Annotated in this window: 46 protein-coding genes, 2 pseudogenes and 1 riboswitch (1 of these 49 cut by a window edge); of the genes and pseudogenes, 16 read left to right on the top strand and 32 right to left on the bottom strand. The window is 62.7% G+C overall.

Annotated features, from left to right (window positions below):
• From metW to ACH2DG_RS14940, 3 genes are all read right to left on the bottom strand, one after another.
• A protein-coding gene (gene metW / locus ACH2DG_RS14950; RefSeq protein ID WP_395027100.1) for a methionine biosynthesis protein MetW crosses the window boundary here: on the bottom strand, window positions 1–261 show its 5' portion. 324 nt of this gene lie to the left of the window's left edge; only the first 261 of its 585 coding nucleotides appear in the window; the start codon lies at window positions 259–261; the stop codon falls past the left edge of the window.
• Window positions 258–1412 (bottom strand): homoserine O-acetyltransferase, encoded by a 1155-nt coding sequence (locus tag ACH2DG_RS14945; RefSeq protein WP_395027098.1) that lies wholly within the window; start codon window positions 1410–1412, stop codon window positions 258–260. Before ACH2DG_RS14945 ends, metW begins: the two co-directional genes overlap by 4 nt.
• A gap of 153 nt (window positions 1413–1565) precedes the next feature.
• Window positions 1566–2057: an Lrp/AsnC ligand binding domain-containing protein gene (locus ACH2DG_RS14940; protein WP_377780093.1), complete on the bottom strand. Its 492-nt coding sequence runs from the start codon at window positions 2055–2057 to the stop codon at window positions 1566–1568.
• Between the two features lie 115 nt (window positions 2058–2172).
• Between ACH2DG_RS14940 and putA the strand changes: the two genes are divergently transcribed.
• Complete coding sequence (putA, locus tag ACH2DG_RS14935) at window positions 2173–6081, top strand: trifunctional transcriptional regulator/proline dehydrogenase/L-glutamate gamma-semialdehyde dehydrogenase (RefSeq protein WP_395027096.1); 3909 nt, start codon at window positions 2173–2175, stop codon at window positions 6079–6081.
• A 28-nt stretch (window positions 6082–6109) separates the two neighbouring features.
• On the opposite strand, the gene pobA is transcribed toward putA, so the two are convergent.
• Window positions 6110–7285, bottom strand: a complete 1176-nt coding sequence (gene pobA, locus ACH2DG_RS14930) for a 4-hydroxybenzoate 3-monooxygenase (RefSeq protein ID WP_395027095.1) — start codon at window positions 7283–7285, stop codon at window positions 6110–6112.
• Window positions 7286–7417: 132 nt separating this feature from the next.
• On the opposite strand from pobA, the gene ACH2DG_RS14925 reads away from it, so the two are divergent.
• Window positions 7418–8203 (top strand): IclR family transcriptional regulator C-terminal domain-containing protein, encoded by a 786-nt coding sequence (locus tag ACH2DG_RS14925; RefSeq protein ID WP_395027094.1) that lies wholly within the window; start codon window positions 7418–7420, stop codon window positions 8201–8203.
• 118 nt (window positions 8204–8321) lie between these two features.
• Here the strand turns inward: ACH2DG_RS14925 and ACH2DG_RS14920 are convergent, their stop codons facing one another.
• The gene (locus ACH2DG_RS14920; RefSeq protein ID WP_224150697.1) at window positions 8322–9209 is read right to left on the bottom strand and encodes a LysR family transcriptional regulator; all 888 of its coding nucleotides are present in this window, start codon (window positions 9207–9209) and stop codon (window positions 8322–8324) included.
• A 153-nt stretch (window positions 9210–9362) separates the two neighbouring features.
• Between ACH2DG_RS14920 and ACH2DG_RS14915 the strand changes: the two genes are divergently transcribed.
• On the top strand, window positions 9363–10370 hold the full coding sequence (locus tag ACH2DG_RS14915; protein WP_395027092.1) for a Bug family tripartite tricarboxylate transporter substrate binding protein: 1008 nt from the start codon (window positions 9363–9365) through the stop codon (window positions 10368–10370).
• 74 nt (window positions 10371–10444) lie between these two features.
• On the opposite strand, the gene ACH2DG_RS14910 is transcribed toward ACH2DG_RS14915, so the two are convergent.
• The 11 genes and pseudogenes from ACH2DG_RS14910 to ACH2DG_RS14860 form a co-directional block, all read right to left on the bottom strand.
• Entirely contained in the window at window positions 10445–11461 is a 1017-nt protein-coding gene (locus tag ACH2DG_RS14910; RefSeq protein WP_395027090.1) for an aldo/keto reductase, read from the bottom strand.
• Between the two features lie 85 nt (window positions 11462–11546).
• On the bottom strand, window positions 11547–12512 hold the full coding sequence (locus tag ACH2DG_RS14905) for a Gfo/Idh/MocA family oxidoreductase (protein WP_395027088.1): 966 nt from the start codon (window positions 12510–12512) through the stop codon (window positions 11547–11549).
• A gap of 2 nt (window positions 12513–12514) precedes the next feature.
• Complete coding sequence (locus tag ACH2DG_RS14900; RefSeq protein ID WP_395027139.1) at window positions 12515–13420, bottom strand: class III extradiol dioxygenase subunit beta; 906 nt, start codon at window positions 13418–13420, stop codon at window positions 12515–12517.
• A gap of 156 nt (window positions 13421–13576) precedes the next feature.
• Window positions 13577–13897: pseudogene (gene ligA / locus ACH2DG_RS14895) on the bottom strand (protocatechuate 4,5-dioxygenase subunit alpha); the annotation flags it as partial.
• Window positions 13898–14031: 134 nt separating this feature from the next.
• The gene (locus ACH2DG_RS14890) at window positions 14032–14949 is read right to left on the bottom strand and encodes an amidohydrolase family protein (RefSeq protein ID WP_395027087.1); all 918 of its coding nucleotides are present in this window, start codon (window positions 14947–14949) and stop codon (window positions 14032–14034) included.
• 21 nt (window positions 14950–14970) lie between these two features.
• Window positions 14971–15987 carry an MBL fold metallo-hydrolase gene (locus ACH2DG_RS14885; RefSeq protein ID WP_395027086.1) on the bottom strand — a complete coding sequence of 339 codons (1017 nt, stop codon included), beginning with the start codon at window positions 15985–15987 and terminating at the stop codon, window positions 14971–14973.
• Between the two features lie 39 nt (window positions 15988–16026).
• The gene (ligK, locus tag ACH2DG_RS14880) at window positions 16027–16710 is read right to left on the bottom strand and encodes a 4-carboxy-4-hydroxy-2-oxoadipate aldolase/oxaloacetate decarboxylase (RefSeq protein WP_395027085.1); all 684 of its coding nucleotides are present in this window, start codon (window positions 16708–16710) and stop codon (window positions 16027–16029) included.
• A 120-nt stretch (window positions 16711–16830) separates the two neighbouring features.
• Window positions 16831–17859: an amidohydrolase family protein gene (locus tag ACH2DG_RS14875; protein ID WP_395027084.1), complete on the bottom strand. Its 1029-nt coding sequence runs from the start codon at window positions 17857–17859 to the stop codon at window positions 16831–16833.
• Window positions 17860–17891: 32 nt separating this feature from the next.
• Window positions 17892–19298 carry an MFS transporter gene (locus ACH2DG_RS14870; protein ID WP_395027083.1) on the bottom strand — a complete coding sequence of 469 codons (1407 nt, stop codon included), beginning with the start codon at window positions 19296–19298 and terminating at the stop codon, window positions 17892–17894.
• A gap of 107 nt (window positions 19299–19405) precedes the next feature.
• On the bottom strand, window positions 19406–20104 hold the full coding sequence (locus ACH2DG_RS14865; protein ID WP_395027082.1) for a substrate-binding domain-containing protein: 699 nt from the start codon (window positions 20102–20104) through the stop codon (window positions 19406–19408).
• Window positions 20105–20232: 128 nt separating this feature from the next.
• On the bottom strand, window positions 20233–20799 hold the full coding sequence (locus tag ACH2DG_RS14860) for a TMEM165/GDT1 family protein (RefSeq protein ID WP_395027081.1): 567 nt from the start codon (window positions 20797–20799) through the stop codon (window positions 20233–20235).
• Window positions 20800–20897: 98 nt separating this feature from the next.
• Window positions 20898–21005, bottom strand: a riboswitch (yybP-ykoY riboswitch).
• Window positions 21006–21239: 234 nt separating this feature from the next.
• Between ACH2DG_RS14860 and ACH2DG_RS14855 the strand changes: the two genes are divergently transcribed.
• Together ACH2DG_RS14855 and ACH2DG_RS14850 are read left to right on the top strand one after the other, a co-directional pair.
• Complete coding sequence (locus ACH2DG_RS14855) at window positions 21240–21626, top strand: RNA-binding protein (protein WP_224150712.1); 387 nt, start codon at window positions 21240–21242, stop codon at window positions 21624–21626.
• Window positions 21627–21920: 294 nt separating this feature from the next.
• Entirely contained in the window at window positions 21921–22514 is a 594-nt protein-coding gene (locus ACH2DG_RS14850; protein WP_395027080.1) for an RNA recognition motif domain-containing protein, read from the top strand.
• A gap of 112 nt (window positions 22515–22626) precedes the next feature.
• Here the strand turns inward: ACH2DG_RS14850 and ACH2DG_RS14845 are convergent, their stop codons facing one another.
• The 4 genes from ACH2DG_RS14845 to ACH2DG_RS14830 are packed head-to-tail and all read right to left on the bottom strand — an operon-like array spanning window position 22627 to window position 25633.
• Window positions 22627–23463, bottom strand: coding sequence for an SDR family oxidoreductase (locus ACH2DG_RS14845; RefSeq protein ID WP_395027079.1), 837 nt, complete (start codon window positions 23461–23463; stop codon window positions 22627–22629).
• A gap of 3 nt (window positions 23464–23466) precedes the next feature.
• The gene (gene lptC, locus ACH2DG_RS14840; RefSeq protein ID WP_395027078.1) at window positions 23467–24066 is read right to left on the bottom strand and encodes an LPS export ABC transporter periplasmic protein LptC; all 600 of its coding nucleotides are present in this window, start codon (window positions 24064–24066) and stop codon (window positions 23467–23469) included.
• Entirely contained in the window at window positions 24063–24626 is a 564-nt protein-coding gene (locus ACH2DG_RS14835) for an HAD family hydrolase (RefSeq protein ID WP_224150717.1), read from the bottom strand. The genes lptC and ACH2DG_RS14835 overlap by 4 nt, the downstream gene beginning before the upstream one ends.
• Before the next feature lie 8 nt (window positions 24627–24634).
• Complete coding sequence (locus ACH2DG_RS14830; protein WP_395027076.1) at window positions 24635–25633, bottom strand: SIS domain-containing protein; 999 nt, start codon at window positions 25631–25633, stop codon at window positions 24635–24637.
• Between the two features lie 222 nt (window positions 25634–25855).
• On the opposite strand from ACH2DG_RS14830, the gene ACH2DG_RS14825 reads away from it, so the two are divergent.
• Window positions 25856–26410 carry an adenine phosphoribosyltransferase gene (locus tag ACH2DG_RS14825; RefSeq protein WP_395027074.1) on the top strand — a complete coding sequence of 185 codons (555 nt, stop codon included), beginning with the start codon at window positions 25856–25858 and terminating at the stop codon, window positions 26408–26410.
• A 152-nt stretch (window positions 26411–26562) separates the two neighbouring features.
• Here ACH2DG_RS14825 and ACH2DG_RS14820 read toward each other — a convergent pair whose 3' ends face one another.
• Window positions 26563–27381 (bottom strand): hypothetical protein, encoded by an 819-nt coding sequence (locus ACH2DG_RS14820; RefSeq protein ID WP_395027073.1) that lies wholly within the window; start codon window positions 27379–27381, stop codon window positions 26563–26565.
• A 135-nt stretch (window positions 27382–27516) separates the two neighbouring features.
• Window positions 27517–27993: a Crp/Fnr family transcriptional regulator gene (locus ACH2DG_RS14815; RefSeq protein ID WP_395027071.1), complete on the bottom strand. Its 477-nt coding sequence runs from the start codon at window positions 27991–27993 to the stop codon at window positions 27517–27519.
• A gap of 190 nt (window positions 27994–28183) precedes the next feature.
• Here ACH2DG_RS14815 and ACH2DG_RS14810 point away from each other — a divergent pair, with 190 nt between their 5' ends.
• Window positions 28184–29110, top strand: a complete 927-nt coding sequence (locus tag ACH2DG_RS14810) for a class I SAM-dependent methyltransferase (RefSeq protein WP_395027069.1) — start codon at window positions 28184–28186, stop codon at window positions 29108–29110.
• Window positions 29111–29143: 33 nt separating this feature from the next.
• On the opposite strand, the gene ACH2DG_RS14805 is transcribed toward ACH2DG_RS14810, so the two are convergent.
• The 7 genes from ACH2DG_RS14805 to rpmH form a co-directional block, all read right to left on the bottom strand.
• A complete protein-coding gene (locus ACH2DG_RS14805; RefSeq protein WP_395027067.1) occupies window positions 29144–29956 on the bottom strand; it encodes a peptidoglycan DD-metalloendopeptidase family protein in 813 nt (270 codons plus the stop codon).
• A gap of 116 nt (window positions 29957–30072) precedes the next feature.
• Complete coding sequence (gene mnmE / locus ACH2DG_RS14800) at window positions 30073–31539, bottom strand: tRNA uridine-5-carboxymethylaminomethyl(34) synthesis GTPase MnmE (protein WP_395027065.1); 1467 nt, start codon at window positions 31537–31539, stop codon at window positions 30073–30075.
• Between the two features lie 252 nt (window positions 31540–31791).
• A complete protein-coding gene (locus tag ACH2DG_RS14795; protein WP_395027064.1) occupies window positions 31792–33375 on the bottom strand; it encodes an ABC transporter substrate-binding protein in 1584 nt (527 codons plus the stop codon).
• Window positions 33376–33505: 130 nt separating this feature from the next.
• Entirely contained in the window at window positions 33506–35194 is a 1689-nt protein-coding gene (gene yidC, locus ACH2DG_RS14790; protein ID WP_395027063.1) for a membrane protein insertase YidC, read from the bottom strand.
• A complete protein-coding gene (gene yidD, locus ACH2DG_RS14785) occupies window positions 35191–35475 on the bottom strand; it encodes a membrane protein insertion efficiency factor YidD (protein ID WP_184704648.1) in 285 nt (94 codons plus the stop codon). The genes yidC and yidD overlap by 4 nt, the downstream gene beginning before the upstream one ends.
• Window positions 35472–35960 carry a ribonuclease P protein component gene (locus tag ACH2DG_RS14780; RefSeq protein WP_395027061.1) on the bottom strand — a complete coding sequence of 163 codons (489 nt, stop codon included), beginning with the start codon at window positions 35958–35960 and terminating at the stop codon, window positions 35472–35474. Before ACH2DG_RS14780 ends, yidD begins: the two co-directional genes overlap by 4 nt.
• Before the next feature lie 52 nt (window positions 35961–36012).
• On the bottom strand, window positions 36013–36147 hold the full coding sequence (gene rpmH / locus ACH2DG_RS14775) for a 50S ribosomal protein L34 (protein WP_184704652.1): 135 nt from the start codon (window positions 36145–36147) through the stop codon (window positions 36013–36015).
• A 461-nt stretch (window positions 36148–36608) separates the two neighbouring features.
• On the opposite strand from rpmH, the gene dnaA reads away from it, so the two are divergent.
• From dnaA to ACH2DG_RS14730, 9 genes are all read left to right on the top strand, one after another.
• Window positions 36609–38159: a chromosomal replication initiator protein DnaA gene (gene dnaA, locus ACH2DG_RS14770; protein ID WP_395027059.1), complete on the top strand. Its 1551-nt coding sequence runs from the start codon at window positions 36609–36611 to the stop codon at window positions 38157–38159.
• A 147-nt stretch (window positions 38160–38306) separates the two neighbouring features.
• Window positions 38307–39425 (top strand): DNA polymerase III subunit beta, encoded by a 1119-nt coding sequence (dnaN, locus tag ACH2DG_RS14765; protein WP_395027057.1) that lies wholly within the window; start codon window positions 38307–38309, stop codon window positions 39423–39425.
• 125 nt (window positions 39426–39550) lie between these two features.
• The gene (gene gyrB, locus ACH2DG_RS14760) at window positions 39551–42130 is read left to right on the top strand and encodes a DNA topoisomerase (ATP-hydrolyzing) subunit B (RefSeq protein WP_395027056.1); all 2580 of its coding nucleotides are present in this window, start codon (window positions 39551–39553) and stop codon (window positions 42128–42130) included.
• A 514-nt stretch (window positions 42131–42644) separates the two neighbouring features.
• The gene (locus ACH2DG_RS14755; RefSeq protein ID WP_395027054.1) at window positions 42645–44555 is read left to right on the top strand and encodes a hypothetical protein; all 1911 of its coding nucleotides are present in this window, start codon (window positions 42645–42647) and stop codon (window positions 44553–44555) included.
• On the top strand, window positions 44552–46111 hold the full coding sequence (locus ACH2DG_RS14750; protein WP_395027053.1) for a hypothetical protein: 1560 nt from the start codon (window positions 44552–44554) through the stop codon (window positions 46109–46111). Before ACH2DG_RS14755 ends, ACH2DG_RS14750 begins: the two co-directional genes overlap by 4 nt.
• The gene (locus ACH2DG_RS14745) at window positions 46105–51525 is read left to right on the top strand and encodes an FtsK/SpoIIIE domain-containing protein (protein ID WP_395027051.1); all 5421 of its coding nucleotides are present in this window, start codon (window positions 46105–46107) and stop codon (window positions 51523–51525) included. The genes ACH2DG_RS14750 and ACH2DG_RS14745 overlap by 7 nt, the downstream gene beginning before the upstream one ends.
• Window positions 51522–52223: a hypothetical protein gene (locus tag ACH2DG_RS14740; RefSeq protein ID WP_395027049.1), complete on the top strand. Its 702-nt coding sequence runs from the start codon at window positions 51522–51524 to the stop codon at window positions 52221–52223. Before ACH2DG_RS14745 ends, ACH2DG_RS14740 begins: the two co-directional genes overlap by 4 nt.
• Window positions 52201–52593 carry a nucleoside 2-deoxyribosyltransferase domain-containing protein gene (locus ACH2DG_RS14735; protein WP_395027048.1) on the top strand — a complete coding sequence of 131 codons (393 nt, stop codon included), beginning with the start codon at window positions 52201–52203 and terminating at the stop codon, window positions 52591–52593. Before ACH2DG_RS14740 ends, ACH2DG_RS14735 begins: the two co-directional genes overlap by 23 nt.
• Before the next feature lie 11 nt (window positions 52594–52604).
• Window positions 52605–52991 (top strand): hypothetical protein, encoded by a 387-nt coding sequence (locus ACH2DG_RS14730; protein ID WP_395027047.1) that lies wholly within the window; start codon window positions 52605–52607, stop codon window positions 52989–52991.
• Between the two features lie 33 nt (window positions 52992–53024).
• On the opposite strand, the gene ACH2DG_RS14725 is transcribed toward ACH2DG_RS14730, so the two are convergent.
• The 3 genes and pseudogenes from ACH2DG_RS14725 to ACH2DG_RS14715 all read right to left on the bottom strand — a co-directional run.
• Window positions 53025–56021 (bottom strand): hypothetical protein, encoded by a 2997-nt coding sequence (locus tag ACH2DG_RS14725; protein ID WP_395027046.1) that lies wholly within the window; start codon window positions 56019–56021, stop codon window positions 53025–53027.
• The gene (locus ACH2DG_RS14720) at window positions 56018–56860 is read right to left on the bottom strand and encodes a phosphoadenosine phosphosulfate reductase family protein (RefSeq protein WP_395027044.1); all 843 of its coding nucleotides are present in this window, start codon (window positions 56858–56860) and stop codon (window positions 56018–56020) included. Before ACH2DG_RS14720 ends, ACH2DG_RS14725 begins: the two co-directional genes overlap by 4 nt.
• Window positions 56853–57241: pseudogene (locus tag ACH2DG_RS14715) on the bottom strand (ATP-binding protein); the annotation flags it as partial. The pseudogene ACH2DG_RS14715 and the gene ACH2DG_RS14720, both read right to left, overlap by 8 nt.

Raw genomic sequence — 57241 nt, 5'->3', positions numbered from 1 at the left:
GGTGTCGATCTGCAGCACCACATCAAAGCTGTTGTCCTCGAAGATGGCCAGGCCGTCTTCCAGATTGAGTTGCAACACATTGACGCCTCGGCGCACACAGGCCAGCACATTGGCATCGTCGTACTCAATACCGTAGCCGGTGCAACCGCGCTCTGCCTGCAGATGGGCCAGCAGGCTGCCGTCGCCGCAACCCAGGTCGAGCACGCGCGATCCCGGGGGAACCAGCGAGGCAATGGCGCGCAGGGTGGATTTTTCGGTCATGCGGCCTCCTTGGTGGCTGGTGCGGTGTTCAGTTCGCTGGCAATGTTTTCAAAATAGGAGCGCATTACGCCCATGTAGCGGGCGTCATCAAGCAAAAATGCGTCATGGCCGTGCGGGGCGTCGATCTCGGCGTAGCTCACGGTACGGCGGTTGTCGAGCAGGGCTTTGACGATTTCTCGGCTGCGCGCAGGCGAAAAGCGCCAATCCGTCGTAAAGCTCACCAGCATGAACTTGGCCTTGGCCTTGGCCAGCGACTGGGTCAGGTCGCCGCCATCGGCCTTGGCGGGGTCGAAATAATCGAGCGCGCGTGTGATCAGCAGGTAGGTGTTGGCGTCGAAGTAGTCGCTGAACTTGTCGCCCTGGTAGCGCAGATAGCTCTCGATCTGGAATTCCACGTCCTGCGTGCTGTATTTCAGATCCATGCCCTCGCGCAGTTGGCGGCCGAATTTCTGGTTCATCACATCGTCGCTCAGATAGGTGATGTGGCCGATCATGCGGGCAATGCGCAGGCCGCGCTTTGGCACCACGCGGTGCTCGTAGAAGTGGCCGCCGTGGAAATCCGGGTCGGTCACGATGGCGCGGCGCGCCACTTCGTTGAAGGCAATGTTCTCTGCGCTCAGGCAGGGCGCACTCGCCACCACCACCGCGTGGCGCATGCGTTCGGGGTGCTGCAGCGTCCACGACAGTGCCTGCATGCCGCCCAGGCTACCACCCAGCACCGCCGCCAGTTGCGCGATGCCCAGGCGATCGAGCAGACGCGCCTGGGCATTGACCCAGTCTTCCACCGTCATCACCGGAAAATCTGCCCCGTACACCTTGCCAGTATCGGGGTTGATGTGCATGGGCCCGGTCGAGCCAAAGCAGGAGCCGAGGTTGTTGACGCCGATGACGAAGAATTTGTTGGTATCGACCGCCTTGCCCGGTCCGATCATGTTGTCCCACCAGCCCTCGCTCTTGGGCTGGCCTTCGTAGCTGCCCGCTACATGGTGCGATGCGTTGAGCGCATGGCACACCAGAATGGCGTTGGACCTGTCGGCATTGAGCTCGCCATAGGTTTCGAAAGCCAGGTGGTAATCGCGGATGGAAGCGCCACTTTTGAGGGGGAGCGCCTCCGGGAAATGCATTGATTGAGGTGTCGCAACAAATGACATAAGAAAACCCGGCAACGCTAAAAACGAGGCCGGGTCGATGCTTTTCTGTCGCCTACCGAGTCTTTAGCTGGATTTATAAAGCGCCCGCAAGCTGAAGCAAATCGGCGCCGTGAAGCACAAAGTGTACTACCAATCGCTCGCAAGCGGCACCTGTCAAAACCCGCCCAGGTACAGCCGGTTCGAGCTTTTCACCTCTTCCATCACCGCATACGTCCGCGTCTCGCGCACGCCGGGCAACTGCCACAGCACTTCACCGGCAAAGGTGCGGTAATGGTTCATGTCGGCCACGCGGATCTTCACCAGATAGTCGAAGCCGCCCGCCACCATGTGGCATTCCATGATTTCGGGCCGCACCTGCACGGCGGCCTTGAATTCCTCGAACACATTGGGGGTGGTGCGGTCAAGCAGGATTTCGATGAACACCAGCATGGCCGCGCCCAGCTTTTGCGGGTTCAGCCGCGCTTCGTAACCGGCGATGTAGCCGTCCTTGGTCAGGCGCTGCACCCGCGCCAGCACGGCGGTGGGCGACAGCGCCACGGCCTCGGCCAGCTTCAGGTTGGAGATGCGGCCATCGCGCTGCAGCACGGCGAGGATGCGCAGGTCCATGCGGTCAAGGTCTTCGGGCGGGGCGATCATATCGGTCATAAGCGGCCTGGATGCAGAATTTTTCTCTATGAAATAGAGCAATTATGGAGAGAAATTCACCGCACAAACTCGCACACTGGCGATATTCACTACCCCGGTATTCCCAGAGGCCGCCATGACCGCACCCACCCTGTCTGCTGTTCGCTCCAACGATTCTGAGCAAAATACGGCTCCAGCGCACACCTCTCAAGCGCAGACAGCTACTGTTTTTGATGATTTCACCCCGGCATTGCAGCCAGCCACGCCGTTGCGCGCAGCCATTACTGCCGCCTACCGCAAGCCCGAGCCTGCCGCATTGGCCGACCTGCTGCCCCAGGCCACGCCGCCCGCCGCCATCGCCCAGGCGGGGGACGCATTGGCGCTGGAGCTGGCCAAAAAGCTGCGCGAGCGCAAGGCAGACGCTGGCCGCGCAGGCCTGGTGCAGGGGCTGCTGCAGGAGTTTGCATTGTCGTCACAGGAAGGCATCGCACTGATGTGCCTGGCCGAGGCCCTGCTGCGCATCCCCGACGCAGCGACGCGTGATGTACTGATCCGCGACAAGATCGCCCATGGAGAGTGGAAGGCCCACGTTGGCAAGAGCCCGTCGATGTTCGTCAACGCCGCAGCCTGGGGCCTCGTGCTGACCGGCAAGCTGGTGGCCACGCACAGCGAGGGTTCGCTTGGCCAGTCGCTCACGCGCCTGATCGGCCGTGGCGGCGAGCCGCTGATCCGCAAGGGCGTGGACATGGCCATGCGCATGATGGGCGAGCAGTTCGTAACTGGCGAGACCATTGGCGAGGCACTGCAGAACGCCGAGCGCCTGGAGGCCAAGGGCTTCCGCTATTCGTATGACATGCTGGGCGAAGCCGCGATGACGGCTGACGACGCCAAACGCTACCTGCGCGATTACGAAAACGCCATCCACGCCATCGGCAAGGCCAGCAACGGCCGTGGCGTGTACGAAGGCCCGGGCATCTCGATCAAGCTGAGCGCCCTGCACCCGCGCTACAGCCGCGCACAGCACGACCGCGTGATGGCCGAGCTCTACCCCGTGGTGCTGCAGCTCACCTTGCTCGCGCGCCAGTACAACATCGGCCTCAATATCGACGCCGAAGAGGCCGACCGCCTGGAGCTGTCGCTCGACCTGCTGGAAAAACTGTGCTTTGCGCCTGAGCTGGCCGGCTTTGCCGGCATCGGCTTTGTGGTGCAGGCCTACCAGAAGCGCTGCCCGTATGTGCTCGACTTCGTCATCGATCTGGCGCGCCGCAGCCAGCACCGCCTGATGGTGCGCCTCGTCAAGGGCGCGTACTGGGACAGCGAGATCAAGCGCGCCCAGGTCGACGGCCTCGAAGGCTACCCGGTCTACACCCGCAAGGCCTATACCGATGTGTCGTACATCGCCAATGCGCGCAAGCTCCTGGCTGCGCCCGATGCGGTCTACCCCCAGTTTGCCACCCACAACGCGCACACGCTGGCCACCATCTACCATCTGGCCGACCCGGCCACCTACCAGCCGGGCCAGTACGAATTCCAGTGCCTGCACGGCATGGGGGAGCCGCTGTACGAGCAGGTGGTGGGCCGCAATGCCGCCGAAAACCTGGGCCGCCCCTGCCGCATCTACGCGCCCGTGGGCACGCACGAAACGCTGCTGGCCTACCTGGTGCGCCGCTTGCTGGAAAACGGCGCCAATACCAGCTTTGTCAATCGCATCGCCGACCAGGACATTCCGCTTTCAAAACTGGTGGAAAACCCCGTCGCCACCGTGCAGCAATGGGCGCAGAGCGAGGGCCAACTGGGTCTGCCCAACCCGCACATCGCCCAGCCGCGTGAACTGTATGGCGACAGCCGCGCCAATTCCGCCGGGCTGGATCTGGCCAATGACGACCGCCTGCGCCAACTGCAGGGCGACCTGCAGGCCAGTGAAGCCATGGCGTGGCACGCCGAGCCCATGCTGGCACAAGGTGCGCCGGCCTCCACCAACGCACCGGAAGCCGTCGTCAACCCGGCCGATCACCGCGACACGGTCGGGCAGGTGACGAACGCCTCGGCCGAGCAGGTCGAGTTCGCCCTGTGCGCCGCCCAGGCCGCCGCTGCCCGCTGGCAGGCCACGCCGGTGGCCGAACGTGCCGATTGCCTGGAGCGCGCCGGCGACCTGCTCGAAGCCCATATGCCGACCCTGATGGGCGTTTTGGTACGCGAAGCGGGCAAGACCTGCTCCAACGCCATTGCCGAAGTGCGCGAAGCCGTGGATTTTCTGCGCTTCTACGCCGCCCAGGTGCGCAGCTGGAGCAATGCTGCAGACCCGTCTGGCTACCAGGCCCTGGGCCCGGTGGTCTGCATCAGCCCGTGGAACTTTCCGCTCGCCATCTTTACCGGTCAGGTGGCTGCGGCGCTGGCGGCTGGCAACACCGTGCTGGCCAAGCCCGCCGAGCAGACCCCGCTGATCGCCGCCGCGGCCGTGCAGGCGCTGTGGCAGGCGGGCGTGCCCAGTGATGTGCTGCAACTGCTGCCGGGCACCGGCGAGACCGTGGGCGCGCGTCTGACCGCCGACAGCCGCGTGCAGGGCGTGATGTTCACCGGATCGACCGAAGTGGCCCGTATTCTGCAAAAAACGCTGGCCCAGCGCCTGGACGCCCACGGCCAGCCCGTCACCCTGGTGGCCGAAACCGGCGGCCAGAACGCGATGATCGTGGACTCGTCGGCACTGGCCGAACAAGTGGTGGTCGATGTGCTGTCGTCCGCCTTCGATTCGGCCGGCCAGCGCTGCTCCGCCTTGCGCGTGCTGTGCGTGCAGGAAGAGGCTGCAGACCGGCTCTTTGCCATGCTGCGCGGCGCCATGCAGGAGCTGAACGTGGGCAACCCGGCGCAACTCCACACCGATGTGGGTCCGGTGATCGACGCGGAGGCGCAAGGCATCATCGACCGCCACATTGCCAGGATGAAGGCCAATGGCCACCAGGTGTGGCAGACCGTTGCGCGCCCCGGCAGCGCAGCGCAAGGCAGCGCACAGGGCACGTTCGTGCCACCCACGGTGATCGCCATCAACAAGCTGTCGGAGCTGCAGCGCGAAGTGTTCGGCCCGGTGCTGCACATCCTGCGCTACAAGCGTGAAAACCTGGCTCAGCTGGTGGCCGATATCAACGCGACCGGCTACGCGCTCACCCTGGGGCTGCACACCCGCATCGACGAAACCATTGCCCAGGTGGTGAATGCCGCCAATGCAGGCAACATCTACGTCAACCGCAACATCGTGGGTGCGGTGGTCGGCGTGCAGCCGTTTGGCGGCGAAGGCCTCTCGGGCACTGGCCCCAAGGCGGGCGGCCCCTTGTACATGCTGCGCCTGCTGGCCCGCATGCCAGCCACCGCCACTGCAGACGCACTGGCCCACCTGCCCCGCATGAAAGGCAGCGAAGCCCGCGCCGCAGCCGCCACGCCCGCTGCAGGCAAACGCGGCAATGCCCACGGTCTGGAGCTGGCAGATGCCGCGCCCGCCCCCGCACTGGCGGCGCTGCAGGCCTGGGCCCAGCAGCAGGGCCAAACCCAACTCGCCAGCCTGTGCCTTGCCTATGGCGCGCATACCGGCAACGGCTTTGCCGCCGAGTTGCCCGGCCCCACGGGCGAGCGCAATCTGTATGTACTGGGTGGCCGCGAGCGCATTGCCTGTGTGGCGGGCAGCGCCGACAAGTTGCTGGCCCAGCTGGCGGCCGTGCTGGCAGCTGGCACCACCGCCGTCTGGCCCCAGACCAGCGCCAACGCCGCCTTGCTTGGTCAACTGCCTGCCGACGTGCGCGCCCATGTGGTGCTCGCAGGCCACAACACCGAGGAGCTGCTGCAATCCGAAGACTTTGATGCCCTGCTGGCCGATGCCGCCAGCGACTGGCTGGCCACCGGAAGCCGCCTGACTGCGCGCCCCGGCGCCATCATTCCCATCACGGCACAGGCAGTCGACGGTAGCGTTCCCCTGTTCCGCCTGCTTGCCGAGCACGCCATCAGCATCAACACCGCTGCTGCGGGCGGCAATGCCAGCCTGATGACGCTCGGCTAGCCTTGCTGCGAGGCCCTCTCCTTCTGCGTCAGACGAGCGGCAGGCCCACGTAGTTTTCCGCCAATGCGGTAGAAGCTGCGTGGGAGCGGACGATGTAGTCCAGCTCGGCCTGCTGTACCCGGGCATCAAAGGCCCCCGTCTCGGGAAAGCGGTGCAGCAGCGAAGTCATCCACCACGAAAAGCGCTCGGCCTTCCAGATGCGCGCGAGGCACCGGCCGGAATAGCCGTCCAGCCCCGCGTCGCTGCGCTCGCCATAGTGCTGCGCCAGCGCCTGGGCCAGGTAACCCACGTCAGACGCCGCCAGGTTGAGCCCTTTGGCACCCGTAGGTGGCACGATGTGGGCGGCGTCGCCCGCCAGAAACATGCGGCCAAAACGCATCGGCTCGGTTACAAAGCTGCGCAGCGGTGCAATGCTTTTCTCGAGCGAAGGGCCGGTGACGAGCCGATCGCGCGCCTCGGGGTCGAGGCGCAGACGCAGCTCCTGCCAGAAGGCCTCGTCGCTCCAGGCTTGCGCCTTCTCGGTCAGCGGCACCTGCAGGTAGTAGCGGCTGCGCTGCGCGCTTCTTTGGCTGCACAGCGCAAAGCCACGCTCGGTGTTGGCATAGATCAATTCGTCAGAGACTGGCGGCGTGTCCGCCAGCAGACCCAGCCAGCCAAAGGGGTAGACCTTCTCGAACGTGCGGATGCGCTCGGCCGGCACGCTGGCGCGGCACACGCCGTGAAAGCCGTCGCAACCCGCGATGAAATCGCACGCAATCTCCTGCATCTGGCCGTCCTTTTCATAGCGCACCCGGGGGCTGGAGCCGTCAAAATCCAGCGGCTGCACCTGGGCTGCCTCGTAGATGGTGGTCAAGCCCTCGGCAGCGCGCACCTCCATCAGGTCGCGGGTGACCTCGGTCTGGCCGTAGACCACCACGCTCTTGCCGCCGGTCAAGCCATGCAGGTCGATGCGGTGGCGCTGGCCGCCAAACAGCAGCTCGATCCCCTGGTGCGGCAGGCCCTCGGCGCGCATGCGCCCGGCGGCGCCCGCCTGCTCCAACAGATCCACGGTCACCTGCTCCAGCACACCGGCGCGGATGCGGCCCAGCACATAGCTGGCGCTGCGCTGCTCCACAATGATGTTGTCGATACCGGCCTTGTGCAGCAACTGGCCGAGCAGCAGGCCCGCCGGGCCGGCGCCGATGATGGCGACTTGGGTTCGCATGGTGTTTGTCTCCTGGTTGGTCATGCCTCTCAGGCTACGGAAGCACCCCAGTCAAAGCGAGGGGCTGGTGCGCGATTTGCGCGATCATCGCGCAATCTGCGCGACAATCGCCCAAAACTCTCTCCGCCCACCATGCCCCAAGCTGCCTTCCCCATCGCGCCCGAAGACTTCATCGCCGGGCTGGCCAAAGGCCTGGCCGTGCTGGAGAGCTTTGACACCGAGCGCCAGCGCCTCAATGCCACGGTGGCAGCGCAGCGGGCCGGTATCACGCGGGCGGCAGCCCGCAGGCACCTGCTGACGCTGACCCACCTGGGCTATCTGGAGACCGATGGCCGCCAGTTCTGGCTGGCGTCGAAGGTGCTGCGCCTCTCGGGCAGCTACCTCGCCACGGCCCGGCTGCCGCGCCTTGTGCAACCGGTGCTGCACCGCCTGGCGGCGCAGACGGGGCTGTCGTTTTCGTGCGTGGTGCGCGATGGCGGCGAGGTGGTGATCGTGGCGCGCAGCGCAGTGCATGAAAGCGGCCAGCGCGTGCTGGCCCACGGCCTGCACCTGGGCAGCCGCCTGCCGGCCCATGCCACCTCCACCGGCCGGGTGCTGCTGGCGGCCCTGCCCCCGGCCGAGCTGGAGCTGTGGCTGGCCGAGCGCGCGTTGCCGCGCCTCACCGCCCATACCGCCACCGATGCAGCTGCGCTGCGCGCAGTGCTGCAGCAGGTGCGCGAGCAGGATTACTGCGTGGCGCGCGAAGAGCATGAGCTGGGCGTACAAGCCCTCGCCGTGCCGCTGCGCAACATGGGCGGCCAGACCCTGGCCGCGCTCAACCTGGTGACCTCGCCCCAGCGCATGGAGCCAGCCACCATGCTGGCGCAGCTGCTGCCCCTGCTGCAGGAGGCGTCGCGCGAGTTGCGCCCGCTACTGTAAAACCATAAAAAAAGAGAGCTGCTTGCGCTTATCTCCATTGATTTTCAGATATTTTCTTATCTGAAAATGGCCATCATCAAGCGTTAACAGCTATGTTTTCGGGAGCAAACGCGTTGCGCTACACCTGCAGGCTGAGCTCGCGCAGCACTTCGGAGGTGCGGCGCACCAGTGGTGTTGCCTTGCGCTTGGCCGACTGCGCCAGGCACAGGGTGATGGGCACATGCGGTGACTCGATGGGTGTCACCGCCAGGTGCGCATCCGCGTCATGGTCGTGGAGCGCGCTGCGGGTGAGTGCGGCGTAGCCATAGCCACCGCGCACCAGATCGAGGATGACGGGCACGCTGGACACTTCCCACACCACCTGGAGCTTGACCTGCGACAAGGTGGCCTGGGCCTCCATGAGCTTGCGAAAGATCTGGCCATGCTGCGGCATGATGAGCGGAAAGTCGGCCAGTTCTTCAAACCGCACCGACGCGCGGCCGCCCAGCTCCGCCTTGGGGCCAACCAGACACAGGCGTTCCTCCAGCACCGGCGATACTTCGATGTGCGGCTGCGGCTCGGGCGAATACACGAGGCCCAGGTCCATGCGGCCAGTGGTCAGCCACTCGGCGATGTTCATGGAAAAGCCTTCCACCACCGCCAGCCGCGCCTTGGGCATCTCGCGGCTGAAAATGTCGATGAGCGGCAGGGTCAGCCGCCGCGCCAGGCTGGGCGGCAGGCCCACGACGATGCGGCCCACCGGCTCGCCACGCTGGGCGCCCAGGTCCTCACGGGCCAGCGCCACGCGCTGCATGATGGCGTGGCCATGCTCCAGCAGTCGGCGGCCCGCATCGGTCAGCGTTACGCCACGGCCGGTGCGGATCAGGAGCGTCTCGCGCAACTCGGTCTCCAGCGCACGCACCTGGCGGCTCAGTGCGGGCTGCGCGGTATCGAGCAGCACGGCGGCCTTGCTGAAGCTGCCAGTCTCGGCTACAAGCACAAAGGTTTCGATCTGCTGAAGATTCATCGGTACCGCCTCGCCTCCTCGGGACTGGGTTCTGTATTCTTTGAACAGGCTCTTATGCCATTTTGCTATAGCTGCTAGCAGCAATACCACATAGGTGGTTTGCGCCGTCCTCTCCACAATGCGGCCATTACAACGAGACTTAGGAGACAAAACATGCAATACGAAGCTATCCCTTTGAGCCGCCGCCGCGCAGTCCTCGCGCTGGGCGGTCTGGGCGCCCTGACTGCGTGGCCCGCACTGGCGCAGGGCAGCGACGCCAAATGGCCAACCAAGCCTTCCCGCATCATCAACCCTTTTCCGGTCGGCGGCGGTCCCGACGGGCTCTCTCGCCTGGTGGCCGACAAGCTCGGCCGCACCTGGGGCCAGCCGGTGGTGGTGGAAAACCGCCCAGGGGGTAACGGTTTCATCGCCATTGACGCGTTCAAGCGCGGCGCCACCGACGGCACCGACATGATCCAGCTGGACAATGTGCACATCGCCGCCTATCCGCACCTCTTCAAGAAGCTGCCCTACAGCCTGGACAAGGATTTCGACATCCTGATGCCGCTGTTTCGCAATTACTTCTTCGTTTGCGTGCCGGTGAACAGCCCCTACAAGACCATGGGCGACCTGATCGCCGATGCCAAGGCCCGACCCGGCCAGCTCAACTATGGCTCCTGGTCGGTCGGCAACCCGGTGCACCTGGGATCGGCCCTGCTCGAGAGCATGACCGGTACCCGGATGGAGCACGTGATCTACAAGGAAACCAGCCAGCTCTACCAGGGCGTGGCCACCGGCCAGCTGAGCTTTGCGCTCGGCTCGCTGGGCACGGCCGGGCCGCTGATGCGCGGCGGCAAGCTGCGCTTTCTGGCGGTGGCAGCGCCCCAGCGCATTGCGGGTTTCGAGAACGTGCCCACGGTCTCCGAATCCGGCGGCCCGGCCGGCTATGCCGTCACCGGCTGGAACGCGCTGGCCGTGCGCCCCGGCACGCCCGTTGCGGTGCAGGACAAGATCCGCGCCGACGTGCGCCAGGCGCTGACCGGCAAGGATGTGGACGAAAAGTTCGCCGCCTTCGGCTACGAAAGCTACGCTCCCACGCCTGCCGAGTTCAAGCAGTTCATCGCCGATGAGAGCAAACGCTTTGGCGATGTGATCCGGCAGGCGGGCATGTCGCTGGACTGAGCCAGATTCCAGTATCCAACAGCTATTGAGCGCTTACAAATCAAGCGCCAATAGCTGCATGATTGATAGCAGATTCAGACCGCTTCAAACGCATACTTCTCGGTATCCACCTCACGCTGGGCCGCCAGCGCGTAGCGGTCGCCCACAATGCCTTCGGGTTGGAACAGGTCGTCCAGCTCGGCAAGCACCGCCGCATCGAGGTGAATGGCGCCGCCCCGCAGGTTTTCGTGCAGGTGTGCAACGCTGGTGGTGCCCGGCAGCGCAATCACATGCTCGCCCTGGTTCACCACCCAGGCAATCGCCAGTTCGGCCAGGGTACAGCCCGCCCGCTCGGCAATGGCCTGCATGGGCGCGAGCAACTGCAGGTTGCGCGCGTAGGCCTCGGGCTGGAAGCGCGGCATGGAGGCACGGATATCGCCCTGCACCAAGCCGTCGACTTGCTGTAACTTGCCGCTCAGGAATGCCCGGCCCATGGGGCTGAAGGCGACATAGGCAATGCCCAGTTCCTGGCAGGCTGCCAGCGTGCCCAGCTCGGCATTGCGCGACCACAGCGAATATTCGCTTTGCAACGCAGCAATCGGGTGCTCCCGGTGCGCGCGGCGCAATGCGTCAACCCCCACCTCGGACAGGCCCAGCGCGCGGATCTTGCCCTCTTCCTGGAGGCGTGCCATTTCGCCCACCGATTCCTCGATGGGCACGCGCTGGTCCCAACGGTGCAGGTAATACAGATCAATCACGTCCGTGCCCAGGCGTTGCAGGCTGTCCTCGCAGTTCTTGCGCAGGGTTCTGGGGTGGCCGTCGATCACGCGGCGCATCACGCCGTCATCGCCGCGCACGCCCGCCATGCCGCCCTTGCTGGCCAGGGTGATGTGGTTGCGGTGGGGCTTGAGCACGGGGCCGATCAGTGATTCGCTGGCGCCAAACCCGTAGAGCGCAGCGGTGTCGAACAAGGCCACGCCCGCCTCCAGCGCGGCATGCAGCACGGCATGGGCCTGCTCGGTGGAGACGGGGTTGCCATAGGCGTGGCAGAAATTCATGCAGCCCAGGGCTACATTGGCCACGGTAAAGGGGCCGATAATGCGTTTTTCCATGACTTTTTTGGTGTTAGAGGATCTGCCCGCCGCTGCGGATGCAACTGGCGGGGCAGTGGGTCGTCAATCCAGGCAGATGCCTGAATCAGCCGGCATCCAGTTGCAGCTCCAGATCGTGCAACACCTTATAGCAGTTGAACACTTTCTGCACGCTGGAATTGGGCTCGCGCCCCTCGCGGATGGCGGCGAAGAACTCGCGGTCCTGCAGTTCAATGCCGTTCATCGACACATCGACGTGCGAGACGTCGATCTTCTCTTCCTTGCCCTCCTTGGTCGATCGCGCCAGATCGTCGTAACGCGCGATATAGGTGCCGGTGTCTCCGATGTAGCGAAAGAACGTGCCCAGCGGGCCCTCGTTGTTGAAGCTCAGCGAGAGCGTGCAGATGGCGCCATTGGCCGCCTTGAGCTGGATGCTCATGTCCATGGCGATGCCCAGATCCTTGTGGATGGGGCCCTGAACCGCGTTGGCCTTGACGATCGGGCTGCCTGCCTGGTAGGCAAACAGGTCGACCGTGTGGGCGGCATGGTGCCACAGCAGGTGATCCGTCCAGCTGCGCGGCTGGCCCAGTGCGTTCATGTTGGTGCGGCGGAAGAAATAGGTCTGCACATCCATCTGCTGGATATTGAACTCACCCGCCTCGATCTTCTTGTGGACCCACTGGTGGCTGGGGTTGAAGCGGCGGGTATGGCCCACCATGGCCACAAGGCCGCTTTTTCTTTGCAGATCAAGCACCTGCTGCGCCTGCGAAAGGCTGTCAGCCAGCGGAATCTCCACTTGCACGTGCTTGCCCGCCTGCATGCACTGGATGGCCTGGGCAGCGTGCATCTGCGTGGGCGTACACAGGATGACGGCATCCACCTCGGGCAGGGCCAGGCTGTCGGCCAGCTCGGTGCTCACATGCCCGATACCGTATTGGGCTGCCACTTCGCGGGTCTTGTCTAGATCGCGGCTGACCAGGGAGACGACTTCCACGCCGTCGATGTTGCGGATACCGTCCAGATGCTTGATGCCGAAGGCTCCGGCGCCCGCCAGGGCTACTTTGATGGTCATTTTCAGTTCTCCAGAATGAGGTGGCCCACGGCCGTGTTGGACGCAGGGACATGAAAGAAGCGGTGCGCCAGCCGGGGGGCGGGGCCACCGGCCACGTCGGCCATCGCGCCACGGGCAATCAGCCACATCACCAGCTCGATGCCTTCGCTGCCTGCTTCGCGCACGTACTCAATGTGCGGCATTTCGGCAAGGTCTGCCGGGTCTGCAATCAGCCGGTCGAGGAAGCGGTTGTCCCACTCCCGGTTGATCAGCCCCGCGCGCGGCCCTTGCAGCTGGTGGCTCATGCCACCCGTACCCCAGATCTGCACCTTGAGCGGCTCGTCAAAGCTCTCGATGGCGCGGCGGATGGCCTGCCCCAGAGCAAAGCACCGGCGGCCCGACGGCACCGGGTACTGCACTACGTTGACGTGCAGGGGAATCACCCGGCACGGCCACTGGGCCGGACTGCCGAACATCAGATTCATCGGCACGGTGAGGCCATGGTCCACCTTGAGTTCATTGACGATGGTCAAGTCGAAATCCTGCTGGATCACCGACTGCGCGATGTGCGAGGCCAGCTCGGGGTGGCCCATGACCTTGGGCACCGGCCTCGGGCCGTAGCCTTCGTCGGCGGGCTCGAACTCCGCCGCCGTGCCGATGGCAAAGGTCGGGATGACGCTCAGGTCGAAATTGGTGGCGTGGTCGTTGTAGACCAGAAACACCACGTCCGGCAGGTTCTCGCGCATCCATTGCTTGGTGGGCTCGAAGCCCGCGAACAGCGGCTGCCAGTAGGGCTCGCCGGTCTTGCCCAGGTCGATGGCCGCGCCAATGGCGGGCACGTGCGAGGAATAGACCGATGCGGTGATGCGCGCCTGGTTGGCGGTGCCTCTGGCGGGCTGGGCCTGCGACGCGTTCTGCGCATTCTCGATCTGCGCGGCCAGCGCCTCTTGCGCCTGGTTCTCGCGCCAGCTTTGCCAGTTGCGCCAGGCTTCGGACTGCACCGGCGCGCCCTGCGCGTTGCCGCCTTCGCCCACCACCCGGTTGCCCTCGGCACTGCGCCCGCCGCCCATCATCATGTCGCGGTATTGCTGCTCGGTCATGCCGGTCATGCTGCCCGCCATCTGCTGGAACGACAGGCCATCGGTGGCGCCGAGCTTGGAGAGAAAGTAGATATTGCCGCCGGTGCGCATCATCCAGTTGAGGTCGCGCGCACGCACCGCCGCCTTCTGCTCGTCGGTCATCGGCCAGTCGGCCAGGTAAGCGTCTTCGTCGGACTTGAAGCGCTGGCGGTTCTCGGCCTTCATCAGGCTCATGCAGAACTGATTGAGCCAATAGCCCTTGCGGCTTTGGTCGGCATCGAAGATGGTGGTGCCGGGCACATCGAGATAGGGTTTTTCAAGCGACATGGTTTCTCCTTATCAGACCCCGGTCAATGAACCCGGGGGCAGGCGTATCCGTCTGCGGGGCCAGCCAGCCAGGGCCGCCCCACAGCCTAGGCCGTCGTCCCCTAGGGGAAGGCGCCGCAGGCGACTCGGGGGGGTCATATTTCTTCGGGCCAGTACAGGCGCATGGGGTTGTCCACCAGCAGCTTGCGCTGCAGCTCGGCAGTGGGTGCGATATGCGGGATGAAATCCACCAGCAGGCCGTCGTCGGGCATGTGGTCCTTGAGGTTGGGGTGCGGCCAGTCGGTGCCCCAGAGCACGCGGTCGGGAAACTCCTCGACCACCCGACGCGCAAACGGCACTACGTCGCGGTAGGCATTGCGCTCTCCATCCAGCGCCTTGGGGCCGGTCAGCGAAAGGCGCTCGGGGCACGAGACCTTGCTCCACACGTTCGGGTGCTCACGCATGAACTTGAGGAACAGCGCGAACTCTGCGCTGTCAACGCCCTTGGCAACATCCGGGCGGCCCATGTGGTCCACCACCACGGTGGTGGGCAGCGCGGTGAAGAAATCCCACAGCTCGGGCAGATCCACCGCCTCGAAGTAGATCACCACATGCCAACCCAGCTTGGCGATGCGGCCTGCGATCTCCATCAGCTCGTCCTTGGGCGTGAAATCCACCAGGCGCTTGACGAAATTGAAGCGAACGCCGCGCACGCCAGCGGCGTGCAGGGCCTGCAGCTCTTCGTCGCTGATGCTGCGCCTGACGGTGGCCACACCGCGTGCGCGCCCGCCGGATGACTGGCAGGCATCAACCATGGCGTGGTTGTCTGCGCCATGGCAGGTGGCCTGCACGATCACGTTGCGCGCAAAGCCCAGGTGGTCGCGCAGAGCAAACAACTGCGCCTTGCTCGCGTCGCAGGGCGTGTACTTGCGCTCGGGTGCAAAGGGAAAGGCATCGCCAGGGCCAAACACATGGCAGTGCGCGTCAACGGCGCCCGCAGGCAGCTGGAACCTGGGTTTGCTGGGGCCGGCGTACCAGTCCAGCCAGCCGGGGGTTTTTTCGAATTGGTTCATATCGGTTCTCATTCGTCAGAGTTAGACCACCATCAAATCCTTGCCCACAATGGCTTCGCCCTTGAAGTGCTTGCGCACACCCTCGAGCAGCATCGCGTCGGTGATACTGGGGCCGTCCCCCGGCACGATGTGCGAAAGCACCAGCTTCTTCACGCCTGCGGCGGCGGCAATACGGCCCACGTCCTCGGTCGTGGTATGGCAGGCCAGCAGATGCTCCTTGAGCGTGGCGGCATTGGGTACGCGCTTGACCATGGCCTCCACTGCCGGCACATAAATCACTTCGTGCACCAGTACGTCCGCCCCCTTGGCCAACTCCGCCACGGCCGGACAGTAGGTGGTATCGCCCGAGAAGACGATGGAGCGGTCCTTGGTATCGAAGCGCAGCGCGAACGAGTCGTTGATGGGCGGATGGATATTGCGCACTGCCGTGACCTTCACCTTGTCGTTCTGCAGAATCACACCGCCACGGGAAAACTCATGGGTGGCGACCAGCCTGCGCAGGTCAGGCTTGCCTTCATCGAGCATGCGAGTCTCGATGTCGAACTTCATCGACTCCATGAAGGCACGGGTCATGGCATCGAGCGTGGGCGGGCCCCACACGTCCACCTGGTGGTTCAGCCCCGCCGCCCACGCCGAGTACAGCACCGGACCGTATTCGAGATTGTGGTCGGAGTGCATATGGGTGATGAATACCTTGCTGATCGAAGGCAACGGAACGCCAGCCTTGACCAGCTGGGCCGCCACGCCATAAGCGCAATCCACCATGTGGGGCTCGCCGTCGATTATCAGTACATTGGCCGGATTGGATCGGGCTCCGCCCACGCGCGGTCCGCCCTTGGTACCCAACAGCACCAACTGGGTGCCCCGCTTGAGATCGACGCCTGCGGCATCGGCCTGCTGCGCCAGCGCATGGCCCAAGGTACCCATACCCAGCAGGCCGGCGCCCGCCAGGCTGGCTGTGACACCCAGAAACTGGCGACGGGCGAGGTTCACGGCAAGGCCGGAGGTGGTAAAGGAAGACGGGCGGGAAGCGGCCATGGTGCGGGCTCCTTGATAAGGGTTTCGTTATTTCCGCGCTCAGTCGATGTACCGGAGGCCAGCCTTTTCGAGCGGCTCACGCATCTTGTACATGTCGAGACCCAGGATGCCCGAGGCCAGTTTGGCGCGCTTTTCGCCTTCAAAGCTCTCGCGCTTTTGCGCCGCTTCCAGGGTTTGCGCTGCGCGGGCCGCAGGCACGCAGACCACGCCGTCGTCGTCGGCCACGATCACGTCGCCGGGCGTGACCCACATGCCTGCGCAGACCACGGGGATGTTGACCGAGCCCAGCGTGGCCTTGATCGTGCCCTTGGACGAGATGGCACGGCTCCACACCGGAAAGCCCATCTCCTGCAGCACCCGCACATCGCGCACGCCGGCGTCGATGATGAGCGCGCGTGCGCCCCGGGCCTGGAAGCTGGTGGCCAACAGGTCGCCAAAGTAGCCGTCGGTGCATTCGCTGGTGACGGCGGCCACCACGATGTCGCCGGGCTGGATCTGCTCGGCCGCCACATGCATCATCCAGTTATCGCCGGGCTGCAGCAGCACGGTGACGGCCGTGCCCGAGACCTGTTGGCCCGAATAGATGGGCCGCATATAGGGTTTGAGCAGGCCGACGCGGCCCATGGCCTCGTGCACCGTGGCCGAGCCGAGGGCAGCGAGGCCATCGGCAGCGGCGCGGTCGGCGCGCTGGATGTTACGGTAAACGACTCCGAGTTCGTACATGGAAAAATCTCCGCTGGTATGGCTTCCAAAAAGTGAGCTGTTCGCGCTTTTTGATCCATCAATTCAAATGGTTCTTATGTTGAGAGCAGCCAGCAACAACCGCCAGCCGCTCTCTTTTGATCAAAGGCCCTTGGCCTTCAGCGCCGCGTTCAGGCGCGTGAATACGCGGCGCGCGTTGCCTTCGTAGACCATGTGCTTCTCCTCCTCTGTCAGGTTCTGCGTGGCGTCGATGTAGCGCCGGGTGTCGTCGTAGTAGTGGCCGGTCTGCGGGTCGATGCCGCGCACGGCGCCGATCATCTCGCTGGCAAAGAGGATGTTTCGGGTGGGAATCACTTCGGTGAGCAGGTTGATGCCCGGCTGGTGGTAGACGCAGGTGTCGAAGAAGATGTTGTTCAGCAGATGCTCTTCCAGGAGTGGCTTCTTCAGCTCCTGGGCCAGACCGCGAAAGCGCCCCCAGTGGTAGGGCACGGCGCCGCCGCCGTGGGGGATGAGGAACTTGAGCGTCGGGAAATCCTTGAACAGATCGCTGGTCAGGCACTGCATGAAGGCCGTGGTGTCGGCGTTCAGGTAGTGGGCACCCGTGGTGTGAAAGCAGGCATTGCAGCTGGTGGAGACGTGGATCATCGCGGGGATGTCGTACTCCACCATCTTTTCGTAGATGGGGTACCAGTGCCGGTCCGACAGCGGTGGCGAAGTCCAGTGGCCGCCCGATGGATCGGGGTTGAGGTTGATGCCGACGTTGCCGTACTGTTCCACGCATTTCACCAGTTCGGGAATGCAGGTTCTGGGATCGACGCCGGGCGACTGCGGCAGCATCGCAGCAGGGATGAAGTGATCAGGAAACAATTCGCTCACGCGGTAGCACAGCTCGTTGCAGATGGCGGCCCAGGTGCTTGATGTCTCGAAATCACCGATGTGGTGGGCCATAAAGCTGGCGCGCGGGCTGAAGATGGTGAGGTCCGAGCCGCGCTGCTTCATCAGCTTGAGCTGGTTGGTCTCGATGGTCTCGCGGATCTCGTCGTCGCTGATCTTCAGTTGGCTGGCCTTGGGAGCCTGGGCCAGGTTCTGCAGGCCCGCAATCTGCAGCTCGCGCCAGGCACCCAGTGCTGCAGGCGCCGTGGTGTAGTGGCCGTGTACGTCGATGATCATGGTGGGCGCATCCTTTTTAATAACGAATGAATTCAATGGCTTGCGGAAATTCCGGCACCCGCAGCCTGGGGCGTGTTCTGCGGCTCGGCCCCGCCTTGGGGGCTGACCCACTGCTTGACGATGAGGGCCGCCATGGCGATCAGGCCGGGAATAGCCACCACGGTGAAGATCTGGCTGAAGCTCAGATGGCGCGCCGTGAGCTCAGCCACCAGGAAGGAGCCCGCAATTCCCCCAAAGCGCCCCACCCCCAGCATCCAGGCCACGCCGGTCGCACGGCCGCTGGTGGGGTAGAAGGCCGCAGCCAGTGCCGGCATGGAAGACTGGGCGGTATTCATGATCGTGCCCGCCACGAACACCGACACCACCAGCCAGCCCAGGCTCGCGGCTTCCTGACCGATCCACCAGATGGCCACGGCGGTCAGCGCGTAGCCGGCGGCAATGATGCGGTTGGCATTGAAACGGTCCATCAGCCAGCCGAAGAAGACGGCGCCCACGCCGCCCAGTGGAAACAGCGCCGCCACCAGCGTGGCCGTCTTGGGGCTGAGGCCGCCTTCCTTGAACAGCACCGGCATCCAGTTGACCAGCGCGTAGAAGATCACCAGACCCATGAAATACGCCAGCCACAGCATGACCGAGCCTACCCGGTACTGGCGGGACAGCACCACGCCCAGACCGCTCTTGCCATCCACGGCCACCCGGTTCTCGGTCATCACAAAGCGCTGCACGCCCGCCACCGCGCTGCCTGCAATGCGTACCAGCGGCTTGCGGATGCGGTCTGCCGCATACCCCTTGGCCACCATGTAGCGCACGGACTCGGGCAACAGCACCACCAGCAGAACCAGCAGGAACAGCGGTGCAATGCCACCCAGATGCAGCACGCTGCGCCAGCCAAAATGCGGGATCATCCACGCCGCCAGAAAGCCGCCCAGCGCTGCGCCCAGGGGAAAGCCACAGAACATGGCATTGGTGATCATGGCGCGGCGCGAATCGGGACAGTATTCGCTCATCAGCGTGACCGCATTGGGCATGGCCGCGCCCAGACCCAGGCCGGTGACAAAGCGCAGCACGGTCAGCGTGCGGATGTCATGTGCGTACCCCGAAGCCAGGCAGGCAATGGCAAACACCAGCACCGATCCCACCAGCACTGCCTTGCGGCCGAAGCGGTCGGCCAGGGGCCCCGAGCACATGGCGCCGCCGGCCAGGCCAAACAGTGCAGCGCTCAATACCGGCGCCAGATCGGGCTTGGCCACGCCCCACTCGGCCAGCAGCGAGGGCGCGATGTAGCCGATGGCAGCGGTGTCGAAGCCGTCAAGCAGCACGACGAAAAAGCACAGGGCGAAGATCACCCATTGGAAACCGGAGAACGGATGCTCGTTCAGGATGGTCTGCACATTGGCAACCTTGGAATCCGGCGCCTCGGAAGGGGTTGGCGAAATCATGTCGGTGTCTCCGTTGTCTCTATTGGTGGTTTTGTATTTGTGTCCTGCGGCGAGTTGCAGGGCTTTTCATGCCCAGTCTCGGCTCGCCCGCTGCACCGGCGCTCGCATCACACAGGCTCCATGCCCTGGCGGCGCTTGGCCGTGGCGGCGCCAGGCGCGGCCATGAAGGTGAGCAAACGGCGCGCCGCATCGGCCCGGGCCGAAGCAGCCGTCACGCCAGCGGAAAAGACGGTGTCAATGGCAATGGCTTGCGGCAGCGTGCCCACGACGGTGATCCCCGGCACATGGAGCAACTCGCTCAGTTGCTGAAAACCGAGCGCCACCTCGCCGCTGGCCACCAGGGAGGCCACAGGCACCCCCGGGCGGGCCTGCACGAGGCGTGGGCGAATCTGTTCTGCGATGCCCCAGCGTACAAACAGGGCCTGCAGTGCCACGCCGCTGGGGCCCGTGGAGTATCCAATGCCGGACGCAGCCAGCACGGCGGCGCGAACGGCTTCTTCGGAGGAAATATCGGGTGTCGCAGCGCCAGCGGGTACCGCCACGGCCGTGCTGGAGCGCATCAGATCCACCCGGCTGCCGGCCAATACCCGGCCTGCGACCTCGAGCCCGGCAATGGCGCCCGATGCGAGGAAAACCACATCGAATGCCTCGCCATCATGCACCCGCCGCGCGGCATCGACGCCGCCTACCGATTCGATAGCCACCGGCTCGCCGCCCTGCGCGTGCCAGTCGGCCACCAACTCCGCCAGCAACTGGCGGGTGGCCATCGACGAAATGCCCTTCAGGGTAGTGGGAACGGTGCCCATGCGCTTTGCCTCCTGTTATGCAAAGCATTGTGGGCATGGCTGCATCGGGTGCCAACCTCTGGCACCCACTATCAGCTATAGCAATTGGGCATAGCTCATTGCCGTACCGGGTGGCGCGGAGGTTCCGCTTATCCGGCCACCAGCGCCAGCACGCCGAGCCCCGCAAAGATCACGGCGCAGACACGGTGGATCCACTGGATCGGCAGCTTCTTGGTGATCTTGTCGCCAAACCAGACCACGGGCGCGTTGGCCAGCATCATGCCGATCGTGGTGCCGGCCACCACGCCGTAGTACTGCGCCGGGTACTTGGCTGCCAGGCCCACCGTGGCGAGCTGCGTCTTGTCGCCCATCTCGGCCAGGAAGAACAACAGCAAGGTGGTGCCGAACACGCCCCAGCGGCCGCTGCTTTTGCCAGCCTCGTCTTCGTCGATCTTGTCGGGAATCAACATCCACCCCGCCATCAGGATGAAGGACACGCCCAGAATCCATCGCAGCACATCGGGGCCGAGCACGGTCGTGATCCAGGCACCGACGGCACCTGCCAGGGCATGGTTCACGATGGTGGCCACAAAGATGCCCAACACGATCGGCCAGGGTTTGCGGTATTTGGCGGCGAGAACAAGCGAGAGCAGCTGCGTCTTGTCGCCCATCTCGGCGAGCGCGACCACAGCGGTCGAGATGAAGAAGGCTTCCATGGTGTGGGGGATCTTTATGTAGCCGGATGGTTGCAAGACAGCATTGACCGCATCGCGACTCCGGCAGTTGGATCGCAACGTGGTCAATGGTCTCGCCAAGCATCTGTTACAGATGCCGTGTACGCCATAGGCCGAAGCCCAAGTTTGTTGACGCACACTCCGCGACGCATTGCGCGCCCGGCAGGCTACTCCCCAAAGACAGGCGCATCATACGCGCAAAACCGATGTTGCGCCGCAACACATAGGGCCGCCAGGGAAAATACCAGGGTGCACTTGCGTGAACTGTCAACACGTCGTAAGCTGATTCGCCCATAATGGGGGGGCTTTGTGTCTCTCTTGGTACACAGGGCGTGCGCGGTGATCCGTCTTGGAAGTTGTCACAGGTTTTGTTGATTGCATCAGGCTCCATCGCTTTTAATTGTTTTTTTCGGAGTCCTCAAATGGGCAACAAACTCTACGTTGGCAATCTGCCATATACCTTCCGTGACAGCGATCTGGAAAGCACCTTCAGCCAATTCGGCTCTGTTTCCAGCGCCAAGGTCATGATGGAACGCGACACCGGCCGCTCCAAGGGCTTCGGCTTTGTGGAAATGGGCTCGGACGCTGAAGCACAAGCTGCTATCGAAGGCGTGAACGGTCAAAACTTCGGCGGCCGTAACCTGGTCGTGAACGAAGCCCGTCCAATGGAAGCCCGCCCACCTCGCAGCGGTGGCTTCGGTGGCGGCCGTGGCGGCTTTGGCGGTGGTGACCGCGGCGGCTTCGGCGGCGGCGGTGATCGTGGTGGCTTCGGCGGTGGCCGTGGCGGCTACGGCGGCGGCAGCTACTAATCATTGCGCCAGAAACCAATTGCGGTTTTTGGCTGTCAATTCACGGGATTTCCCGAGCAAAAGGCCTCTTTGAGGCCTTTTTTGCGTTTTGTTGCAGCTTTCGCACCACACCTAGGGGCATCGACTACACCAAAAGGGTTTTTTATCTCAGAAAATAAAGGATGGAGTACCCCTCCACTGGGCTATTGCGGTGAATGATCAGTTTCGTCGTGACGCATTGGATGATCACATGATTCAGGTATTGCGTTTTACGGGACTCCATCGCGTTATTTAAGAGTTATCAGGAGTCCCTCAATGGGCAACAAGCTTTACGTCGGAAATTTGCCGTACCAAGTGCGCGACAATGATCTGGAACAGGCCTTCGGCCAATTTGGCAGCGTAACCAGCGCCAAGGTCATGATGGAACGCGACACGGGTCGCTCCAAAGGCTTTGGTTTTGTGGAAATGGGCAGCGATGAAGAAGCCCAGGCCGCAATCAACGGCATGAACGGCCAGTCGCTGGGTGGCCGCAACCTCGTCGTGAACGAGGCTCGCCCCATGGAGCCACGCCCTCCCCGCACCGGCGGTGGCGGCTTTGGCGGCCCGCGCGGTGGTGGCTTTGGCGGTGGCAACCGTGGCGGCTTTGGCGGCGGTGGTGACCGTGGTGGCTTCGGCGGCGGTGATCGCGGCGGCTACGGCGGTGGCGGCGGTTTTGGTGGCGGTGGTGGCGGCTACGGTGACCGCGGCGGCCGTGGTGATGGTGGCGGCGGCTATGGCCGTGGCGGCAATGACCGCGGCTTTGGCGGCGGCGACCGTGGTGGTGAACGCGATGGCGGCTTCCGCAGCCCTTACGGCAATGGTTCGCGCAACCGTGGCGGCAACCAAGGCTTCGACAACGACGATTATTGATCTGCGCCCGGCACGCCACATGGCGTGCCCAGGCTCTGGTTCCCAGCCCCGCAAGGGGCTTTTTTATTGCCTCAATGCGCCAAAGACATGCGGCGCTCGCCAAGAGCCTGCTCTAACCACCCGGCTTCCCCGTGCGCTCGGCATGCCGATGCTTGCGTGGCCGGTTGGCCAGCGCCCTGTCGTAGGCGGCATTGGGCAGCAGCCGCAGCAGCTTGGCCACCAAGCCCATCTGCCAGGGAATCACGCTGTAGCTGCGGCCTTTGCCGATGGCTGCAAACGCCCGATCGGCAAAGGCTTCGGGCTGCATCAAAAATGGCATGCCATAGCGGTTCTGGCTGGTGAGCGGCGTGGCGACAAAGCCCGGGCAGATGGTCTGCACCTGCACACCACTGCGCGCCAACTCCACCCGGAGGCTCTCGCAGTAGCTGATGACGGCTGCCTTGCTGGCGCAGTAGGCACCATGGCCGGGCAGGCCTCGGATGCCGGCAACACTGGCAATGCCCACCAGCTTGCCCGAGCCGCGCGCCTGCATGGGCCGCACAAAGGCGTGAAAAGTAGCCGCCATGCCGATCACGTTGGTGGCGTAGGTCTGCGCCATCACCTCCAGGTCTTCGCGCTCTGCCGTGTCGATGCCAAAGCTCACTCCGGCATTGGCCACCACCACCTCAGGCACGCCCTGGGTGGCGAGGCACTGCTCGCAGGCCGCGATGATCTGGTCACGGTCTGCCACATCAGCACTATATATTTGATAGCTATCAGCGCTTATGGAATGTGCGCTGGCCCATTGTTTTATCGCCTCCACCCGGCGCGCCACCAGTGCCAGCCGCCAACCGGCCTGGTGGTAGCGCAGTGCCAGGGCTTGGCCGATGCCGCTGGAAGCGCCCGTGATCAGCACCAACGGCGCGGCTGCGGCGGCCACCGGAAGGGAAGTTCGTTGCAGCGCGCCCATGGCCTACTTGGACGGCACGAGGGTACCGCGCACCCGGCCTTTGAGCTCGGCCACCTGCGAGAGATTGTTGTAGGTCATGGCATCGGCGGTGAAGCGGTCATTGCCACGGGTGATTTCCACCGGTTTGTTCGAGCTGACCCGCTCGTCATTGACAAAGGCATGCAGAAAGTCGCCGCGAAATTCCATGGCGGGCACTCCTGGCTTGGCCGCCTTGCGCACCACATGCGCATTGCCGAACAGTTGCACTTCAGAGCCATCGGCATTGGAGAGCGCACGGTCGGCCGTGGCCACGGTTTCCGAGCCGTCCTGCCGCACCGAGCGCAGATTGGCCTTGTCGATCTCGAGGGTCTCGTTGTCCATGTAATGGCGCATGGTAGTGCCACGGATTTCGCTGGTCAGGGTGCCGGTGTCGTCAAAGCTGCGCACCGAGAAGTCCCGCATGTAGTAGTCCACATCGTGGCCTTTGACCGCCACCTCGGCCTCGACCTGGGCCTTGGGCGCATTGCGCACCAGCCACCAGGTCCCCAACGCCAGCAGCCCCATCAGAAGAATGGGCAGGTAGATGGACATCCAGTCCCAGACGCGTCGAAAGCGAAAATTCATTGTCCGTACCGATCCAGCAGTTTGATATACGCACCGGAGGCTGCCAGCAGCACATCGCAGAATTCGCGTGCAGCCCCTGCCCCCCCACGCTGCACGGTGGTGAAATGCGCCACGCCGCGCGCCTCTGCATGGGCGTTGGCCGGTGCACACGCCAGTTGGCAACGACGCAGCACAGGCAGATCGGGCCAGTCATCGCCAATGGCCGCTGCCTGGTGCCAGTCCAGCCCCAGCTCGGCCAACATGTCCTGCGCGGCAGGCAGCTTGTCTTCCGTGCCATAGCGCACGTGCTCGACGCCCAGCGCACCCAGGCGGTGCCGCAGCGCCCGCGAATCGCGGCCGGTGATGACGGCGGGCGTGATGCCCGCTTCGCGCAGCATCTTCATGCCATGGCCATCCAGCGTGTGAAAGCGCTTGAGCGTCTCGCCCGCTTCGCTGATGTAGAGGCCACCATCGGTGAGCACGCCGTCCACATCAAAGAATGCAATTTTGATGCCTTGCGCTCGCAAAAGCAGCTCTGCGGGCCATTGCTGGGCCGGTGTGATCGGGCCAGGAGAAGTCATTGTCACCATCAAATCACCTTCGCACGCATCAGATCGCCAATATGCACGATGCCCACCAGATGCTGGCCAGCATCGGTCACTAGAACGCTGGTGATGCGGTGGGCCTCCATCATCGCTGCAGCGTCTGCAGCCAGAGCATCGGGCGAGATCTGGCGGGGCGATGCGTACATCACCTCGCCTGCTGCCACATGACGCAGGTCGGCGCCCGCTTCGATGCGGCGGCGCAGGTCGCCATCGGTAAAGATGCCTTGCAGCACGCCCTGTGCGTCCACGACAGCCGCAGCACCCACGCCTTTGGCACTCATCTCGCGCATCAGTTCACTGAAAGTCGCATTCGGCAGCACACGGGGCACCTCATCGCCGGACCGCATCACATCGGCCACGTGGGTGAGCAGGCGGCGTCCGAGTGCGCCTCCGGGGTGGGAGCGGGCAAAATCCTCTGCTTTGAAGCCGCGGGCCTCCAGCAAGGCCACCGCCAGCGCATCGCCCATGGCCATCTGCGCCGTGGTGCTGGCCGTGGGCGCCAGGTTCAGCGGGCAGGCTTCCTTGTCGACACGGGTATCGAGCACCCAGTCGGCATGGCGCGCCATGGCGGATTCGCGGTTGCCGGTCATCGCCACGACAGGCACGCCCAGGCGCTTGAGCACGGGCAGCAGTACCGCGATTTCAGCACTCTCGCCGCTGTTAGAGATGGCCAGCACAACATCATCGCCAGTCACCATGCCCAGGTCGCCATGGCTGGCTTCGCCCGGGTGCACAAAGAAGGCGGGCGTACCGGTCGATGCCAGGGTTGCGGCAATCTTGCGGCCCACATGGCCACTTTTGCCCATACCGGTGACCACCACCCGGCCGCGAGTGGCCAGCATGCGCTGCACTACCTGGACAAAATCATCGTCCAGGCGTTGCGCCATGGCCAGAATCGCCTCTGCTTCGATCGAAAAGGTGGATGCAGCCAGCTGGAGAATCTGCGCCGCCTGGACCGGGCGCATGGCTTGTGGAGTGCTCATTGCAATGATTTTATCGGAGCGCCCCACCCGCTTGCAGAGTAAGAGCATGTTCCCGGTCTCCACCATCTGCGGTACCGCTCAGTCGCGAGGCCAGCGCGAGGGAATTGCGAAGGAATTGCGAGGAAATCGTCAACATGTTCTACCCGCAAGCGGCGCAAAGGAAGCCCGCCCGGCCGTTTGCACTACCATGGCAGCCTGGATCGCCCTTCCCTCCTACACACCATGCAAGCCCCAGACGTCAACGCCTTTTTGCGCCACCATATCCGTACCGTACCCGACTGGCCAGCGCCGGGTGTGCAGTTCCGCGATATCACCCCCTTGCTGCAGAACCCGCAGGTCTTCCACGTCATGATCGATGCCTTTGTGCATCGCTACATGGGCCGCGACATGCGGCCCGATGTGGTGGCGGGCCTTGATGCACGCGGCTTCATCATCGGTGCAGTCATCGCCTACCAGTTGAAAGTCGGTTTCGTGCCCATCCGCAAAAAGGGCAAGCTGCCGTTCACCACGGTGGAGGAGACCTACGAGCTGGAATACGGCAGCGCCACTGTCGAGCTGCATGCCGACGCGGTCAAACCCGGCGACCGGGTGTTGCTGGTCGATGACCTGATCGCCACCGGCGGCACGATGATGGCAGGCAAAAAGCTGCTGGAGAAACTGGGGGCCTCGGTGGTGGAAGGTGCGGCCATTGTCGATCTGCCCGAACTGGGCGGCTCGCAACGCCTCAAGGATGCCGGGCTGCCACTCTTTACCCTGGTCGATTTTGCCGGGCACTGAGACACGGAAGGAACAGCGCCCGACTTTGCATTTACGCACGGGCACAGGCGTTAGAACCCTGACAGGCTGCCTGTTTCTTGCGCAGATTTCAGCATTCAATCTGCCTGAAATCCAATACTGTCAATTGCAATCAGCTCTTCTTTTTAAGAAATTCAGTTCAGATCACCGTACTGCGTGGTGCTGAGCCCGCCAAAGTTGGTGTCGGGGGTTGGCGCGGGAACGCCCCCTTGTCGGGCAGCCTGGCGCGCGGCCTCTACGTGCTGGGCAGCGCTTGTGCGTACCGGCACAATGGGTGCGGGTCGTGTCGCAGCAGGCGCTGGCTGCCTGTCGCCATTGAGTGCGGGGACAGGGCGGGTCGCTGCATCGATCAACGCTTTCTTGAATGCCTCGATCTCGACTTCTTCAATCGGGTCAATGCCTGCAACTGGTGCAGCGGCCATGCCAGCAGCCCCTGCCCTGGCAGGCCTGACACCTGCGCGAATGCCTGCAGCCCCAGGAGCAGAGGTGGAAGCTGGTTTGGCCTTGACCGAGGATGCACCCAACTGGCCATTGAGACGCCAATAGACCGAAGTGACCAGGATTTCAAACCGGGTTTTGGCGGAGTACGCAATCAGCGCCTCAATCTGGCTGAGTTTTTCGGGACTGACGGAAAACTCCTCGGCCAGATCGACCATCACGATGAACTGGGTGGCACGCTTGTCGAGCGCCAGCACTTTGAACTTGTAACCTGCCGACAGGATGCCAGAGCGCACCATCGATTCGCGTACGGAGGAGTACACCATTTCGCGCCGTGCTGAGCGCTCGCCCGGGCGCGGGGCGGTGTCTGTGGCATGCGGCGCCACCAGCGGCACAACAGCCTGCGGATTGTGCTGGACCGTACGCAATGATTCAGCAAACACCGACGGCTGCGCGGCTTCAGCCCGCGCAGGCAGTTTGCTGGATTTGCCTAACCATCTGGCAATAAGAGACATGCCGATTCCCTACCCAAATCTGTTTTTTATTCTGAATGTTGCTTGCTTCCAGAGGAAACAAACGTTTGCAATTGTAGATGGCTGCGTCGGATCACTCGCAAAAAAACCTGCCCGAGCCTTGCCCCACCACCGTATTTATGTGGTGGCGACGCGTCGTTTGCGATTGCCCAAGCGTTTGGCAAGCACCGAACCCGCAGCCATGGCCAATGCCGCCGCCACTGCAGGCTGCCGGTTGCACAGTTCGGTAAAGCGGATGCTGGGCAGCCCCCACAAGCGCGTGGCCGACACCGCCTGCACCGTGGCGCTGCGAGGGCGGTGGGAGAAGAAGGCGCCCTCGCCCACAATGGAGCCAGGCCCCACGATGGCGAGGCGGATGCGCTGCTGTTCGTCTTCAAAGTGCACGCTCAGGCTGCCGCTCTCCACAAAAAACAGCGTACGCTCCTGACTGCCCTGCTGAAACAGCACCTGCGAGGCCCCAAGATTGGTAGGCGCCAGATATGGTGCCAAAATCTCCCACTGCGCGTTGGTCAGCGGGTTGATCATGCTTTCTTCGTCCTGGCAATTGTTGATGGCAGCAATCAGGCCGCCGATATCGGTTGGGGTATTCACCATGCACTTTTTCCTCCCAGACCCAAGCATGCCAGGCTCGTGATCTGCAAAACGATTTTTCTGCTACATCCAATCTAACCGACGCATCACCCTTTTGATTCGCAGCAGCGAGACAGTTTGTAAAAAATTATCCTTCACAGCCTTTGCGCCATGCAAGCGCCTGTTTGTCAGGCCACGGGCTGTCATCTGATTCATGAATGCTCTACTTGACGCCATCGCCGCCATGCCTGTGTGCAAGGACGCGCAGCGCCTTTTTCATGGCCGCGGCGGCCTGCATCCCGGCTGCGAGCACCTGTCGCTCGACATCTTCCCGCCCGCCATCGTATTGACCAGCTTTGCTCCGCTGGAGGGTAGCGATCTCCAGACCATTGGTGATGCACTGCAGGCGCGCTGGCAACAGATCCACCCTGGCGAGCCGCTCATCTGGGTCTACCAGTGCCGCGCGCTGGGGGCGGCGCAGACCCGGCTGGTGCAAGGCAGCCTGCCCGATCCGCACACGGTGGCGGAAGATGGCGCGCGCTATCTGGTGCATGTGCTGCGCGGCCAGAACCATGGTCTGTTTCTGGACATGGCTGCAGGCCGGCGTTGGGTGCGGCAGTACATTGCCCGCCAGCCCGATCCGGGCAGTTGCAAGGTGCTGAACCTGTTTGCCTATACCTGCGCCTTTTCGGTGGCGGCGTTGCAGGCAGGTGCTGGCCAGGTGATCAACATCGACATGGGCAAGGGGGCGCTTGCCACCGGCCAGCAGAACCACCGGCTCAACCAGCTGGCAGGCGGACAGTTCTGGCCGCACGATATTTTCAGCAGTTGGGGCAAGATCACCCGCACGGGGCCGTACCAGCTCGTCATCATGGATCCGCCCAGCTACCAGAAGGGCAGCTTTGTCGCCACCAAGGACTACGCCCGCTTGATCAAACGCCTGCCCGACCTGCTGGTGCCTGGCGGTCATGCGCTGCTGTGCCTCAATGCCCCGGAGTTGCCGCTCTCCTTCTTGACGGATCAGGTGGCGCAGATCGTGCCCGAGCTGGAATTCATCGAACAGGTCGTCAACCCGCCCATGTTTGCCGATGTCTCACCCGACAAGGCGCTGAAAGTACTGGCTTACCGCATGCCGGGTTGAGATTCGTCAAGAGCGAAGTCGACTGGACGCACATCAGTCCTTGCCCAGGGACCCAGCCGACAGCAGCGGCGTCGGGTCCGGAAAGATATCGCGCCATACCTCGGCGAATGCCAGCTCGCCCACTCCGGGGGCCTCGCTGAAATCCGGCAGCGCCAGCAGGCACAGCTGCAGGTGCAGATGTGGCAGCCACCAGCCGTTTTCGTCAAAATCGCCCAGCTCGGCAAACTGCGTGCCGGCAGCAATGGCATCGCCCGGCCGCCAGCGCTGCGCCGTGCGGTGGCTCAGGTGGCCCCAGATGCTGTAGAAGGCAGCACGGCCATCGCCTTGGTCTGGATCGTGGCGCAGCACCAGCATGCCGCCGTAATCGAGCCGTTCGTCGCGCACCTCGGCCACCACGACTTCTGCCGCCTGCGGCAGGGTCAGCAACGTGCCTGCCGGGGCAAACAGGTCCAGCCCCAGATGACAATCGCGCATCACGCCGTCCAGCCGGGTCGAACGGTAATTGTCGCTTTGGTAGACGCAGCGCTGCTCCATCCAGTCACCCACGCCAATGGCAAAACCCGCTTGCTGCTGCAGCGCCGCATAGGCGGCCACCGCACCTGCGCGGTCCATGGTGGCGCTGGCCCGTGCCACGGGCGAGTCGGCGCTGCGCAGGTCGACATAGCCCGTGCGGGCCCGCTGCAGGCCCGGCATCAGGCCCCTCCAGCTGCCGCGATGCTGTGCGAGCCATGCATGGAAAGCCGCCGCCTGCGGCACTGCGGGCTGGCCCATCCGGTGGCGTGCAATGGCATCGGCTATCGGATCGACGCCTGCAGCCTGCAGGGAGTTGGAAGGAATAGTGGTCATCAGAAGGGAGGGGAATGGCATGCAAAGGCTATCCAGCCAATCCGCACATTGTGCTTTCTGCCATTCATGGCGGCAATGCGGCGCTGTCCACTGTGCAACCGGGGCGGCCGTATCGGCTATTTGCCGATGCAGAAACTGCTGAAGATCACGCCCAGCAGATCGTCCGATGTGAATTCGCCGGTAATGGTGTTGAGCGACTGCTGCGCGAGGCGCAGTTCCTCGGCCAGCAGGTCGAGCGCGGGGCTGTCCACATGCAGTTGCTCGTGGGCGCTGTCCAGGTGCTCCTGCACCTGCTGCAGCGCCTGCACATGGCGGGCGCGGGCAATGTAGGTGCCTTCGGCAGCCGATTGCCAGCCAGCCATGGTCAATAGCTGCCTGCGCAGTGCATCCAGCCCATCGCCGGTCTTGGCCGAAAGGATCAGCGGCTCGTGACCCGCCGTGTCTGCAGGCGCATGAACTGCTACGATCTTTGATGCCTCTGCGCTCATCTGGCGGGCGCTGGCGGCTGAAAACGCATCCGCCTTGTTCCACACCTGCACCACCGGCACGCTGGCGGGCAGCTGTTCGCGCAAGGTGGCGGCGATCTGTACATCGGCGGCGCGGTAGCTGTCTTCCTGCATGCGCGTGAGGTCGTGCAGAAACAGCACGGCATCGGCGCTGGCGATTTCTTCCCAGGCGCGGGCGATACCGATGCGTTCCACCTCGTCGTCGCTCTCGCGCAGACCGGCGGTGTCGATCACGTGCAGCGGCACGCCTTCGATCTGGATGGTTTGCGCCACCTTGTCGCGCGTGGTGCCGGCGATCGGGGTGACGATGGCCAGCTCCGCCCCCGCCAGCGCGTTGAGCAACGAGCTTTTGCCCGCATTGGGCTGCCCGGCAATCACCACCTTGATGCCTTCACGCAGCAGCGCGCCCTGGCGTGTGCGCTGCATCACGCTCTGGAGCGTGCTGCGCAACTGATCGAGCTGGCCGTAGGCATCGGCCTTTTGCAGAAAGTCGATCTCTTCTTCTGGAAAATCAAGCGTCGCCTCCACCAGCATGCGCAGGTGGATGAGCGCATCGCGCAGGCGATGAATCTCCTGCGAAAAGGCTCCAGTGAGCGAGCGGCTGGCGCTGCGCGCGGCCGCTTCGGTGCTCGCATCGATCAGATCGGCAATCGCCTCGGCCTGGGCCAGGTCGATCTTGTCGTTCAGAAAGGCGCGCTCGGTAAACTCGCCCGGCTCGGCCAGGCGCAGGCCCGGCAAGGTCGCATGGCCATTGGCAGCGAGGGTCTGCGCGGCTTCCAGGCAGCGCGCCAGCAGCAACTGCAGCACTACCGGCCCGCCGTGGGCCTGCAACTCCAGCACATCTTCGCCGGTATAGCTGTGCGGCGCCGGAAAGTACAGCGCCAGCCCCTGGTCGATGGCTTGGCCGTCGACCGCCTTGAAGGGCAGATAGCTCGCCTCGCGCGGCTTGAGCGCCTTGCCGCACAATAGCTGCACCAGTGGCGCAATGGCCTTGCCCGACACCCGCACGATGCCCACGGCGCCGCGTCCGGGGGCGGTGGCAATGGCAACAATCGGGTCTTGGTGGCGGGCAAGCATGGGCGGTTCTCGGGCAGGTTCAGGCAAACGGCTGCAGCGCAAGGGCTGCAAACTACAAATTTAATAGCTATTGGTGCGCGTTTGTCGTGCGCCAAAGGCCATTTTCATTCAAAACAGCGGGTTCAATGCCTCTGATTATCGGCGTGCCCGGCGAGCAGCGCTGCGCCGAGGGATCCTCTGGGCCCGGTAAAAGCAAAAAGCCTGCTCGCGCAGGCTTTTTGGGTTGGGTGTGGGTATGCGGCCTGAAGCTGCTTACTTGACGGTTGTCCAAGCCGGAATCGGGCGTGCATCGGCGCGGTACACGGTGTCGATGCCCTTGCGCATGGCCCAGGGGAAGATCTGGTGGTGCACGGGGATGGTGTAGAAGTTGTCCTTGGTCATCTTCAACGCGTCGTTGATCAGCGCATCACGTTTGGCCGGGTCTGTCTCGGTCTTCATCGCGTCGATCTTGGCATCCAGCTCCTTGTCGGCAATGCGGCCGCCGTTGTAGACGCCGCCGCCCGCGGCGCCCTTGCTGTGGATCAGCGCGTCCAGCGAGTAGAGCGCATCAAAGGTCGCCACGCCCCAGCCGAACAGGTAGGCGTTCGGGTCGGAGTTCATCACGCGGGTCACGAACTGGGCCATCGGCGTGGCCTGCAGGCTGGTCTTGATGCCGATGCGGGTCCACATGGCAGTCACGGCCTGGCAGATCGCCTCGTCGTTCACATAGCGGTCGTTCGGGCATTCCAGCTTCAGGTTGAAACCATTGGGGTAGCCGGCTTCGGCCAGCAGCTTCTTGGCGCCTTCCACATCGTATTTGGCGGCACGCTGCTCCAGCTCCTTGGTCCAGCCATGCACCATGGGCGCAATCATGGTGCCCGCAGGGATGGACATGCCACGCATCGTGCGCTTGTGCAGGCCTTCGGTGTCGATCGCCATGTACATGGCCTTGCGCACCTTGATATCCTTGAGCGGGTTCTTGCCTGCCGTACCAGCGCCTGGCAGCTCATCGCGGAATACATCCAGGCCCAGGTAGATGGTGCGGTTTTCCGTGCCTTCCAGCAGCTTGAGTTCAGGCGTCTTCTTGATGCGATCCTGGTCTTGCGGTGGCGGGTCGACCATGAAATCGACCTGGTTCGAGATCAGCGCGGCGGTGCGGGTGGCAGCCGATTTGATCGGGGTAAAAACCACTTCATCCACGTTGCCGGTGGGTTTGTCCCACCAGCTGGCGTTTTTCTTGAGGGTCAGCTTCACATCCGGCTGCCAGCCCGTGGCGATGAACGAGCCCGTGCCGTTGGTGTTGCGGCTGGCAAAGGATTCTTCCTTGCCTGCGTAATCCTGGGTCTTGACGGAGTTGTTCTTCTCGGCCCAGGCCTTGTTCATGATGCGCGCCTCGGTCAGTTCGCGCAGCAGAATGGGGTTGGGGCCCTTGAGGATCAGATCGACGGTGAAATCGTCAACCTTCTTGACTTCCTTGATGCTCTGGGTCGAGCTCATCATGTTCGAGGGTGGCGTCATGATGCGGGTGAGAGAAAACACCACATCATCGGCCGTGAACGGTGCGCCGTCATGGAATTTCACGCCCTTGCGCAGTTCGAAGCGCCATTGCGTTGGGCTCACTTCGGTCCATTTGGTAGCCAACGCGGGCTCCAGCTGAAAATCCTTGCCATAGCGCACCAGCGGCTCGTACACCTGCTGCAGGAACGCGTGCGTGGTCTGGTGGTTCTGCGCGTGGGGGTCCAGGGTCAGGATGTCATTGGCGCCAGCCCAGCGCAGGGTTGCCGCATGCGATGCGCCTGCGCATGCCAACACCGCCAGCGCCAATGCGCCGCGTTGAAAAACCGAAACTTTTGCCATACATCAACCCCCATGTTGTTTAACAACGATCTGAACAGACCATGCTAACGAAAAAACGGCCGCAAATGCGGCCGTTCCGGGGATGGATGCGGGAATGCCCGCCTAGGCAATCCCTGCATTGACAAAGCGCTTACTTGAACTTCGGCAGGTTGAACTGCGGCGGCACACCCATGCGCTTGTTGATGATCCATTGCTGGGCAATCGACAGGATATTGTTGGTGCACCAGTACAGCACCAGCCCCGCCGGGAAGAAGAAGAACATCACGCTGAACATCAGTGGCATGATCCACATCATCTTGGCCTGCATCGGATCGGGCGGCGCGGGGTTCAGCGCCGTCTGCAGCAGCGACGACAGGGTCATCACGATCGGCAGGATGAAGAAGGGATCGGGAACCGACAGGTCGTGGATCCAGCCGATCCATGGCGCATTGCGGATTTCCACGCTCGACTGCAGCACCCAGTACAGCGCCATGAACACAGGAATCTGGATCATGATCGGGAAGCACCCGCCCATGGGGTTGACCTTCTCCTCGCGGTAGATGCGCATCATCTCCTGCTGCATCTGCTGCGGCTTGTCCTTGAGGCGCTCGCGCATCTCCATGATGCGCGGGTTGATGGCCTTCATCTTGGCCATCGAGGAGTAGGCCTTGGCGTTGAGCCAGTAGAAGGCGATCTTCAGCAGCACCACGAGCGCCACGATGGACCAGCCCCAGTTGCCAATAAATGTGTGCAGCTTGGACAGCAGCCAGTACAGCGGCTTGGCCAGAATCGTCAGCCAGCCATAGTCCTTGACCAGCTCCAGACCGGGCGCCATGGATTCGAGCATCTTCTCGACCTGCGGGCCGACAAAGAGGCGAGCTTCCACCGCCTTGCTCTGGCCGGGAGCGATCTGGCCCAGCTGGGTGATCTCGCCCACCGAGTATAGATTGTTGCCGGCCTTGCGGGCATAGATGTCGCGCTGCGTGCCCTGCGGCAGCAACCAGGCGCTTGCAAAGTAATGCTGCACCATGGCCACGTAGCCGTTGTCGGCCTGCTTGTCTAGGCTGTCGGTCTTGCCGTTTTCGATGTCCTTGAAATCCACCTTGTGGAACTTCTTGGCCTCGGTGTAGACCGCGGGGCCGGTGAAGGTGGAATAGAACATCGACTCGCCAGAGGGCTTGTTGCCATCGCGCGTGAGCTGCAGGTACAGCTGGGGGCTGACCGCCGCGCCGCTGGTATTGACCACATCCTGCTTCAGGCCGATGGCATAGTCGCCGCGCTTGATGGTCCAGGTCTTGACCAACTTGACGCCGCCCTGCTCGGGTGATTCGAACACCACATTCAGGCTGTCCTGGCCTTCTGCCAGCTCGCGCGGGCCCGGCTGCAGCTTCATCACCGTCTTGTGGGTGGGGAAGTTGCCGCCGATCAGGCCGGTCTGCGCCACATACACGCGGGCGGCGCTTTCGTCCAGCAGCTTCACAGGCTTGGTCTTGTCGTCCTGGTCGGCGTACTTGAGCAGTTCGGCACCGATCAGCGAGCCGCCTTCGCCATCAAAGGTCAGGCGGTACAGGTCGGTCGTCACCGTCACCTTTTCGCGCTGCGCAGCAGCAGGCGCAGCACCGCCGGTGGCGGGCACATTGCTGCTGTCAGCCGCAGCTGCCTGGGCCGCAGCAGGTACGCCTGCCTCGGTCTTGGCGGCATCCGCAGGGGTAGCCGCAGTGACCTCGGGCGTCGGGAAGAAGGTGGGCTTGCGGCCATTGTGGATTTGCCACTTGTCCCACAGCAGGACAAGTGAGAAACCAAATATCACCCACAAAATGGTGCGGCGAATGTCGTTCATGAAGACTTCTCGGAGGGGGAAGAGGATGAATCAGCAGGAGTTACCAAACGGCTGAACCAACGGGGATGCGAGGGAACCGGATCCAGGCCGCCCTGGCACCACGGATGGCAGCGCGCCAGGCGGCGCACGGTCAGATAGCTTCCCATGGCGGCGCCATGCTGCTCCAGCGCTTGCAACGAATAGACCGAGCATGTGGGCTCGAAACGGCAGGCAGAACCCAGCCAGGGGCTCAGCAGCAGCCGGTAGCCACGTACCAGTCCGATCAGCAAACGCTGCATCATACGCTATGCCCTGTAGCAGCGCCATCGCGCCCGGGGAGCGCATCACGCGTGTTTTTCTGCGCCCGGGCAAACAGTTGCAGCAACTCGGCACGGACCGCCTTTTTCAGGACATCCGAGGTCGGGCTGATGAATTGCTTGCGATCGAACGTGCTGCGCAGGCGCACCACATGGGCATGCGCCGGCAGCTGCAATGCATGCTCGGCCGCAACCGCATAGATCTGGCGTTTGATGGTGTTGCGTGTGACGGCACGGCGCGCCCAGCGCTTGGGCACCATGGCACCCAGCCAGGCGCCAGGCAACGCAAAAAGGGCCTGCGGTGCCGCCTCACTGGAAGGTGAGGCACCGGGCCCTGTTAAAGAGGCAGTCTCGCTGCCAGATGATGCGGCGTTCAGATCCAGCCGGTGCAGCGCAAAATGCGCCGTACGTGCAATGGTTCCGCCCGCCATGGCGGCCTGAAACTGGGGTCGTGTCTTGAGGCGATGCACCGGAGCACTACCTGGCACTCTTCATCAGAGCGCCAAGGCCACCCATTCAGGCTTAGACGGCCAGACGCTTGCGGCCCTTGGCGCGGCGTGCGTTGATCACGGCACGGCCACCCTTGGTCTTCATGCGGACGAGGAAGCCGTGGGTACGGGCGCGGCGGACTTTGGAAGGTTGGTAAGTACGTTTCATGATGCAATTCCTAGAGAGGCTTGGTTCCGGTTTGGTGGCAACCGAGCCGCTCACCCACATCCAGAAGGAATGGGAGGCGCTACAGTGACCAAGCTCAAGCCCTGCTCAAGCGCAACACCGGTGAAATAGTGCGCGTCACCTGACAAAGATTGGCATGCTGCCGCCTCTTTTTCAAATTTCGCGCGCGTAAAAATTCGCCCTGCATGCAGGGAAACCGCAAATTATCGCAGTGTTTGTCAAGCTTGGCAATTGCTTGGGCTTTTTAGGCGGTTTTTCGGTAATATGCCTGCAGTCCCCACATCCCGGCACCGTCTATCCGCGGCCTGCACCGTCAGCGTTTTCATGGATGGGTCACATGATGTGGATAACTTTTGCACAAGCTACAATAGCCAGTCAATCAACATTCCCCCTTATCCACAATTACAAGATTGAGTGGGGCGAATATTTCCGCGAGATACGCAATGGATGAAGCCAGCCTGGGCCAAGGTCTGTGGCGCGCAGTTGTAGAGCAACTGGCCCAAGAAATGCCCGAGCAACAGTTCAACACCTGGATCAAGCCGCTGACCGCCGTCGTGTCAGACGACCTGTCCAAGGTCACGCTCTATGTCGCCAACCGGTTCAAGCTGGACTGGATCCGCGCCCAATATGCCGGCCGCCTGGCTGCCATGCTGGAAGAAACCTATGGTCAGCCCGTCGCCATCGAATTGGCCATCGCCCAGCGCGATGCCGCCGTGCGTACCGTGGTGCGCCCGGTCCGCACCGGCGCGCCAGCGGCAGGTTACGCCAGCGGCACCTCGTCTGGCATGGGCCTGGGTCCATCCTATGGTCCAGCCAGCCGCAGTGTCGGTGGCTACCAGCAGAATACGCAAGATTATGGCGGCGACGGCTTTCGGGGCAATGCCCAGCAGCATGCGGCCCAGCACGAGGCTGCCCCTGCCACAGCGAGCGGCGGAAGCTCCGAAGTTGATAGCATCAACGGTAGCGGCAATTTCCGCAACCGGCTCAATCCGGCGCTGACCTTCGACACCCTGGTCGAAGGTACGGCCAACCGCATGGCCCGCTCGGCCGCCATGCATGTGGCAGCCTCGCCCGGCCACCTGTACAACCCGCTGTTCATCTATGGCGGCGTGGGCCTGGGTAAAACCCACCTGGTGCACGCCGTAGGCAACAAGCTGCTGGCCGACAACCCGGACGCCAAAGTTCTCTACATCCATGCCGAGCAATTCGTCTCGGATGTGGTCAAGTCCTACCAGCGCCGTACCTTCGACGAGTTCAAGGAGCGCTACCACTCGCTTGACCTGCTGCTGATCGATGACGTGCAGTTTTTTGCCAACAAGGACCGCACCCAGGAAGAATTCTTCAACGCCTTTGAAGCGCTGCTGGCCAAGAAGAGCCACATCGTGATGACGTCCGACACCTATCCCAAGGGGCTGGCCAACATCCACGAGCGCCTGGTGTCGCGCTTTGATTCGGGTCTGACGGTCGCCATCGAGCCGCCCGAGCTGGAAATGCGCGTGGCGATCCTGATCAACAAATCACGCGCTGAAGGCACCGAAATGCCCGAGGAAGTGGCGTTCTTCGTTGCCAAGAACGTGCGCTCCAACGTGCGCGAACTCGAAGGCGCGCTGCGCAAGATCCTGGCCTACTCGCGCTTCAACCAGAAAGAGATCTCGATCCAGCTGGCACGCGAGGCGCTGCGCGACCTGCTGTCGATCCAGAACCGCCAGATCAGCGTGGAAAACATCCAGAAGACCGTTGCCGATTACTACAAGATCAAGGTGGCGGACATGTACAGCAAGAAGCGCCCGGCCAGCATTGCCCGCCCGCGCCAGATTGCCATGTACCTTGCCAAGGAACTGACGCAGAAGAGCCTGCCCGAAATTGGCGAACTGTTCGGCGGCCGCGACCACACCACCGTGCTGCACGCCGTGCGCAAGATTGGCGGCGAACGCCAGCAGCTGACCGAGCTCAACCAGCAATTGCATGTGCTGGAGCAGACTCTGAAAGGTTAACCAATGGAAACTTTCGTTTTACCCGAAACAATCGTTTTCGCAAATCGCCTGCTTTGCGCAGGCACAATGGCAGATGGGACAGGGGCAGAGGGGGCTCCTTGCATGGCTGCTGTCCGCAACAACTCCGCAATTTGACAAGAGGTTGAAATGATTATCCTCAAGGCCACACAAGACAAGGTCATCGCAGTTCTGCAATCGGTCGCCGGCATTGTCGAGCGGCGCCATACCCTGCCCATTCTGGCCAACGTGCTGATCCGCAAGACCGGCAACGCGCTGCAGCTGACCACCAGCGACCTGGAAATCCAGATCCGCACCACCGCAGAGCTGGGTGGCGACATGGGCGACTTCACCACCACCGTGGGCGCGCGCAAGCTGATCGACATCTTGAAAACCATGCCCGGCGACCAGACCGTGAGCCTGGAGACGCAGCAGTCCAAGATGATCCTCAAGGGTGGCAAGAGCCGTTTCACCCTGCAGACCCTGCCTGCGGAAGACTTCCCGCTGGTGCAGGAGGCGCCCTCGTTCGGCCCCGTGTTCAGCGTGCCGCAAAAGGTGCTCAAGGACCTGATGAGCCAGGTCTCCTTCGCCATGGCGGTGCAGGATATTCGTTACTACCTCAACGGCATCCTCTTCGTTGCCGAGGGCAACACCCTCAGCCTGGTGGCGACCGACGGCCACCGCCTCGCGTTCTCGAGCGCCACCCTGGATGTGGAAGTGCCCAAGCAGGAAGTGATCCTGCCGCGCAAGACCGTGCTGGAACTGCAGCGCCTCCTGAGCGACGCGAGCGGTGACAACCAGCCCGTGATCGAGATGCAGTTTGCCAGCAACCAAGCGCGCTTCACCTTTGCGGGCATGGAATTCGTCACCAAGCTGGTCGAAGGCAAGTTCCCAGATTACAACCGTGTCATTCCGCGCAACCACCCCAATAGCGTGACCCTGGGCCGCGCCCCGCTGCTGGCCAGCATGCAGCGCACGGCCATCATGACGAGCGACAAGTTCAAGGGTGTGCGCCTGACCATCGAGCCCGGCACCTTGCGCATTGCGGCCAACAACGCCGAGCAGGAAGAGGCCGTCGACGAACTCGACATCGACTACGGCGGTCCATCGGTGGAAGTCGGCTTCAACGTCACCTACCTGATCGACGTGCTCTCCAACATGAGCCAGGACATGGTGCGCATCGACTTTGCCGACAACAACAACTCGGCCCTCATCACCAATCCGGAGAACGACAGCTTCAAGTACGTGGTGATGCCCATGCGCATGTAAGCGCATTGCTCCTGAAAAGAGAGCTTGCAGCACATGCTGCAACTCTCTTTGCGATAGATAGATATTTGAATTCAAGACAAGACAGGCGCCACCAGCTCCTGTTTTTGCAGTACCAAGGCAGCTTCATGACCGCAGAAAACCAGCCGGAACAATCTCCCAGCACGCCAAGCACCCCTGATGCAGGCGGCTACGGCGAAGGCGCCATCCAGATTCTGGAAGGCCTGGAGGCGGTGCGCAAACGCCCCGGCATGTACATCGGCGATACCTCCGACGGCACCGGTCTGCACCATCTGGTGTTCGAGGTGGTGGACAACTCCATCGACGAAGCGCTGGCGGGCTACTGCGACGACATCCTCGTCACCATCCATGCCGACGGATCGCTATCGGTGGTGGACAACGGCCGCGGCATCCCTACCGGCGTGAAGATGGACGACAAGCATGAGCCCAAGCGCTCGGCGGCCGAAATTGCCCTGACCGAGCTGCACGCGGGCGGCAAATTCAACCAGAACAGCTACAAAGTCTCGGGCGGCCTGCATGGCGTGGGTGTGTCGTGCGTGAATGCGCTGTCCATCAAGCTCAAGCTCATCGTGCGCCGCGAAGGCCAGGTCCACCAGATCGACTTCTCGCGCGGCCATGTGCAGAACCGCCTGATTGAAATCGTCGATGGCGTCGAAGTCTCGCCCATGCGCATCGTCGGCACCACCGAAAAGCGCGGCACCGAAGTGCACTTTCTGCCCGACCAGGAAATCTTCAAGGAAAACTTCGAGTTCCGCTACGAAATCCTGGCCAAGCGCCTGCGTGAACTCTCCTTCCTGAACAACGGCGTGCGCATTCGCCTCAAGGACGAGCGCGACGGCAAGGAAGACGACTTCTCCGGCGCCGGCGGCGTGCAAGGTTTCGTCAACTTCATCAACGCCAACAAGAAGGTGCTGCACCCCACGCCCTTCTACGCCACCGGCTCGCGCCCTGCGGAATCCTATGGCGGCATTCCTGGCACCGAAATCGGCGTGGAAGTGGCCATGCAGTGGAACGACGGCTACAACGAATCCGTTCTCTGCTTCACCAACAACATCCCCCAGCGCGACGGCGGCACCCACCTGACCGGCCTGCGCGCCGCGATGACCCGCGTCATCGGCAAATACATCGAGCAGAACGAACTGGCCAAGAAGGCCAAGGTGGAAGTGACGGGCGACGACATGCGCGAAGGCCTGTGCGCCGTGCTGTCAGTCAAGGTGCCAGAGCCCAAGTTCAGCAGCCAGACCAAGGACAAGCTCGTCTCCAGCGAAGTGCGTGCGCCGGTGGAAGACATCGTCGCAAAGACGCTGGCCGAATACCTGGAAGAAAAGCCCAACGACGCCAAGATCCTGTGCGGCAAGATCATCGACGCGGCCCGCGCCCGTGAAGCCGCCCGCAAGGCGCGCGAAATGACGCGCCGCAAAGGCGTGCTGGACGGCATGGGCCTGCCCGGCAAACTGGCCGACTGCCAGGAAAAGGACCCCGCGCTGTCTGAAATCTACATCGTCGAGGGTGACTCCGCAGGCGGCTCGGCCAAGCAAGGGCGCGACCGCAAGTTCCAGGCCATCCTGCCGCTGCGCGGCAAGATCCTGAACGTGGAAAAGGCCCGCTACGAAAAGCTGCTGTCCAGCAACGAAATCGTCACCCTGATCACCGCACTGGGCACCGGTATCGGCAAGGCCAGCGAAGACTCAGGCAAAAGCAACAGCGACGACTACAACCTGGCCAAGCTGCGCTACCACCGCATCATCATCATGACCGATGCGGACGTGGACGGCGCGCACATCCGCACCCTGCTGCTCACTTTCTTCTACCGCCAGATGCCCGACCTCGTGGAGGCCGGTCACATCTACATTGCCCAGCCACCGTTGTACAAGGTGAAGAACGGCAAGGAAGAGCTGTACCTGAAGGACGGCCCGGCGCTGAACCAGTTCCTGCTGCGCGTGGCGCTGCAAGGCGCCAATGTCACCACCGGTGGCGACGCCCCCCGCACCATCGAAGGCGAAGAGCTGGCCAAACTGGCCAACATGCACCTGGCCGCAGAAACCGTGATCGAACGCCTCTCGTCCTACCTGGACGCCGAAGCGCTGCGCGCCATTGCCGATGGCGTGCAGATCAAGCTCGACACCCTGCAGGACGCCATGGACTGCGCCCCGGTGCTGGAAGCCAAGCTGCGCGAGCTGACCACCACCGGCGTGCCTGCCGAAGTGAGCGGCGAACTCGATCCACACACCGAAAAACCCATTCTGCGCATCAGCCGCCACCACCACGGCAACATCAAGAGTTCCATCATCACGCAAGAGTTTGTTGAAGGCCACGATTACGCAGCCCTGGCTGCCGAGGCGCAAAACTTCCACGGCCTGCTCGCAGAAGGCGCCAAGGTCACCCGTGGCGAAGGCGAAAAGGCCAAGATGGAAAAGGTGAGCGACTTCCGCCAGGCCATGCAATGGCTCATCAGCGAAGCCGAACGCACCACGGCCCGCCAGCGCTACAAAGGCCTGGGCGAAATGAATCCCGAACAGCTCTGGGAAACCACCATGGACCCCGATGTGCGCAGCCTGCTGCAGGTGAAGGTCAACGACGTCATCGAAGCCGACCGCGTGTTCACCATGCTGATGGGTGACGAGGTGGAACCCCGCCGCGACTTCATCGAGACCAATGCGCTGCGGGCGGGGAATATCGATGTCTGATTTTGTAGGTTCTCATTGATCTTGCAAATATTCTCACTACTTGCAAATCGCTGATCTGAAAACGCCCGGCAACGCTGGGCGTTTCTCATTGATGCCTTAGCTCCCGCTCAACGCGTCAGGAATACCGGCCTGCTTGTTGAATCGATGCACAGGACACCACTCGCGGATATTCTGACCAATAGGAACCTCAACATTCGGGAAGCATATCCCCTCGCGATGATCACAACGGGATCAATGCTGGTCATCAAAGCAGATCACCACCCAGCGAAAGGTCGTTTTCCCTGCTGATCAGTCCATGCACATCCCCCATGCTTAGGCGAAAATTTCGACTACCTCGCCTTGAGTCCATGCTCTCAAATTACAGAGCCTTCCCGAATGTCAGACAGTCATACAGCATTACACTTGGTTGCATGGGTATTTCATAATCAATCCTCGCCTCTTCCTCTGACTTGATTGGTGCGACAGGTTAAATTGTTGCAATACGCAGAAGAATGGCATTCAAAGGAAAATTTATTTGTCTACCAATAAAAGTCTGCAAGGCAATGGGGAAACGGGAGTGCCCCCTGCGAGCGCTTGGGTACGCTTCCTGCGTAGCTACGGACCGACGCCGCAAAACTTAACTCTGTTCGACGAGTATGTGGCCGCCGCAGTCAGCCGGGCCAAGATCGAGCCAATCAAGCTCGCGACGCCGCTGCTCGAGGCCATGATCCGCCATGTCGAATCCAAGGCTCCGGGTTCCATGCTCATCGCTGGCACGGCGGGCGATGGCAAGACATATCACTGCCGAGCTTTATGGACCCACCTCGGCGGCGAGGCCAAAGCCTGGGCCGCCAAGGGCAACGTGAAAGAGCTACCGCTGGCTGACGGACGCCTGGCAGTCTTCATCAAAGACCTCTCCGAGTTCCGTGGCGAGTCGAGCGACCTGCCACTGTTGCGCCTCGAAAAGTCTGTCCTTGAGGGTGACGACTCCGAGATCGTGATTCTGGCGGCTAATCATGGACAGATATTAGATCGACTGCGTGACCTGGGTGAACGGCATGGCGGCCGGCATCCCCTGAGAACGCCCTTGCAAGAGTGTTTCCTGCAAGCGGGACCAGCCCCCGATCGCCTGGCGGTGTTCGACCTCAGTCGCACGACCACCCGCAAGACTTTTGAAGAGGTCGCAAAGGCGGTAGCAGGACATCCTCAGTGGAGCAACTGCTCCAACTGCCCCCTCAATGCTGACGGGAAGGTTTGTCCGATCGACGAGAACCGCCGCCGCTTGCTCGGCGAGGCCGATGGCGGCCAGCTCGCGAGCCGCATGGGCGATCTGGTAGAGATCGCGCGCCTTAACGGATTGCATCTGCCCGTGCGGGACCTGCTCGCGCTGTGTTCGAACATGATCCTCGGGTATGCCGACGCCAAAGAGGCCAAGGATAACCTGATGACTTGCGCGGACGTGGCGCAAATCCAAGAGGCAGACCACGTCAGCAAGGCCAGCATTTATGCTAACGCATTCGGGGCGAACCTTCCCAAACGCAGGACGTTCGACGGCCCGGTCTTCAAGGCCATGGCTGCCTTTGGCGTAGGAGAGGAGACCACGAACGGGGCCGATGGTCTGCTGGTCTATGGCAAGGACGACGCTCGGCTGCAGGCCGATTTCGCGCGCCTGGTAGCGAGCGATCCCATCTATGGCGCGGCGCCGGGTTATCTCGCCGCCCAGGACGATTACCTGGAGGGGCACGAGGGGGCGAGGCTCGAAGTGGGAGCTGCTGCTTTCATGGAGATGCTCGAGGACCAGCGCCGGCGGCTCTACTTCACGCTGCCCGACAATGAGCCTAGCTACTTGCGCTGGGCCATGACGGTCTACCGCTTCGCGGGCGACTACCTTGGGATCATCGACACGCTCGCCGCGAAGAAGACCCAAGTCAACGAGGCCGTCCGGGCACGGATCGCCAAAGGCCTCAACCGAGTGATGACGGGCTTGCTGCTTGAGAATGCCCACCGCATCTTTATCGCCAGCTCCGGAGGCTTCACCCAGAGCCGCGTGAGCGTGCTTTGCGACCATGAGACCACGGCCCGGCGACAGCAAGGCACGGGTATGGCCATCAAGCTCAACCCCATGACGGGACGGCCCTTCTTGGAAGTCCAGCTCGCGGCTGGCGAGATGAACAAAGTGGACTTCGATCTCACGCCCATCCGCCACGAGTTCCTCTCCCGCGTCGCGGAGGGCGCCCTTCCGGCCAGCTTCTCCAACGAGTGCCTTGAAGACCTACTGGCCTTCAAAGCGAAGCTTCTGCGCAAGGCAGAGATCGTCCGCCGCAATGGGGTCAGGGACGACGACGAAGTGGACGGCGAGGACTCCGCCATGACGCTCGACTTCATCGACATCGAACCGGGCGGGCGCGGATTGGTCCGCCCGGTGACCGTAAGGGCTCCAGCATGAGCGCCATCTTCAAACGGCCCTTCATCAAGGGCGTCGACTTTTGCGTTGACGAGAACATCTGGGGCCACCGCCTCTACGACGAGCAGCTTCCGCATTTGACGGTTCTCGAATTCCTAGGCGTCTTGGGTTCGAACCTGGACAAGCCGCTACGCCCCCACGCGGGGATGGACGGCGCCGTCAAGTTCAAGCCGCAGCGGCAAATGCGCCTGCGCGGGTTGCTCTTCAATAACCCCTATGTCGACTCCATCGCGGAGAGCGCGCTCTCCGACGAAGAGAAGTGGCGCCAGTGGTTCGATAAGTTCGAGCAAGGTAAGACTGGCAACGGCGACTCGGCCGCTGACGTGGCCTACCTTCGCCAGTCCTTCATCAGCTTCGATGACTTCGCCAAAGCGATTGAGTTGCTGCGCTCTTCGGCCTTCGAAGAGCGCAGCAACAAGCGCTGGAGCTCGAAGTTCGTGTTTCCCTTCGGCCCCGATGCGCTCTTCGAAGACTTGAAGATCGACGCGAAGGGCGGCATGAGCAACGACCGGCGCTTCTTCGCGCGCTCCGGCGAACTGCTCTATTTGATGCTGACCCGCGCCAAGAAGGGCGCCGAGCTCGGCGATATCCTGGCCAATCGCCTCTTCGATCGCTCGGCGTCGATGAACCGGTTGACCCGGGCGCTTCAAGGTGAGCCGCAGCTCCCCGAGGAGCCTCGAATTTCGGGCTACCTGCCCGAAGTTTCCAATCCGCGCTTCGATCTGATCTGCGAAGACTGGTTGGCGATTCTGTCGAGGGACATGCCGGTCTATGACGCCCTCGAACACTTGATCGCCATCACTGGCCTTCACATGCTCCTCTACTTCCTCGAGCGCGCGAAGCGCGTCGCCGGTGACGACGAGCCGGTGGAGTTCGTGTGCGAGATCGTCTCCAAAGATGGCCGCAAGGTGCGGGCTCTGTCGAGCGATAACTACCAGCAGAACCAGGGCTGCCCCGAAAAGGCGATCCGGGCGCACATCGAATCCATCCGGCGCGAGAAGGCTTGGATCGCCGCTGACTCGGCGGAATTCCCGGATGCCGAGCGCGTGAAGCTTCTGCGCGAGGCCTTCCAATGGCCGCCGACCGATGACAAGGATGAAGAAGGCCTTGCGAGCCGCAAGCCCGACGATTTGATCGACATGCTCGTCAAGGATGCGCTGCCGCGGCATTCCCAGCACGTCGGCAAGATCCACGCGTCATGGTCGCGTGCGATTGGGCTCAGCTCCCGCAGGCTCTCGCGCCGATACCGCTACGCGCCCAACGATCGATTGCTCAAATCGATCGTCATCGCGCTCGTCGGCGAACGCATGCAGTTCGATGAGTTCCTTGCCGCAGCCAAGACTCGCTATGGACTTGTGATTGGCGAAGTCGAAGGCGCTCGGCTGATGGACACCAAGTCCATCGACGAATCGGAGCTCACTGAAAACCGAGACAACCTTGAATCCCGCCTTGTCGGCTTGGGCTTGGTTCGTCGGCTCTCCGATTCATGTTCATTTGTTGAAAACCCGTTCGCGTCTGAGGTGGAGGCTGAATGCTGACCGATCGCATCATCGGGCGCGTCGGCGCGGACATCCTCGCCAAGCGCCTCGCAAAACCGGCCCAAGCCGACGACACCGTCGCGTTGTTCCGCCTCGACAGGCTTTCGTCCACCCAAATCGCCGCCGTGGCGCGCGCGGTCATGGGCAAGACCGACTTGTTCGCTCGGATGGATCTGATGATCCCCGAGACGCTGGTGGTCGGTCAGGGTCTGCCTCCGGAGATCTTGATCGCCGAGAACGCCGGCTACGTGCGCAACAACGCCCTCACGGAGAAAGAGGCGATCCTCACCGCTAGCGGCAGCGAGCACAACCTCGCCGACACGCTCGCGCACGTCACGCCGATCGGCGCTAAGGAGATGCGTGCGGAGGCGCTGCCTTGGGTCGATGCAGCGCTTTTCACCGGCGGACTTTCCCCGGTGGCTGATGACCGCGCAGTCTTTCAGGCCGCCATCGGTGGCTTGCTCAGTGCAACCGAGCTCTCTCTTGTGCAGCTCGGCGAGTTTTGTTCTGAGGTCGTCGAGGCCATCTCCACCAGCGGCTTGCCGATTCGCGATGCCGTGGGCCGTTCGCTGCCAAGGGTGGGCTTGCCTAAGGACACAGGCTATTTCACCAATGCCAGGACGTTCGCCACCGCGCGCGGCCCTTGGCAAAAGGCGTTCGCGAAGCTCTTCGATCAACGGGCACCTCTGCTGAAAAAGCTCCGCCAGAACGGGCAGCCTCTGGATCCGGATGAGATCCAAGAGCGGATCGACGCCAACGTCAACGAGATCGACGAAGGCGCGCGCAAGGCTCTGGTGGCCTTCGCCTCGGCGTCGGCCGGGGACCAAACCACCGCCGCGGCTTTGGCCCAATTCGAGTGGGAGGCCGATGGCGTCTACCTGGCTTTCGACAAGCCCAAGGAGAAGTTGCTGCAGAGCTTGGCAGACACGACGCTTCGCTTCTTCGAGCACGATTGCGAAGAGGAGGGTTCGCTTTCCTCGGACGGGCGCAAGCATCTCGAAGATTTGAAGACGCGCGAGCGTCGCGGCGAGTTCACCTCCGAAGACGAAGAATTCTTCGCGTCGCATCGCCGGTTCCTGGAGCGCGACTCCAAGCTGATGGCTCGCTGGGAGAAGGCCCTGTTCGGAAAGCCCATCGAGTGCGTGGACTTCTTCGAAGGCTTCGCGCGAGTGGTCAACAACCTGCATGCGGGTTTGGACGAAGCCAACGGCGAGCGGATCCTGCGCTTCACCGTCAACAAGGGCCGGACCGAGTGGCGCGAGCGCTTCAACCAGGACGCCGGCAGCTATTTCTCCGCCATGTATCGTGGCCTGCGCGGGTTGATGGGATCTAAGGCGGATTGGAGGGTCACGAAGATGACCACGGCCGATCTGCCTGATCCGCTGTTCGACTTCGACAAATTCATCGCCAAAGAGCGCGAGATCGCCGAGAGCCGCAACAAGAAGTTCAAGCCCTTCACGGGGATTGGGCGAGCGGCGATGCAGATCAAATTCGATGTCGAGTTGCTCAAGGTGATTGGCGGCGCCGAGACCCGGATCAACAAGACGCAGCTCGTCTGGATATACAAGCCCGGCGCAATCGGCCTGTCGATGGTCGCGGACATGCGCCGCCTCCTGGAGAAGGGCGCGGTCGGCTGCACGGAAGTGCATCGGCGGCTCGTGAGCAAGAAGGGCGGCGTCCAAAACGTATCCCTGCTTGACACCAACTCGCTGGAGGCCACGTATTCCACCGACGCTGGCTCGCTGGTGCCTGCGACGAGCAAGTTTGGCAGCCTGGCGCGAGAGATCAAGAGGCGAATCAAGCAGCTCGAGGACGATGGACGCCTGAACAAGTCCCAGCGCGACGAGGTGCGGGCCGCTTGGGATCTCTTCGAGACGGACTACATCAAGGCGATGGAGGACTTCATCGGCTTCGGATTGCATGGCGAGGCCGTCGCGCGCCAAGCCGAGTCGTTCGGCGCGCTGCTCAACACGCTGATGACGCAAGCCCGCGGCGACATCTGCCGCTCGAAACTGGTCTCTGAGGTTCTCTCTGTGGGAACGGCCCGCGTGGCAGGCGAAAACCCGTCGTTGATCATTCCGCCGTGGCACCCCGAGCGCATGAAGGCGTTGGCGGTGAAGTCGCGCCGCGTGGCCGCCTTCGCCACCCATTTGCTCTCCAGCAATACCATCCTTTATGGGGATCGCGAGATCTTCATGCGCGAGCTCGCCGACGAGATCGCCCATCCGTTCTATCCGGAGATCGCGGTGCTGAATGCCGACAGCTCGCCCAAGCTGGTCAGCGAAAGCAGCACGGTCAACGGCTACAGCCTCTTCGAGTCGCCCATTCGCGGCGAAGAAGATGCAATGTCGGATGTGGACCCGGCCGCCGCTGCCAAGCAGGCGCGCGAGCTGCTGGAGCGCTACGTCGGTTTGCAGCCTCATGAGGCCTCGAACCTCAGCGTGGTGCTCTACAACGCCGACGCGGCCGAGCTGCCGCTGGCGACAGTGCGTGAGCTCTCTTCGATCCAAGAGTACGGCAAGTTCCAGTGCAGCGTTTCGGTGCGCCACGCCGACCAGGCGAAGCTCCGCAGCGTCTACGGCGAGCTGGTCAACAAGGCCGGGGACGATCCCGACCTTCCCGTGGTCAACGAGACCAGCGACAACTTCATCTCGAAGCTGCGCATCGCGGTGAGCCCCATCTCTTCCACTCCTAGCGAAAGTGCGCAGGGCTTCAAAGCCTTCGACGTGGCATTCCTGCATGACGTGGTCGCCCGCTCGGCCCGGGAGGAGTGGCTGGAGGTGCCCTGGACCAACGATCGCCCGAGCCTCGATCACGCTCCTTCGCGTTGGTCGTATCGAAGCGTCTCCGGCGAGGACGAGCTCAAATCGACGACGTTCCTCACTTGCCCTTGGCAAACGGCCTCCGGATGGGCCTATGTCACCTCTGTGGCCTCCGTCTGCATGTCGAAGGACATCGAGCAAGAGAAACGCTTCTTGCCGGCCCGGCGCATCTCGCTGCAAAGCCAGGACCTGGCGGCTCTGATCAAGGACGCACACGAGCTAGCCGAATGGGTCGCTACTTATGACGAGCTGCTCGACAAGCGTCAGCTACAGCACAACAAGATCACTGTCGTCCGCTACCGCCGTGGCTCGACCAACGGCCGCAACATGATCGTGAGCTCGACTTCCGAGCTGCGACTGCTGGGTGTTCTCGTGCGCCGCCGGCTCGAAGAGTTGATGCTTCCACTCACGGCAGAGGAGATTGGCGAAACCGCTGAGAAGGCCAAGCGCGATGCGCTGTCGGTCTCCGGCGACATCGTGCTGCGCGCGGCAAAGCGCGGCGTGTCCGCGGGCGAAATGATCGGCCTTGTCCTCAGCCGCCATCTGTTAACCGAGGAGTTCACGGCGCAGGCGGGCGGTGGCCAGGTCTTGACCGCCTACTTCTTGCTCGACGACTACGCGAGCTGGCTCTCTCAACCCGAGAGCCGCATCGCAGACATCCTCGCGATCAATGTCGAGGAGAAGGACGAGGGCATCCGCGTCGTCATCTCTATCGCCGAGTCGAAATACGTCGGAGCCGATGGCCTGGCGGCAGCCCGCCGCGGCTCGAAGGACCAACTGCTGCAGACGTTGGACAAATTCCGGGAGGCCCTGTTCGGCGACCCGGGCCGGCTAGACCGCGACGTGTGGCTCGCCCGCCTGGCTGACATGCTCATCGACGCGGAGATCCCGCCGGGCATGACGGGCCTCATGGAGCGCGCCCGCTCGAAGCTTCGCGAAGGCGAAGTGGAGATCTCGTTGCGCGGCTATTCCCAGGTCTACGTCCACACCTCGGACGCCGGCTCTGGGTCGGCCTCCGAGCAAGAACTCCTGTTGGACGAGAGCGGCGTCAAGGCCTGGCAAGAGGTCTTCGATCGGGACGACTTGAGAAAGCTTGTCGAGGCCTACGCGAAGGACGCCGGAAGCCTGCAAGCGCGGGCCGGCCTCGGGCCCCACGAGCCGTGGGCGGGACACAGCTTCAAGAAGCCTGCCCCTCGTGTGCAATGGCTCGCGGCCATGGGCCAGCTTGCCAATGGCCCTGTTGACGCCGCCATGGAAACGGCGGCGGAAGTCACCCCAGTTCCGGGGGCGTCCAGCGCCCAGGCGCAAGAGCCTTCGGCTCCTGCACAAAGCCCGGCCCAACCCGTCGTCGAGACGCCGGCTTCGGCCCCGATCCCCGCAGCCGCCGCGGCCGCGAATCTCGACTCTGCTTTGGCCGAGCTCGTTGCCTCCAAGTTCGCCGGCGGGGCGCAGTCCGACGCCGAGAGGGAGGCGTGGGCGCAGGATGTCACCAAGAAGCTCCAGGCTGCACTCAACAGCTATGGGCTCCAGGCCAAGGCCATCGGGACTCGGTTGACGCCCAATGGTTGCTTGGTGCGCCTGGCCGGGTCCGACAAGCTGCGTGTCGAAGACATCGAGAACAAGCGCACGCAGCTCCTGACCACGCACGCGATCAACCTCGTCACGGTCCAGCCTAAGCCGGGCGAGATCGTGGTGACGGTCGCCGGCTCCAAGCGGCAGGCTGTGTCGCTTTGGGAGCTGTGGTCCCGCCGCGAGTTCAACCGCAACGTCGCCGGGATCAATACGTCCTTCCTCTTGGGTCTCCAAGAGATCAACGGCTCGCTGCTGTATCTAAACCTCGGGGCGGAGTTCGGCGGGCTTTCCTCCCACGAGCCGCATTCGTTGGTGGCCGGCGCGACTGGCAGCGGCAAGTCGGTGCTGATCCAGGCGCTGATTCTGGACATCGCCGCCTCGAATCCCAAGGATCTGGCGCAGCTCATCTTGATCGATCCCAAGATGGGCGTCGACTACGCCCCATTGGCGGACTTGCCGCACATGCGCGACGAAATCGTCACCACCAAGGAGAAGGCGGGCGAGGTGCTCGAAGCGCTGGTGCAGGAGATGGAAGACCGCTACCGCGCGTTCGCTAAGGCCCGCGCGCGTGATCTGCCCACCTACAACTCCAAGGTCTCGCCCGAGGAGCGCCTTCCCATGGTCTTCCTGATCCACGACGAGTTCGCGGACTGGATGCTCGACGACGCATACAAGGGCGCCGTGGGAGCGGCCGTGCAGCGGCTGGGCGTGAAGGCGCGCGCGGCCGGCATCCATCTGATCTTCGCGGCGCAACGCCCCGACAAGGACGTGATGCCGATGCAGCTTCGCGAGAACCTGGGCAACCGGTTGATCTTGAAGGTCTCCAGCGAGGCGACTTCCAAGATCGCGCTGGATCGTCCGGGCGCCGAGCTGCTGCTGGGCCGCGGGCATTTGGCCGCCAAGCTCAACGGCGAGCAGGGCCTGGTCTTCGCGCAGGCCCCATTCCTTTCGGATCAGGAGATCGAGGCCGCTGTGGCAGCCATCGCGGCTGACAACGGCGGCAAGGGAGGCACCGAATGAAGGCCGAGGAAGTGACCGACACGATCGCGAAGTTCTTCAACGACCTGATCGGTGCGTGGGTGCCCGGCGCGGTCTTGGCCTTCGGATTGACGCTCATGCACCTTGGTCCGGTCCAGCTCCAATCGATCTTCAAGCTTGGCGACACGACCTCGGCGGCGCTCACTTCCGCAGGTATCCTTTTCGCGCTCGGGCATGCGCTGCTTGCCCTTCACGAGCAGGTTTTGAAGACGCCGCTCACCAAGCTCGGACTGGTCAAGGCATTTGACGAAGCCAAAGCGAAGAAGCGGCAGTCCTACGAATGCTTCTCTGAGCTTGTCAAAGCCCAGCAGGCCGGGACCGGCGCGAAGGACTGGGACTACAACGACCTTTGCAGCGTCGCGCTCTCCGTTTCAGCCGAGGCAGGCTCGATGGGGCGCCGGTTCATGTTCATCTCGCTGCTATGCAATGGGGTTGGTGTGGCCTTGACGATCATCGCGCTCGACTTCGCCGTGTGCTCGATGCTCTGGCCTGAGCTGCTGTTTGTCTATGACCATGCAGCGCCTTGGGGTGTCCAGGTCGCCCTCATGCTGGTTGTGGCCTGGGCCCTGTTCAGGCGTGGTGAGGCTTTCTTCTCCCGAGCGAAGGCCACGCCGTTTGCCATCGCGGCTGCCGAGCTGAAAGTCAAAAAGGATGCCAATGCTGGCAAAGCCACCGCTTAGGAAGATCTACCTGGCCGGCGGGTTCAGATCGGATTGGCAGGCCCAGGTGGCTGCACGTTTGGCCACGTCGTTTGAGCTGCTAGACCCGAGCGCGCACAACATCCAAGACCCCGTCGAATACACGCGATGGGATCTGGAGGCTGTGCGTCAATCCGACATCGTGTTGGCCAACATGGAGGCTTCCAACCCGGGCGGTTATTCGCTGGCATTGGAAGTCGGATTCGCGAAGGCCCTGGGCAAGCGGATCTTCATGGTCGACCAGGTGGAGGATCCATCTGTGCGCCGCTACTTCGAGATGGTTCGCCAGTGCTCCGAACGTGTCTTTCCAACGCTCGGCGAAGCCCTCGATCACCTGTTGTCGATCGACTGAGGAGCCTGCCAATGCCTTGCTACAGCGCGTGGAATGAACACTTGAAACCCGGGACGCCCGAATACCTCCGCGCCGAGGCAGAGGTCCGGGCCAAGTTGGAGTCGATCAAACACATCGTCGACTACTACTACGAGGTGAACGGCTTCGCTATGCCTAGTCTTCCTGATGGTGTGGCGGTGGAACCATTCCGCCAGCCCAAGTCGGCCAAGGAGTCTTCCATTCGCGAAGCTATTTGCCATCACTTCGCTTGCGACGAGGTTGGGGTATCGACGCTGTATGACGCCTGCTCGCTTCTTGACGAGAATCGGCCAGAAGATCGTGCCTACCTGGCGGTCATTCTGCCGTCGGTCTCGCTGCTGCGGCAGCATCCGAACAGGTTCAAAACCGTCTACGACTGAATCCTTGGGTCAATCGACAAACCAGTTAAGAGTCTACGGGAAGAGCGGCGTCGGCCACTTGGGATGTGACTTGTCCAACCATGCCAAGAATTCGTCGAACTTTTCGCCCGCCAACCCCCAACGACGCCGCAGATAGACGATAAGCCAATTGCGTCCGCGGTCAGGATGCCCCCCGAAGAATCCGAGACGCTTACAGGCCTCCGCTAGAGGGGCAATATCAATGGGGCCATTCTCTGAGTTGAGAGCAGTGCTCACAAATTGCGCGATCGCCTCCTCAAAGTCGAGCAGCGCCTTAAACGCGTGAACCGCGTCGCTCCCGATTTCGTCCCACCAAACCTCATCCATTGCGTAGACGGCTTCCTCTGCCCATGGAAGAAGGTCTGTTCGCAGATATTCGGGGAACGCGAGTGGGCGCCCCTCTTTGTTGAAGCTGATCAAGATCAGCATTCCGAATAGATTTCGCAGGGCGGTAGCGCACGCCTCAAGGTCGAGGGGATACTGGCCAAAGCAGTCTTGGATAGTTGCTGCTACGTCGTCAATGCCGGCTGCGATGAGTTCAGCCGACGGCAACTTCGGCCAATCGTCATCGGCGTGGAACTCGAGGAGTAGATGCCCGAACTCGCTAAGCGCGTTGCCCAAATAACCCAACATGCCTATGGCATGGAAATGGTTTGCCGCCTCTGTGTAACGGAACGCCGCTTCGTGCAGGTTGCCAAGATATGCCTCGCAATTGCCGATTTGGTGATGAGATTGACCGGCATTGACTGCAATGGACTGTCCGCGCGTTAGGTCGAGCGACTTTCGATAAGCCGTTGCTGCTGCGGCGAATTCGCGTTGAGCAAGAAGCGCGCCGCCCAAGATTCCGTAGCATGAAGCCAGATCGTTTTCGATGTTCTCACGATCGCTCTTCGGAGCAGACGACTTGGTCATGGACGAAAGCGCATCCTCGAAATGTGCGATCGCGTTCAGGGAGAACTCCTTGACAACATTGCTCTTCTCTCGAAGATCGCCCGCTATTGCGCGACACATGGCCAGTTTGCCCAGGATCGATGAGTCGTCGCCCGATTTGAGTTCGATTTCGTCAATCAAAGCGATCGCAGGCCTGAGATCGATTCGCTCCTGACTTCGACAGGCAAGTCCGACTGTCAGAGTAAGCAATGCGCTAGCGCCACGCGTATTCCCATCGCGCAATGCAAGTCGAGCGCCACGCAGCATCACCTTGCTGCCGAGGTGGCCGAGTCGGATCACGAAGAAATAACGCATCAGCTCAGAGCAGACGCCAGCGGCCATCACGCCAAGCAGCTTGTCATCGGGCCGCTTCTCTGCGAGGTCCAACATCCTAAGCAGATTGGGAAGCTCTTCTTCGAAACGCCCCACCATGTTCGGGACGCCACCATTCTTCTCGGAGTGCATCGAGATCGCGGCTGCCATCATCGCGAAGGTCTTTGCCAATTTCAGGGTGAGCCTATCCGCGTCCTCTGCGCGCTCCTCGCCCCAACGAGCCACGGCATAGCTCGCGATGGGCGACAACATGCGGACACGCTCACGCGATTCGCCGCGATCTGTTCCCTCGATGAGGCCCCACCTCCAAGCGCCTGCAATTGCCGACCGCCCATCGCCAACCCACTCGGGCTGGTCTTCCAGCATGCGACTGAAGAGTCCGCCCGGCGCGTTCGCGATTACATACAAAAGCCGTCGCTCGTCTTCCGTAAGGGCGTCGTATGCGAGGGAGAGGCAAGTCCGGAGAGACGTTCGGCGAGTCTGTGAAGAGCGCTTCTGGATTTCCAGCATGTTGGCGCCGCGACGCCGAATCTGTTCCAGCGCGATGCCGCTGGAACCGAAGTAGTTGACCAGCATCGCCTCAAGACGCAGCGTCATAGGGTGGCCGTCAGCGAATGCGACAAGCTCACGCATGCTGCTCGCATCTGTGGGGATGCCGGGCCGCAGGTGGTGGACGAAAATTTGCTCGGCGGCTTCGGCTGCGATTCCTGCGAGCCTCACGTAATTGTCGACCCGCGCTTGCGCCAAGTCTGCCTGCGATGTGATGACGATCTGCGTGTCGGTCAACCGGGTCTGCAGTTGGGTGATCCAGTCGTCGATCGCGTCGATGTCTGAGGCCTTGAGTTGTTCCAAGCCGTCGATGACCAAGCATGCCTGCAGCCTGTCTAGGCTGGACTCCAGCGGCCCACTTCCACCCTGTTGGATGCTCCGAAGCGAGACCTCGAGGGCAGCTTTCATCGCCTCCACACCGTCAAATCGCTCGGCCTCAATCCAAAGCACCGGCCTTCCGGTATCGGCGGCCTCCAGCGCTCTCAGCACAAGCTGCGTTTTGCCTATGCCGCCGGGCCCATGGACAAGGAGATAGCGGTCGGTGCGCAGCGAGTCGCGAATGCGTTCCAGTTCCTCCGCGCGCCCGACGAACATTGGATCTGGCGATGGCAGCGGGAAATGAGGACGGAAGTTCAGGCGGCTTCGAAGGTTCGCGTTGAGACGTTCGATTCCTGATGCTTTGAGCTTTCTGAGTTCCTCCGTCGGGAGGCTATGGTGCGCGTCATGCTCGTTGTGGCACCCCGAGCAAATCCGAAGAAGATTGTGATGATGGTTGCAGCGGGAACTGGCCCAAGGATCAATGTGCGCCGTCTGCACAGCGACGCCAGACCCACAGCGCATGCAACTTCCCCCGCTTTCTGCGTGCAGATATGCAAGCACCTTTGGTGGCGGATCTCGGCGCGCTTCGCTGACCTCCGCCCACGGCTCCCGCAAATAGGAGTCGAAGTCGTCGAGCTCAGAGACCAGGAATCGAGTAGAGCCCTCAATCTGGAGGGTGCGCAGCCGCCGGCTTTCGCCGAGGCGTTTCTGAAAACTCCGGCTCGTGTAGAAAAACAGGAGTTCGGGAGTGATCCCGAGATGCAGCGCCGCTTCTGATGCCGTCAGCGCGTCGTTTGGTGACGGGGGATTCGCTTCAAAACCTGCCGCAGCCATACCAACGTCGCGCGCGCCGCCAGTGGGGAAGGGCGCGGCGTTCTTCACTTGTGGCAAACGGCGCAGGAGCCGTTGCCTTCGTCGACGCCGTAGATGTCGTCGATGTCGTCTGGGCAGGCCTTAACTGGGCGCAGTGGATTGATGGGGATGGCCTTGAGCATGCGGGTCCGGCGGATCCCGTATTCAGCTTGGATCTCGGCGATGCGTTCAGGCTGCTCCATGTCGGCGAGCGATTCGCCCTTGGACCAAGTGAAGGGCGAGCCGTGCTCCAAGGCGTCCTTCTCGAGCGCTTTGGCAGCCTCGTAGGCGTCTGGGTGCTTCTCGCGCAGGCGGACCCACTCGATCTTCTGCTGGAAGAAGCAGAAGGTGCAGCCGCTGCGCGATCTCCACTCGTAATACTTGGGATAGCCGACGCCGGAGTTTTCCAGGATGTCGATGACGCCGGCCTTATCGATGCCGGCCTCGCGAAAGGGTAGCTTCACAAAGAGGTTCTCGGCCTTGGCCGCGTAGCCCTCGCGGTAGTCTTCATCGGCGCGGATGGCCACATAGGAAGTGACCCTGTCTCCGGCCGCGAGCATCGGCCTGACCCACTCCTCAAACGGGGCGAGCTTCAACTTCCGAGTGCACCAGCGCGAATTGGGGTTGGGCAGAAAGTGGTTGTATTGGCGCAGCCAAAACTTGAAGTCGCGGTTGGGGTTCAACCGCAGAATCGGCTTGTGCAGTTTGCCTTCGAGCTTGGCGAGGAACTCGTAAACCTCTGGGAGCTCTTCGCCGGTGTCGGTGTAGAAGTATTCGATGTCGAGCTCGGGGTGGTTGGCGGCCATGTAGACGGCAAGTGCCGCGCTGTCCTTTCCGCCAGAGATCCCCAGTACATGCCGCTCAGCCATTGGCCGCCTCCTTGTCGATAGACGCTAGCTTCATCCCAGCCTTGGCGAGGATAGCCAGCAATACGTCGGTTCCCAAGCCTTGTCCTTCGAGCATCGAGGCGAGCTCGTTGGCCTTGGTCTCGACCGTCTTGCGATGGCGATCAGAGATCGCGAAAGAGCGCGAGATCGTCTTGGTGTCTGAACCCGCGCCAATTACTACCGCGATGGCTTCGCTGTGCGCCTTGCGGCCCTGCACCGTCGCGAAAGCCTCCGACTCGCGGAAGCGCCGGGCGAACTTGGTCAGCTCCAACACAGCCGCATCGATATGACGGTCCACCCAGTCGCGTGGAGGCCTCTCGGCCGCCAGGGCCAGGATGCCTTCGAGGGAGACGCGCGATCCGT

The organism is Comamonas odontotermitis (assembly GCF_040396735.1).
Lineage (GTDB): Bacteria > Pseudomonadota > Gammaproteobacteria > Burkholderiales > Burkholderiaceae_C > Comamonas > Comamonas odontotermitis_C.
This window is presented reverse-complemented; position numbering and strand designations above follow the sequence as displayed.

What these genes read in the sequence shown, in the direction of transcription:
- ligK (WP_395027085.1), bottom strand. Translation starts at nt 16,710, where the DNA reads ATGTACGAACTCGGAGTCGTTTACCGTAACATCCAGCGCGCCGACCGC.
- ACH2DG_RS14830 (WP_395027076.1), bottom strand. Translation starts at nt 25,633, where the DNA reads ATGAGCACTCCACAAGCCATGCGCCCGGTCCAGGCGGCGCAGATTCTC.
- ACH2DG_RS14945 (WP_395027098.1), bottom strand. Translation starts at nt 1,412, where the DNA reads ATGTCATTTGTTGCGACACCTCAATCAATGCATTTCCCGGAGGCGCTC.
- ACH2DG_RS14825 (WP_395027074.1), top strand. Translation starts at nt 25,856, where the DNA reads ATGCAAGCCCCAGACGTCAACGCCTTTTTGCGCCACCATATCCGTACC.
- ACH2DG_RS14860 (WP_395027081.1), bottom strand. Translation starts at nt 20,799, where the DNA reads ATGGAAGCCTTCTTCATCTCGACCGCTGTGGTCGCGCTCGCCGAGATG.
- yidD (WP_184704648.1), bottom strand. Translation starts at nt 35,475, where the DNA reads ATGATGCAGCGTTTGCTGATCGGACTGGTACGTGGCTACCGGCTGCTG.
- ACH2DG_RS14905 (WP_395027088.1), bottom strand. Translation starts at nt 12,512, where the DNA reads ATGACCATCAAAGTAGCCCTGGCGGGCGCCGGAGCCTTCGGCATCAAG.
- ACH2DG_RS14940 (WP_377780093.1), bottom strand. Translation starts at nt 2,057, where the DNA reads ATGACCGATATGATCGCCCCGCCCGAAGACCTTGACCGCATGGACCTG.
- dnaN (WP_395027057.1), top strand. Translation starts at nt 38,307, where the DNA reads ATGATTATCCTCAAGGCCACACAAGACAAGGTCATCGCAGTTCTGCAA.
- ACH2DG_RS14855 (WP_224150712.1), top strand. Translation starts at nt 21,240, where the DNA reads ATGGGCAACAAACTCTACGTTGGCAATCTGCCATATACCTTCCGTGAC.
- ACH2DG_RS14915 (WP_395027092.1), top strand. Translation starts at nt 9,363, where the DNA reads ATGCAATACGAAGCTATCCCTTTGAGCCGCCGCCGCGCAGTCCTCGCG.
- yidC (WP_395027063.1), bottom strand. Translation starts at nt 35,194, where the DNA reads ATGAACGACATTCGCCGCACCATTTTGTGGGTGATATTTGGTTTCTCA.
- ACH2DG_RS14820 (WP_395027073.1), bottom strand. Translation starts at nt 27,381, where the DNA reads ATGTCTCTTATTGCCAGATGGTTAGGCAAATCCAGCAAACTGCCTGCG.
- ACH2DG_RS14835 (WP_224150717.1), bottom strand. Translation starts at nt 24,626, where the DNA reads ATGACTTCTCCTGGCCCGATCACACCGGCCCAGCAATGGCCCGCAGAG.
- rpmH (WP_184704652.1), bottom strand. Translation starts at nt 36,147, where the DNA reads ATGAAACGTACTTACCAACCTTCCAAAGTCCGCCGCGCCCGTACCCAC.
- ACH2DG_RS14845 (WP_395027079.1), bottom strand. Translation starts at nt 23,463, where the DNA reads ATGGGCGCGCTGCAACGAACTTCCCTTCCGGTGGCCGCCGCAGCCGCG.
- ACH2DG_RS14730 (WP_395027047.1), top strand. Translation starts at nt 52,605, where the DNA reads ATGCCTTGCTACAGCGCGTGGAATGAACACTTGAAACCCGGGACGCCC.
- gyrB (WP_395027056.1), top strand. Translation starts at nt 39,551, where the DNA reads ATGACCGCAGAAAACCAGCCGGAACAATCTCCCAGCACGCCAAGCACC.
- ACH2DG_RS14795 (WP_395027064.1), bottom strand. Translation starts at nt 33,375, where the DNA reads ATGGCAAAAGTTTCGGTTTTTCAACGCGGCGCATTGGCGCTGGCGGTG.
- ACH2DG_RS14920 (WP_224150697.1), bottom strand. Translation starts at nt 9,209, where the DNA reads ATGAATCTTCAGCAGATCGAAACCTTTGTGCTTGTAGCCGAGACTGGC.
- ACH2DG_RS14850 (WP_395027080.1), top strand. Translation starts at nt 21,921, where the DNA reads ATGGGCAACAAGCTTTACGTCGGAAATTTGCCGTACCAAGTGCGCGAC.
- lptC (WP_395027078.1), bottom strand. Translation starts at nt 24,066, where the DNA reads ATGAATTTTCGCTTTCGACGCGTCTGGGACTGGATGTCCATCTACCTG.
- pobA (WP_395027095.1), bottom strand. Translation starts at nt 7,285, where the DNA reads ATGCGAACCCAAGTCGCCATCATCGGCGCCGGCCCGGCGGGCCTGCTG.
- dnaA (WP_395027059.1), top strand. Translation starts at nt 36,609, where the DNA reads ATGGATGAAGCCAGCCTGGGCCAAGGTCTGTGGCGCGCAGTTGTAGAG.
- ACH2DG_RS14875 (WP_395027084.1), bottom strand. Translation starts at nt 17,859, where the DNA reads ATGATCATCGACGTACACGGCCACTACACCACGGCGCCTGCAGCACTG.
- putA (WP_395027096.1), top strand. Translation starts at nt 2,173, where the DNA reads ATGACCGCACCCACCCTGTCTGCTGTTCGCTCCAACGATTCTGAGCAA.
- ACH2DG_RS14805 (WP_395027067.1), bottom strand. Translation starts at nt 29,956, where the DNA reads ATGACCACTATTCCTTCCAACTCCCTGCAGGCTGCAGGCGTCGATCCG.
- ACH2DG_RS14815 (WP_395027071.1), bottom strand. Translation starts at nt 27,993, where the DNA reads ATGGTGAATACCCCAACCGATATCGGCGGCCTGATTGCTGCCATCAAC.
- ACH2DG_RS14910 (WP_395027090.1), bottom strand. Translation starts at nt 11,461, where the DNA reads ATGGAAAAACGCATTATCGGCCCCTTTACCGTGGCCAATGTAGCCCTG.
- ACH2DG_RS14750 (WP_395027053.1), top strand. Translation starts at nt 44,552, where the DNA reads ATGAGCGCCATCTTCAAACGGCCCTTCATCAAGGGCGTCGACTTTTGC.
- ACH2DG_RS14735 (WP_395027048.1), top strand. Translation starts at nt 52,201, where the DNA reads ATGCTGGCAAAGCCACCGCTTAGGAAGATCTACCTGGCCGGCGGGTTC.
- ACH2DG_RS14890 (WP_395027087.1), bottom strand. Translation starts at nt 14,949, where the DNA reads ATGAACCAATTCGAAAAAACCCCCGGCTGGCTGGACTGGTACGCCGGC.
- ACH2DG_RS14745 (WP_395027051.1), top strand. Translation starts at nt 46,105, where the DNA reads ATGCTGACCGATCGCATCATCGGGCGCGTCGGCGCGGACATCCTCGCC.
- ACH2DG_RS14925 (WP_395027094.1), top strand. Translation starts at nt 7,418, where the DNA reads ATGCCCCAAGCTGCCTTCCCCATCGCGCCCGAAGACTTCATCGCCGGG.
- ACH2DG_RS14720 (WP_395027044.1), bottom strand. Translation starts at nt 56,860, where the DNA reads ATGGCTGAGCGGCATGTACTGGGGATCTCTGGCGGAAAGGACAGCGCG.
- mnmE (WP_395027065.1), bottom strand. Translation starts at nt 31,539, where the DNA reads ATGCTTGCCCGCCACCAAGACCCGATTGTTGCCATTGCCACCGCCCCC.
- ACH2DG_RS14885 (WP_395027086.1), bottom strand. Translation starts at nt 15,987, where the DNA reads ATGGCCGCTTCCCGCCCGTCTTCCTTTACCACCTCCGGCCTTGCCGTG.
- ACH2DG_RS14810 (WP_395027069.1), top strand. Translation starts at nt 28,184, where the DNA reads ATGAATGCTCTACTTGACGCCATCGCCGCCATGCCTGTGTGCAAGGAC.
- ACH2DG_RS14865 (WP_395027082.1), bottom strand. Translation starts at nt 20,104, where the DNA reads ATGGGCACCGTTCCCACTACCCTGAAGGGCATTTCGTCGATGGCCACC.
- ACH2DG_RS14870 (WP_395027083.1), bottom strand. Translation starts at nt 19,298, where the DNA reads ATGATTTCGCCAACCCCTTCCGAGGCGCCGGATTCCAAGGTTGCCAAT.
- ACH2DG_RS14740 (WP_395027049.1), top strand. Translation starts at nt 51,522, where the DNA reads ATGAAGGCCGAGGAAGTGACCGACACGATCGCGAAGTTCTTCAACGAC.